At 45.5% G+C, this 57671-nt stretch carries 57 protein-coding genes and 2 pseudogenes (1 of these 59 running past the window's edge); 19 read left to right on the forward strand and 40 right to left on the reverse strand.

Translation table 11 applies throughout. The features are described 5' to 3' along the window. Positions 1 to 77 precede the first annotated feature (77 nt). The 12 genes and pseudogenes from QUA56_RS00005 to QUA56_RS00060 all read right to left on the reverse strand — a co-directional run. Positions 78 to 284 (reverse strand): annotated as a pseudogene (locus tag QUA56_RS00005) (reverse transcriptase N-terminal domain-containing protein); the annotation flags it as partial. A 620-nt stretch (positions 285 to 904) separates the two neighbouring features. Next, positions 905 to 2080: a transposase gene (locus QUA56_RS00010; protein WP_333351714.1), complete on the reverse strand. Its 1176-nt coding sequence runs from the start codon at positions 2078 to 2080 to the stop codon at positions 905 to 907. After that, positions 2071 to 2671: pseudogene (locus tag QUA56_RS00015) on the reverse strand (IS607 family transposase). Before QUA56_RS00015 ends, QUA56_RS00010 begins: the two are co-directional and overlap by 10 nt. Positions 2672 to 2820: 149 nt before the next feature. Next, a complete protein-coding gene (locus tag QUA56_RS00020; protein WP_333351715.1) occupies positions 2821 to 3093 on the reverse strand; it encodes a DUF3143 domain-containing protein in 273 nt (90 codons plus the stop codon). Positions 3094 to 3176: 83 nt separating this feature from the next. Continuing rightward, positions 3177 to 3656 (reverse strand): J domain-containing protein, encoded by a 480-nt coding sequence (locus tag QUA56_RS00025; protein WP_333351717.1) that lies wholly within the window; start codon positions 3654 to 3656, stop codon positions 3177 to 3179. Positions 3657 to 3810: 154 nt separating this feature from the next. Then, positions 3811 to 4419, reverse strand: coding sequence for an HAD family hydrolase (locus QUA56_RS00030; protein WP_333351719.1), 609 nt, complete (start codon positions 4417 to 4419; stop codon positions 3811 to 3813). Positions 4420 to 4477: 58 nt separating this feature from the next. Continuing rightward, entirely contained in the window at positions 4478 to 5353 is an 876-nt protein-coding gene (locus QUA56_RS00035; RefSeq protein ID WP_333351721.1) for an Rpn family recombination-promoting nuclease/putative transposase, read from the reverse strand. A 54-nt stretch (positions 5354 to 5407) separates the two neighbouring features. Beyond that, the gene (locus QUA56_RS00040) at positions 5408 to 6358 is read right to left on the reverse strand and encodes an Rpn family recombination-promoting nuclease/putative transposase (protein WP_333351722.1); all 951 of its coding nucleotides are present in this window, start codon (positions 6356 to 6358) and stop codon (positions 5408 to 5410) included. A 62-nt stretch (positions 6359 to 6420) separates the two neighbouring features. Next, complete coding sequence (locus QUA56_RS00045) at positions 6421 to 8004, reverse strand: chloride channel protein (RefSeq protein ID WP_333351724.1); 1584 nt, start codon at positions 8002 to 8004, stop codon at positions 6421 to 6423. Positions 8005 to 8394: 390 nt separating this feature from the next. Further along, positions 8395 to 9831: a hypothetical protein gene (locus QUA56_RS00050; RefSeq protein WP_333351726.1), complete on the reverse strand. Its 1437-nt coding sequence runs from the start codon at positions 9829 to 9831 to the stop codon at positions 8395 to 8397. A 59-nt stretch (positions 9832 to 9890) separates the two neighbouring features. Next, entirely contained in the window at positions 9891 to 10406 is a 516-nt protein-coding gene (locus QUA56_RS00055; RefSeq protein WP_333351728.1) for an isoprenylcysteine carboxylmethyltransferase family protein, read from the reverse strand. A 190-nt stretch (positions 10407 to 10596) separates the two neighbouring features. Further along, positions 10597 to 11541: an aldo/keto reductase gene (locus tag QUA56_RS00060; protein WP_333352163.1), complete on the reverse strand. Its 945-nt coding sequence runs from the start codon at positions 11539 to 11541 to the stop codon at positions 10597 to 10599. Positions 11542 to 11691: 150 nt separating this feature from the next. Here QUA56_RS00060 and QUA56_RS00065 point away from each other — a divergent pair, with 150 nt between their 5' ends. Together QUA56_RS00065 and QUA56_RS00070 are read left to right on the forward strand one after the other, a co-directional pair. Beyond that, positions 11692 to 13125 (forward strand): BCD family MFS transporter, encoded by a 1434-nt coding sequence (locus QUA56_RS00065; protein WP_333351730.1) that lies wholly within the window; start codon positions 11692 to 11694, stop codon positions 13123 to 13125. Between the two features lie 144 nt (positions 13126 to 13269). Next, a complete protein-coding gene (locus QUA56_RS00070) occupies positions 13270 to 14103 on the forward strand; it encodes an inositol monophosphatase family protein (RefSeq protein WP_333351731.1) in 834 nt (277 codons plus the stop codon). Between the two features lie 426 nt (positions 14104 to 14529). On the opposite strand, the gene QUA56_RS00075 is transcribed toward QUA56_RS00070, so the two are convergent. The 7 genes from QUA56_RS00075 to QUA56_RS00105 form a co-directional block, all read right to left on the reverse strand. After that, positions 14530 to 14847: a hypothetical protein gene (locus QUA56_RS00075; RefSeq protein ID WP_333351733.1), complete on the reverse strand. Its 318-nt coding sequence runs from the start codon at positions 14845 to 14847 to the stop codon at positions 14530 to 14532. 76 nt (positions 14848 to 14923) lie between these two features. Further along, positions 14924 to 15244, reverse strand: a complete 321-nt coding sequence (locus tag QUA56_RS00080) for a PIN domain-containing protein (protein ID WP_333351735.1) — start codon at positions 15242 to 15244, stop codon at positions 14924 to 14926. A gap of 3 nt (positions 15245 to 15247) precedes the next feature. Beyond that, positions 15248 to 15718 (reverse strand): helix-turn-helix domain-containing protein, encoded by a 471-nt coding sequence (locus QUA56_RS00085; protein WP_333351737.1) that lies wholly within the window; start codon positions 15716 to 15718, stop codon positions 15248 to 15250. 152 nt (positions 15719 to 15870) lie between these two features. Further along, entirely contained in the window at positions 15871 to 16452 is a 582-nt protein-coding gene (locus QUA56_RS00090) for an NAD(P)H-dependent oxidoreductase (protein WP_333351739.1), read from the reverse strand. Between the two features lie 38 nt (positions 16453 to 16490). Continuing rightward, on the reverse strand, positions 16491 to 17372 hold the full coding sequence (locus tag QUA56_RS00095) for a ChaN family lipoprotein (RefSeq protein WP_333351741.1): 882 nt from the start codon (positions 17370 to 17372) through the stop codon (positions 16491 to 16493). A 549-nt stretch (positions 17373 to 17921) separates the two neighbouring features. Then, on the reverse strand, positions 17922 to 18284 hold the full coding sequence (locus QUA56_RS00100) for a cupin domain-containing protein (RefSeq protein ID WP_333351743.1): 363 nt from the start codon (positions 18282 to 18284) through the stop codon (positions 17922 to 17924). A 95-nt stretch (positions 18285 to 18379) separates the two neighbouring features. After that, a complete protein-coding gene (locus tag QUA56_RS00105; protein ID WP_333351745.1) occupies positions 18380 to 18655 on the reverse strand; it encodes a hypothetical protein in 276 nt (91 codons plus the stop codon). A 161-nt stretch (positions 18656 to 18816) separates the two neighbouring features. On the opposite strand from QUA56_RS00105, the gene QUA56_RS00110 reads away from it, so the two are divergent. From QUA56_RS00110 to QUA56_RS00130, 5 genes are all read left to right on the forward strand, one after another. Next, complete coding sequence (locus QUA56_RS00110) at positions 18817 to 19455, forward strand: peroxiredoxin (RefSeq protein WP_333033773.1); 639 nt, start codon at positions 18817 to 18819, stop codon at positions 19453 to 19455. A 127-nt stretch (positions 19456 to 19582) separates the two neighbouring features. Continuing rightward, positions 19583 to 20167: a Uma2 family endonuclease gene (locus tag QUA56_RS00115; RefSeq protein WP_333351747.1), complete on the forward strand. Its 585-nt coding sequence runs from the start codon at positions 19583 to 19585 to the stop codon at positions 20165 to 20167. Positions 20168 to 20202: 35 nt separating this feature from the next. After that, positions 20203 to 20787, forward strand: a complete 585-nt coding sequence (locus QUA56_RS00120) for a Uma2 family endonuclease (protein ID WP_333351749.1) — start codon at positions 20203 to 20205, stop codon at positions 20785 to 20787. 65 nt (positions 20788 to 20852) lie between these two features. Beyond that, on the forward strand, positions 20853 to 21827 hold the full coding sequence (locus tag QUA56_RS00125; RefSeq protein ID WP_333351751.1) for a cysteine synthase A: 975 nt from the start codon (positions 20853 to 20855) through the stop codon (positions 21825 to 21827). A 261-nt stretch (positions 21828 to 22088) separates the two neighbouring features. Then, entirely contained in the window at positions 22089 to 22388 is a 300-nt protein-coding gene (locus QUA56_RS00130; protein WP_333351753.1) for a (2Fe-2S) ferredoxin domain-containing protein, read from the forward strand. 14 nt (positions 22389 to 22402) lie between these two features. Here QUA56_RS00130 and QUA56_RS00135 read toward each other — a convergent pair whose 3' ends face one another. The 5 genes from QUA56_RS00135 to QUA56_RS00155 all read right to left on the reverse strand — a co-directional run bounded on the left by QUA56_RS00135 (position 22403) and on the right by QUA56_RS00155 (position 25710). Continuing rightward, positions 22403 to 23635, reverse strand: coding sequence for a hypothetical protein (locus QUA56_RS00135; protein WP_333351755.1), 1233 nt, complete (start codon positions 23633 to 23635; stop codon positions 22403 to 22405). A 170-nt stretch (positions 23636 to 23805) separates the two neighbouring features. Next, entirely contained in the window at positions 23806 to 24087 is a 282-nt protein-coding gene (locus QUA56_RS00140; RefSeq protein WP_333175565.1) for an HNH endonuclease, read from the reverse strand. A 7-nt stretch (positions 24088 to 24094) separates the two neighbouring features. Continuing rightward, complete coding sequence (locus QUA56_RS00145) at positions 24095 to 24463, reverse strand: hypothetical protein (protein ID WP_333351756.1); 369 nt, start codon at positions 24461 to 24463, stop codon at positions 24095 to 24097. Positions 24464 to 24472: 9 nt separating this feature from the next. Beyond that, positions 24473 to 24742: a hypothetical protein gene (locus tag QUA56_RS00150; RefSeq protein ID WP_332985506.1), complete on the reverse strand. Its 270-nt coding sequence runs from the start codon at positions 24740 to 24742 to the stop codon at positions 24473 to 24475. A gap of 344 nt (positions 24743 to 25086) precedes the next feature. After that, positions 25087 to 25710, reverse strand: coding sequence for a heme-copper oxidase subunit III (locus tag QUA56_RS00155; protein WP_333235572.1), 624 nt, complete (start codon positions 25708 to 25710; stop codon positions 25087 to 25089). Positions 25711 to 25729: 19 nt separating this feature from the next. On the opposite strand from QUA56_RS00155, the gene QUA56_RS00160 reads away from it, so the two are divergent. Then, complete coding sequence (locus QUA56_RS00160) at positions 25730 to 25885, forward strand: hypothetical protein (RefSeq protein ID WP_333351758.1); 156 nt, start codon at positions 25730 to 25732, stop codon at positions 25883 to 25885. 56 nt (positions 25886 to 25941) lie between these two features. Here QUA56_RS00160 and ctaD read toward each other — a convergent pair whose 3' ends face one another. The 4 genes from ctaD to QUA56_RS00180 form a co-directional block, all read right to left on the reverse strand. Beyond that, positions 25942 to 27747, reverse strand: a complete 1806-nt coding sequence (gene ctaD / locus QUA56_RS00165; protein ID WP_333351760.1) for a cytochrome c oxidase subunit I — start codon at positions 27745 to 27747, stop codon at positions 25942 to 25944. Between the two features lie 78 nt (positions 27748 to 27825). Next, positions 27826 to 28827 carry a cytochrome c oxidase subunit II gene (locus tag QUA56_RS00170; RefSeq protein WP_333351762.1) on the reverse strand — a complete coding sequence of 334 codons (1002 nt, stop codon included), beginning with the start codon at positions 28825 to 28827 and terminating at the stop codon, positions 27826 to 27828. 222 nt (positions 28828 to 29049) lie between these two features. After that, entirely contained in the window at positions 29050 to 29808 is a 759-nt protein-coding gene (locus QUA56_RS00175) for a class I SAM-dependent methyltransferase (protein WP_333351764.1), read from the reverse strand. Between the two features lie 104 nt (positions 29809 to 29912). Then, entirely contained in the window at positions 29913 to 30929 is a 1017-nt protein-coding gene (locus QUA56_RS00180) for an LD-carboxypeptidase (protein WP_333351766.1), read from the reverse strand. Between the two features lie 194 nt (positions 30930 to 31123). Between QUA56_RS00180 and QUA56_RS00185 the strand changes: the two genes are divergently transcribed. From QUA56_RS00185 to QUA56_RS00195, 3 genes are all read left to right on the forward strand, one after another. After that, positions 31124 to 32557: a carotenoid oxygenase family protein gene (locus tag QUA56_RS00185; RefSeq protein ID WP_333351768.1), complete on the forward strand. Its 1434-nt coding sequence runs from the start codon at positions 31124 to 31126 to the stop codon at positions 32555 to 32557. Between the two features lie 715 nt (positions 32558 to 33272). After that, on the forward strand, positions 33273 to 34097 hold the full coding sequence (locus tag QUA56_RS00190) for an SDR family NAD(P)-dependent oxidoreductase (RefSeq protein ID WP_333351769.1): 825 nt from the start codon (positions 33273 to 33275) through the stop codon (positions 34095 to 34097). A gap of 132 nt (positions 34098 to 34229) precedes the next feature. Further along, complete coding sequence (locus tag QUA56_RS00195; RefSeq protein WP_333351771.1) at positions 34230 to 35984, forward strand: asparagine synthase-related protein; 1755 nt, start codon at positions 34230 to 34232, stop codon at positions 35982 to 35984. Between the two features lie 277 nt (positions 35985 to 36261). On the opposite strand, the gene QUA56_RS00200 is transcribed toward QUA56_RS00195, so the two are convergent. The 4 genes from QUA56_RS00200 to QUA56_RS00215 form a co-directional block, all read right to left on the reverse strand. Then, complete coding sequence (locus QUA56_RS00200; RefSeq protein ID WP_333351773.1) at positions 36262 to 37566, reverse strand: hypothetical protein; 1305 nt, start codon at positions 37564 to 37566, stop codon at positions 36262 to 36264. Between the two features lie 20 nt (positions 37567 to 37586). Continuing rightward, positions 37587 to 38816, reverse strand: a complete 1230-nt coding sequence (locus QUA56_RS00205) for a decarboxylase (RefSeq protein ID WP_333351775.1) — start codon at positions 38814 to 38816, stop codon at positions 37587 to 37589. A gap of 165 nt (positions 38817 to 38981) precedes the next feature. Then, positions 38982 to 40841 (reverse strand): asparagine synthetase B family protein, encoded by a 1860-nt coding sequence (locus tag QUA56_RS00210; RefSeq protein ID WP_333351777.1) that lies wholly within the window; start codon positions 40839 to 40841, stop codon positions 38982 to 38984. A gap of 158 nt (positions 40842 to 40999) precedes the next feature. Further along, on the reverse strand, positions 41000 to 41623 hold the full coding sequence (locus tag QUA56_RS00215) for a DUF3859 domain-containing protein (RefSeq protein WP_333351779.1): 624 nt from the start codon (positions 41621 to 41623) through the stop codon (positions 41000 to 41002). A gap of 416 nt (positions 41624 to 42039) precedes the next feature. Between QUA56_RS00215 and QUA56_RS00220 the strand changes: the two genes are divergently transcribed. Next, positions 42040 to 42303 (forward strand): hypothetical protein, encoded by a 264-nt coding sequence (locus QUA56_RS00220; protein WP_333351781.1) that lies wholly within the window; start codon positions 42040 to 42042, stop codon positions 42301 to 42303. Between the two features lie 306 nt (positions 42304 to 42609). Here the strand turns inward: QUA56_RS00220 and tsaB are convergent, their stop codons facing one another. The 3 genes from tsaB to QUA56_RS00235 all read right to left on the reverse strand — a co-directional run bounded on the left by tsaB (position 42610) and on the right by QUA56_RS00235 (position 45423). Continuing rightward, entirely contained in the window at positions 42610 to 43269 is a 660-nt protein-coding gene (gene tsaB, locus QUA56_RS00225; protein WP_333351783.1) for a tRNA (adenosine(37)-N6)-threonylcarbamoyltransferase complex dimerization subunit type 1 TsaB, read from the reverse strand. A 2-nt stretch (positions 43270 to 43271) separates the two neighbouring features. Beyond that, on the reverse strand, positions 43272 to 44984 hold the full coding sequence (locus QUA56_RS00230) for a serine/threonine-protein kinase (RefSeq protein ID WP_333351785.1): 1713 nt from the start codon (positions 44982 to 44984) through the stop codon (positions 43272 to 43274). Between the two features lie 190 nt (positions 44985 to 45174). Beyond that, positions 45175 to 45423 carry a Ycf34 family protein gene (locus tag QUA56_RS00235; RefSeq protein ID WP_333351787.1) on the reverse strand — a complete coding sequence of 83 codons (249 nt, stop codon included), beginning with the start codon at positions 45421 to 45423 and terminating at the stop codon, positions 45175 to 45177. Between the two features lie 107 nt (positions 45424 to 45530). On the opposite strand from QUA56_RS00235, the gene QUA56_RS00240 reads away from it, so the two are divergent. Both QUA56_RS00240 and QUA56_RS00245 read left to right on the forward strand, forming a co-directional pair. Beyond that, positions 45531 to 46784 carry a CCA tRNA nucleotidyltransferase gene (locus QUA56_RS00240; RefSeq protein ID WP_333351788.1) on the forward strand — a complete coding sequence of 418 codons (1254 nt, stop codon included), beginning with the start codon at positions 45531 to 45533 and terminating at the stop codon, positions 46782 to 46784. A gap of 104 nt (positions 46785 to 46888) precedes the next feature. Then, positions 46889 to 47869: a site-specific DNA-methyltransferase gene (locus QUA56_RS00245; protein ID WP_333351790.1), complete on the forward strand. Its 981-nt coding sequence runs from the start codon at positions 46889 to 46891 to the stop codon at positions 47867 to 47869. Positions 47870 to 47880: 11 nt separating this feature from the next. Here QUA56_RS00245 and QUA56_RS00250 read toward each other — a convergent pair whose 3' ends face one another. From QUA56_RS00250 to QUA56_RS00265, 4 genes are all read right to left on the reverse strand, one after another. Next, positions 47881 to 48474, reverse strand: coding sequence for a restriction endonuclease (locus QUA56_RS00250; RefSeq protein ID WP_333351792.1), 594 nt, complete (start codon positions 48472 to 48474; stop codon positions 47881 to 47883). A gap of 6 nt (positions 48475 to 48480) precedes the next feature. Then, a complete protein-coding gene (locus tag QUA56_RS00255; RefSeq protein WP_333351794.1) occupies positions 48481 to 48840 on the reverse strand; it encodes a DUF952 domain-containing protein in 360 nt (119 codons plus the stop codon). Positions 48841 to 48944: 104 nt separating this feature from the next. After that, on the reverse strand, positions 48945 to 49382 hold the full coding sequence (locus QUA56_RS00260; protein ID WP_445242864.1) for a cupin domain-containing protein: 438 nt from the start codon (positions 49380 to 49382) through the stop codon (positions 48945 to 48947). A gap of 143 nt (positions 49383 to 49525) precedes the next feature. After that, positions 49526 to 50296 carry a cysteine hydrolase family protein gene (locus QUA56_RS00265; RefSeq protein ID WP_333351798.1) on the reverse strand — a complete coding sequence of 257 codons (771 nt, stop codon included), beginning with the start codon at positions 50294 to 50296 and terminating at the stop codon, positions 49526 to 49528. Positions 50297 to 50782: 486 nt separating this feature from the next. On the opposite strand from QUA56_RS00265, the gene QUA56_RS00270 reads away from it, so the two are divergent. The 4 genes from QUA56_RS00270 (at position 50783) to QUA56_RS00285 (ending at position 55222) form a co-directional block, all read left to right on the forward strand. Then, positions 50783 to 51985 carry a glycoside hydrolase family 10 protein gene (locus QUA56_RS00270; RefSeq protein ID WP_333351800.1) on the forward strand — a complete coding sequence of 401 codons (1203 nt, stop codon included), beginning with the start codon at positions 50783 to 50785 and terminating at the stop codon, positions 51983 to 51985. 14 nt (positions 51986 to 51999) lie between these two features. After that, positions 52000 to 52692, forward strand: a complete 693-nt coding sequence (locus QUA56_RS00275) for a TIGR02117 family protein (protein WP_333351802.1) — start codon at positions 52000 to 52002, stop codon at positions 52690 to 52692. Positions 52693 to 52863: 171 nt separating this feature from the next. Beyond that, positions 52864 to 53637, forward strand: coding sequence for a 1-(5-phosphoribosyl)-5-[(5-phosphoribosylamino)methylideneamino]imidazole-4-carboxamide isomerase (gene hisA / locus QUA56_RS00280; protein ID WP_333351803.1), 774 nt, complete (start codon positions 52864 to 52866; stop codon positions 53635 to 53637). A gap of 175 nt (positions 53638 to 53812) precedes the next feature. Beyond that, positions 53813 to 55222, forward strand: coding sequence for a cation:proton antiporter (locus QUA56_RS00285; RefSeq protein ID WP_333352165.1), 1410 nt, complete (start codon positions 53813 to 53815; stop codon positions 55220 to 55222). Positions 55223 to 55328: 106 nt separating this feature from the next. On the opposite strand, the gene QUA56_RS00290 is transcribed toward QUA56_RS00285, so the two are convergent. Further along, complete coding sequence (locus QUA56_RS00290) at positions 55329 to 56336, reverse strand: ADP-ribosylglycohydrolase family protein (RefSeq protein ID WP_333351805.1); 1008 nt, start codon at positions 56334 to 56336, stop codon at positions 55329 to 55331. A gap of 873 nt (positions 56337 to 57209) precedes the next feature. Between QUA56_RS00290 and QUA56_RS00295 the strand changes: the two genes are divergently transcribed. Continuing rightward, a protein-coding gene (locus tag QUA56_RS00295) for an ATP-dependent Clp protease ATP-binding subunit (protein ID WP_333351807.1) crosses the window boundary here: on the forward strand, positions 57210 to 57671 show its 5' end (the start). 2016 nt of this gene lie beyond the right edge of the window; the window shows 462 of its 2478 coding nt (coding positions 1–462); the start codon lies at positions 57210 to 57212; its stop codon lies off the right edge, out of view.

Consider the following 57671-nt stretch of genomic DNA (forward strand, 5'->3'; position numbering starts at 1 on the left):
GAGAGAGAGTTCTCCGGGAGAGGCGGCTCTCCAGTTATTCAGCGCAGATGCGCCTAATGTACGACTTCACGTCGCACACCGCGATTATCCTGAGTTACCCGACGAACCGCTAATGCTTTTGCTGCCCAAGAACTTATCAACAGTTTCTGGAGTCTGCGTACTAGCTTGACATCACCACGATTAGACGCTTGATATATCCGCTTTTGCAATTTAAAAACGTTACGCTCTAGCTTTCGCCAGTTGATATCGTTCCATTCATACATCGGTTTTTCTGCCGTGTTCATAACATATTCATTGCTACTTGTAGCTATATCATCCGTATTACCGTGAGTCCGTTAGCATATCCTCATCATTACAATGAGGCGTTGGCTTTTGACTCAATCTCTACCACCTGTTACCTGGAAATCCAGATGTTTCGTCTTAGCTGACTGCTCGAAGTATTCGACCTCTCCGAGAGTAATCAGGTGATTTACTTCGTTCCTCATAACCATTGGTTTGTTCCGTTAGGATGTCACCTCTTCACCGAGTTTTTGGGTAACGTAGGTATGCCGATACAAATTCGCATACCACCCTGTACTAATGCCCTTTTGGGACTACCAGCGCATGAAGCCTTATTTCGCTGGTTCGGCTTAACGGTGATTCAGGCAGTGACTTCACTTTCGTTATCCATAGAAACTTGCTTACGGGATACCACTTTAGGCTAGTAGCTCTTTCCGCTTTTATCCCCGCTTCACCGATTGAGGGCTAGTCGCTACAGTGGGGGATATGCTTTCACCTCTACGTTTGAGGGGCAGGGCTTGACGTTTTCTAGGATACTGACGCTCACCTGCAAGGTTATGAAGTTGTCATCTACAAGGGATTAAAGTGCGAACTCAATCCTGATGGATTACCCTGTAGAAGCCAGTCATCCCCCGATTTCTCGGTTTCGACTGAACGAATCGCACTTATATGAGGCATTCACGTCAGAGTTAATCAATTGACCGACTGATGTTTTATACAAACCTCTTTTGATTCGCTTGCCAGTGAACACAGGTTCTTTATCGGTTTTTCCGTATACAGGGATTGGATCTAAATCCAGAAAATTTGCCCGTGAAGTATAAGACTCTTCTTGCACGATTATTTTAATTCCAACCTGTCGAGCTTTATATTCCAACATCTCAATTAATCGAGCATGAGGAATGCTGACAAAATTTTGGTTGGTTTTCTTCCCTAAGTCAATCTCTGTTTTCCACTGTGCGTTTTTGCCAATTACTAGCGCCCCAATCTGCTTTGTAGTCAGAAGGTTAATAATCAGGCGACTGGCGTGATGCAAGTAATTGTCAATTTTTTGATTGCGACAGCGAGTTAAGCGTTGAATGCGGGATGAGGTTTTGCGACCTCCTTTTAACTGAGATTGCAACTGTGAAGAGCGCTTATTGTAGAACTGGTTGATCGATTTCAATGGTCGCCCGTTAATCAATAATGGGACAAATCCCGGTTGATTTGAAGTTAGCGCCACTAAGTTACTCAATCCTAGATCGATACTAGCTACAGAATTGTTGCTACTGGCGGTGGACTCCGGTTCATCATAAATCACCTCGATTACATAAGAATCGCATTTTGGGACTAATCTAACTTGGCAGATACGATCGGGATTTACTTTCGTTTTTATTGAAAGCTCTGTACCGGAAAGTTTGACAATTCCTTTTCTTAACTGCGTACTGCTAATCGCCTGAATGGTGTAAACAAGGATGTTTCGACCTTTAACCTTATCTTTGTACTTCGGCAGTTTTGGGCGACCAGTGAACTTGCAGGAATCAGCTTTGTAAATTTTAACCGCTTCAAAAAATGATTGCCAATTTTTATCTAATATCATCAAGATTTGTTGGCTTACCTTGGCAGGCAAAGCCTTGTATGCTTGATGAGACTTCATCAGGCGGTTCATCTCGTTGTAATTGACATAGCCCCACCCGTAAACAAAACTCTGACGAATAACGTAGTTAGCAGCATTGTAGAGATTCTTGGATTTAAAAGCTAGTACATCGATCTCTGTAAAACGGTGTTCCGTGGATTTAATGATGTGTCTTTCGGCTAGTTGCATTCAGAACCTCCATCTTTGAGTTCAGAAATTATTTTTTCTGTCTTTCTACTCTTCAGGCGTTGTCCATAAAGTCGAGCAGCAAAGCTTGTAACTATCGCCACCAAATCTTGCATCAATTCATCCTTTCCATTCTCCGCTAGGTTGACTATTTCTAACTCAACCCCCAATCTAAGAAGCAGTACATCTAGATAATTTGTACCAAATCGAGCCCAACGATCCTTGTGTTCAACCAATAAAATATCGTAGTCATCTTGCTGTAGCAATGTTTCTAACTGTTTTCTGTGGTCGTTGATCCCGCTACCAATCTCTTTGACGTTTCTAATAATTTGATAACCATTGGCAATTGCGTACTCAGTTAATCGCTCTGATTGGGGATTGAGATTATCTTTGTTCTCAGAAGAAGAGACTCGGCTATAAATAGCGACTCGGTTCTTCTTGGCGTTGCTTAATGGCGACTGCGGTAGGTAATCAACTAAGATTAGTCCGCTTTCTGTCTGTCGTGCCGGATGTGGCAGCTTATTGGCTTTCCACGCCTAGCCATGCAGTCGTGTAACTTATGCCTATTGCTTTGGCATAGTCAGGTAGCTTCATCTTCGATCTCCTGACTACATATTACTATTTCTGCCTATTGTTGACTAGAAAGTGAATAAAGTTTTACAATACCAATTTCACTAATGTCTTGCTCGAGATAACGATTTGAGATTTTAGATTGGAGGACAAATCTCAAATCTCAAATCAAATTAGGGGCCTGAGAAAACTGCTGCTTCAATGTCCTGACGCGAGAGCGAGTATTTGAAGGCTCGCTGAATATCTTGGCCGTCGGCTCCGGCCTCGATGTAGCGGACGGTGAGTTGGTCGATATCGAGGGAGAGTTCTGCTTTCCATGTAAGTCGATCGACCTGCCAGCAGTGGAGTTCTCGCCTGTCTTGCTGGCAGCCGCGGCTGATTAGCCACTGCTCGATTTCCGGGAGCGGATGGTTGTATAAAGGAGTGTCAGCGGAAGGAAGAGTCATGGGATTTTAGATTTTAGATTTTAGATTTTAGATTGAGGATTGGGGATTTTAGGCTTGGGATTGGGGATTTGGGATTTGAGGGTTTAATTGCCGCGAATTAAGCCGATCGCGATCGCCAGTACCAAACATCCGATTAAGGTAGCTCCCATGATAAACAGGGCAAATATTTCTCCTGGAGAAAGGGGGCGATCCGTGGGATCGAGGTAAGCCGAGTTGAAATTTTTTACCCGCGATTGGGAAACCGGAGTGTTGAAGCCAGGGGGTTTCTGAATCACGTTCATCCGAGAATAGCCTATTTTGAGGTCATAGGCGAGGCGGCGTTCTGGGTTGCTGAGGGTGGCGTAGGCGTTGTTGAGCTGCTGAAATTTGGCGGTAGCGACTGCGGGTGGCAGGTCGGTGGTATCGGGATGGTAGAGTTTGCTAAGTTCCCGGTACGATCGCCGAATTTCGATCGGCGATGCGGAAGGATGCAGCCCTAACAAGCCGTAGTAACTAGAACCCAAGGGGGTTTTGCCGGGTATTTTCTGACTTTTGCTGTTTGCCGTTCCCTCGTTAGGAGTCACCTCAGCGCCTCTGGGCTTGTTGTTTATAATTTTTGATTATTTTAGAGCAGATTTGAGGGTAGCGCCACTGTCTGCTAGATCGAGGGGTTGAGGGTGGGCGATCGCGACGGCAAGTAACATCAAACTCAGCACCAAGATATTCAGGCCGTCTGCTTCATCGATTTGTTATGGGACTTGACGAAGTGTTTGAGATATCTGACTCACCGATCGATCTGATAAGCCTATTTCGCCAGAACCTTTTCTCGACACTGCGGATATTTTCTTCATATCTGAGTCGATCCAAGTAAAGCAGCAAATACTTCAATTCATCATCCGTCTCCTCCCCCTCAAAGGGGTTTACTCGCACCAGATTGCCATAGCTGCGCTCCCACTTTTGAGGCGTATCATCCACTGCAATGATTGACTCTAGACGATACCCTTTGCGCTTGACCTTTTTTATATTTTTGCGATTGTAATATTCCAACCATTCCATATCGTAATCGTAAGCAACTGTGCAGCGATCGCTTGCCCACACAAACGATAAAGTTTTAGGATTTTCAAAGATGGCTGACACAATTGCGATCGCATAAGACGGCGTAGAAGATGTCCAAACTGCAACCTCAAACCAGTCTAAGCAATTTTTCAAAAAGACATCAAGAAACGGTCGTTTATAAATGTGATATGGCTCCACTAAAAAGTCAGCTTGCCGAGGTAGTGATGCTTCGGTAGCATAAATTAAAGTTTCATCAATATCGAGAATCAGTAGTTTTTTGCTATAATCCATAATCAAAAATCGTTCATCACTAAGTCTAGCTCCACTTCCTGTAGCCAATTACTTTAAGCTATGAATCGCCCGAGCGCAAATTTTGCACATCCTCAACGCTAAGCCCGGTAACTTGGCTAATCGTGGCATTATCTAGCTGTGAAATTAATTGTTTGGCGATCGCTAGCGTTTCTTCTCGTTTTCTTTCCTCTCTTGCTTCCTGTATTCCTGCCTGTCTTGCTTCTTCAAAAGCTTTAATAATTGCCCCCTGTTGGTCGTGAATAAACTGTTCCCTGCGTTCCAAAGCTTCTACTTCTTCCCGACTTAACCGGGCTTCATTGGCAAGATCGAATGCTTTGTGGATTTCCGGTACGCTATCCATTGTTTCGGGAACTTCTGAGAGAATTCTGGCATATTTCATGAAATATATCCATTTATCTGTCAAGGTTTCTAGTTGACTTGCTTCTTTAGAGAATTTAGGTAATTCTACAAACACTAAATTCATGTCATTTTCCGGATAGTTTAAATTGCTTTTAACTTCTTTATACACAAATCGCGAAATTAAGTTAGGGCTGTTGCGAAACATTTCAAAATCTGTAATGGTTAAAGCTATTAATGGCTTGAGCATTCGATAGCCTTCTCCTTTTTGCAATTGAAATGCGTAGGTTGTGGCTGCATTATACAACACCCGATTGCCAGAATATTGAACATTGAGAACTAGAATTTCAATAATGACTAAGCTGCCATCGTCTAGTTTGGCTGTGACATTGAGGTAAGTATCTTTTAAGCCTTCTAGTTTGGGCGGCAGATTTGGGTTGATTATTTCTAAGTCTTCGATGGTAGAATTACCTTCATAAATTAAGGCGTTGAGAAAGCTAATTAGAATGTCTTTGCTTTCTGAGGAACCGAAAATTTTTTTGAAGGCATAATCGGTTTTCGGGTTGATAAATATCATGGCTTTAATTTGGTAGTACGGGTTAAATCAGTGAGGCGTAGTTTGTCGCAAGTGTCAGGAATCACCCGACGATTCCCTTCGGGATAGCTTCGCTTCACGCAAATTCCGTACATCCTCAAGGCTAAGCCCGGTAGTTTGGCTGATGGTTTCGTCATCTAGCCGTGAAAGTAATTGTCGGGCGATCGCGATCGCCTGTTCTCGCATCCCTTGTTCTATGCCCTGTTCTATGCCTTGTTCTATGCCCTGTTCTATGCCTTGTTCTATGCCCTGTTCTATGCCTTGTTCTCGCGCTTCTAGAGCCGCTTTCATAATCGCGCCCTGTTGGTCATAAATAAACTGTTCTCTTCTGTCCAAATCTGCCACTTCCTCGCGGCTTAACTTGGCTTGATTCGCAATATTAAAAGCTTCATGTATTTCGGGTATGCTATCCATTGCTTCTGGGATTGATGTGAGACTTCTGGCATTTTTCATGAAATAAATCCATTTATCTGCTAAGGTTTCCAGTTCCTCCTCTCCTTTAGTAAACTTGGGCAACTCTACAAACACTAAATCCAGGTCATTTTCGGGATAAGTAAAGTTTTTATTCACTTCCTTGAACACAAATCTCGAAATAAATTCTTCACTGTTAGCAAACATTTCAAAATCCGTAATTGTCAAAGCAATCACTGGCTTCAGTAATCGATATCCTTGTGCTGCTTCCAATTGAAAAGCATAGGTTTTTGCTGCATTGTACAAAACTCGTTTGCCAAAAGACTGGACGTTTAGCACTTGCATTTCAATGATGACTAAAGTGCCGTCACTAAGTTGGGCTTTCACATCCAGATAACTATCTTTTAATCCTTCAAGTTTGGGCGGCAGATTTGGGTTGATAATTTCTAAGTCTTCGATGGTAGAATTACCTTCATAAATTAAGGCGTTGAGAAAGCTAATCAGAATATCTTTGCTTTCTGATGAACCAAAGATTTTTTTGAAGGCGTAATCGGTTTTTGGGTTGATAAATATCATGGCTGTAATATTTAGGTTTTTGGTTATTAGTTTTGTGACGCAGCAACGGGATTTGAACTCAATCAAACTACTGATTTTGTTTCAGGTAATGGTTTGACATTTTCCGCCAAATGTGCGTTAGCGATCGCCAGCACAGACTCATCGTCCCTTTGTTCGCCGTCAATGGGAAGCTGGCAAGAAATTAGTTCTGTGACAATCCGATCGCCCAGAGCGTCTTCCCAATCCTGCAACTGTTCTCTGGCTTTGATCGGGGTATTGAGAGCCACGTCTACGCCCATTTGCTGAAGGTTGAGGCTGTGGGCTGTCGATCGGCGGTTGACACACTCCACCAGCCAAACGCTCAATCCGACTGCTGCCATCAAAGGCAAGACAATCCGGTAATCGCGGGTTAATTCAAACATCAACAAGATGGCTGTCAGCGGTGCTCTGGCGCTGCCGGCGAGCACGGCGGCCATTCCCACCATTGCGTAGGCGGGAGGGCCGGCGACTCGATCGCTCATTGCCGGCAGCATTTCCAAAAAGAGGCCGTAAGCCGAACCCAGGGAAGCTCCCAAAAACATCGCCGGAGCGAAGATACCGCCCACTAAACCGCTGCCGAGGCTGATTGCTGTCACCGCCAGTTTGACAAACAGCAGCAGCAGCAGCAAAGGCAAGGAAAATTTAACATCTTGGAGCATTGCTTGGACTGTTTCGTAGCCGACACCCAAAATTTGAGGCAATTGCAGGGCGACTAAGCCGACGCAGGCCCCGCCGATGATGGGGTGAAGCGGCCGGGGTATTTGTCCGAGCCAAGCAAATCCTCGGACTTTTCCTTGAAAACAGCGATCGGCCAATTGAATTGCTTCTGTGTAGACTAGGGAGACTCCGCTCGCCAAAAGTCCCAATCCCATGTACAGAGGCAGTTCTAGGGGGCTGCGGACATCGTAGACCGGCAAGGCAAAAGCCGGCTGAGCTCCCAAGCAGATTTGAGCGATCAGCGCCGAAACTACGGCGGAGAGCAAGACAACGCTGACTGACGAAGTGGCAAAGGTGCTGCCGAGCACGACTTCTAATGCAAAGAAGACTCCGGCGATGGGAGAGTTAAACCCGGCGGATAAACCTGCTGCTGCTCCGGCGCCGAGGAGCAAGCGCTGCCGTTCTGGGGAGAGCTGCAAAACTTGAGCCAGCAGCATTCCAAAATTAGCGCCGATTTCGACGCTGGGGGCTTCCGGGCCCAGGGAGGCGCCGGTGCCGAGGGAAACTGAGGCTGCCACCATTTTGGTGATGGGTTTGAGGGGGGAGAGTTCTTGCAGGCCGCGGGTGGCTGCAATTAAGGAAGACATATTCGGGCCAAAGTCCCGAAACCGCCAGCGCATCAGCCCGATGATGACTCCGCCGAGGGTGGGAATGCAGGCTAGCGTCCAAGAGCCTTTCGAGGCGATCGCCCCCATGAAGTCTTCCAGCATCAGGCTGTGGATCAAGTCAATGAGGTAGTGAAAGGTGACGACGCCTGCGCCCGTAACTCCCCCGATGACTAAGGAGAGGATGAGCAGGAGGGTTTCTGGGCTCGGGTGCAGGCGGGTGAACAGCGGGCTTAGGCGGGAGGCTTGGGGAGTTGCTGCGGTTGGCCCGGGTGGCGGCAAATCCACAGGAGGGGTGACTCTCATTTAGCGGTTAATTCTTCTGTGAGAAGTTAGATAAATATTACATTTTATTTCTTTTTTTAATTTTGAGTGATTTTACGGGAATTGACAAGTTAATTAAGGCGTATTTTAGGGTAGATTTTTTGCGCTGGCGGCTGGGGTGGAATGACCGATTCAGAGAGTCCGCAGATTTGGCGTAATTGTATTCTGAGTTACATTCAAACTTAGATAGACTCTCGCGATAATGATAATTAAGTATATTTACAGTGTTGGCGCTTAGGGCGATCGCATCAGTGAACTTGTAATATCGTATAACTCAGTGAAAAACAACATTCAGATTAAATAATTGTGGATTTGAGATTTTACCTTAAAACCACAAATCTCAAATCTCAAATCCCTCGATCGCGCACAATATCACATCGGTTGTTGAGTGGGCGGGATTCTTGGTCTGGGTTTGGCGATCGACATTAGCGGATCGCCGATGGTGGCGACTTTCCAGGGCGGGGATTCTAACTGGCGTGCTGCGATTAAAAAGGGTGCCCCTCGCTTCAGGCGATCGACCATTATTTTAGGTGGAATAAATGCAGATAACAAAGGTTCGTTGACACTGCCAATATATGCGTAAGCACCATTTTCTAGCCACCTTCCGGCAACGGTGTTTGTGTCATCTGGCGCGGCAGCAGACCAACTGTGGATCATGTGGATTGCTGCGGGAAATTGGAGTTTTGGTATGTCCTCAACTGAGGCGTCGCCGTTACCGACTTGGAATGATTTTGGATAGCCTTTGGAATTCATTAATATTAAGTCAAATGTCCACGGTATTGATGCTAAACTCCGCCACTTTTCCAGGCTCGATTCTGGTTGCTGCACTACTTCGACATTCAAACCTATGGTTTTTAGTCCGCTAGCTGCTGAGTTCATTTCATATTTTCCCCAATTTCCTTCCTTGGGGTAACTGTCATAAAGCATGGCGGTTTCGGTATCGAGAAATAAGGCGCACATGGCTTGATAGATCGATCGCACTTCCGAGCCGTAAATCCAGCCGACAGCCGCCCAGCGTTCGCCGTTGGGGTGCCGTCCCAAACCGTCGGTAACAGCTAATTGTTCGTCGGGTTTTTCAGGAGATTGATATTTTACGGCTAGTTGGCGTACAATGGTTATTGTGTCGATCGGATCTGCGAGTTGAGAGTAAAAATATCCGGTTGATTCGACGGCTTTTGTAACTGCTGTTTGCAGAGTTTTCCACTGTGTGTTATTGAGGGTATCGTTGGGTTTTCCGAAGTTGCCTTCGAGAAATACTAAAGGTTCGCCGTGAGCGGCTGCTAAGGCAACTGCTGCTGAGCGGGCGGGGTCATTTTCTGATGTGATTACTACTCCTGGGGGTTCCCAGCCGAGTTGCTTCCATTGTGCTGTTAATGTTTGAGTATTGGTGGCATTCCAGGCTGCTGCTGCGCTGTCGAGCATTAATTGTTGGAGTTTTTGACCTTTTGGCAGTTGCTGTTTGATGCTTGGCAAACGCACTATTTCTTCGGGTTGAAAGCGCTGCAAAAACATGGGCGCATATTTTTTGTCTTCGATGAGAATAGGCCAGTTTCCTTTGAGATTCCATTTTTGGATGGCTGCTAAGAATGTGGCTTCGTCGGGTACTAAAACTGTGCGGTTGACTGTTGGTATGTTGTCGCGGAGGATGGCTGCTCGGAGGCCTGTTTGAATTGGCCAGGGTTCTTGTTTGGCTGAGGCGGGAAGTTGAAAGGGTTTTGTGAGAAAGCTGCACGCTGTTAATTGCTGCGATAAGCATAAAAATAGTGTTAATGCTAGCAGTTTAATTTGTAATTTTTTGTGAAATTTCATTTTTTAACCGCAGATTGAAGCGGATTAACGCGGATTAACGCAGATGCAGAGGGAATCTGTTAATAGATTCCGGGAATTAGTTTTTTGACTCGCTGGCTGTATTCTGAATAGGCTGGATATTTTTGGGTTAACCAGGTTTCTTCTCGGTTGGATTTGATATCAAAAAATATGATTAAAATTGCTGTGGCGATTAAATGAGATAAGCTGATTTGAAAGATTGTCCAGCCGAAAGCTGCTAAAATTAAGCCGCTGTATAACGGATGCCGTACAATTCCGTAAATGCCTGTTTGGATTAATTCTCCATCTTCTCTGGGATAGGGTAAAGGTGTGAGGTTTTTTCCCAAATCTATCAATCCTTTGACAATTAAAATTAGTGCGGCTAAACCGAGGATACTTGCTAGAATCCAGGTAAAATAAAGTAATTGAGTTGATTCAATTTTGAATCCCGGCAGTTGATAAACTGGTAAAATGGCAAATCCTGCTAGCAATGCGCCTTGCAGCAAAACTAAGTATTCGCCGCGGCTGTTGTTGCGCCAGCCTTCGCGCGTGAAACCCCAGTCAGTTAAAATTTTCATAATTGAATGAAGAATGAAGAGGGAAGAGGGAAGAGGGAAGAGGGAAGAGGGAAGAGGGAAGAGGGAAGAGGGGAGAATAAAGTGAAGTGTAAGTTGGGTAGAGTGAAGTAAAACCCAACCTACGGCGAACAGCGAACAGCGAACAGTCAACAGTCAACAGTCAACAGTGAACTGTCAACAATTAACAAATTTATTCTCGCCAAGGACGTGTCATTAATTCTAATTGATTGACTTCATCTTGGCTTAAAGTCCAGCCTAATGCGCCTGCGTTTTCTTGGGCTTGTTTTGCGGTTTTGGCACCGGGAATTGGGATGACTCCGTTTTGAGCTATTAACCAGTTTAGGGCTACTTGGGCGGGCGTGCGATCGCGCTTTTTGCCCATTTTCCGCAGCGTGGACATGACTAATTCGATTTTTTCGATGCCGGTTTTGCTGAAGCGGGAGTCCATTTTGCGGGCTCCTGTAGGTTGTACTTGGGCTGTGTATTTGTCGGTGAGCAATCCTTGGGCTAAGGGGCTGTAAGCTAAAATTGTGACTCCCAATTCGCGGGCTGCACTCACAATTCCTTGTTTTTCTACTTGCCGCGACAGCAAGGAGTACCGGACTTGATTTGTTGCTAGGGGAACGCCTCTGGCTGCTAGTATTTTGTGGGCTTCGCGCATCTGTTCTACTGAATAGTTGCTGACTCCTACTGCTTGAATTCTGCCTTGTTTTACTTCATCGGCTAAGGCGTTCATCAGGGTTTCTTGACTGAGTAAAAAAGTCAAGGGCCAGTGCACTTGGTAGAGGGCTATTTGTTCTACTTGCAAGCGTTTTAAGCTGGCACTCAAAGCGTCGGAAACTGATTTTCCTGTAACCCGCCAAGGTAGGGGGCCGAATTTGGTGGCTATTTGCACGGGTTGGCTGGTTTTTTTGATAAACTGCCCCAGCAATTCTTCTGACAAGCCTTTACCGTAGACTTCGGCTGTGTCGAAGAAGTTGACTCCGCTGTCTAGGGATGTTTTGAATGCTGCTTCGACTTCGGCGGCGCCGTAGTTGCTGCCGTAGTTCCAAAATAGTTTGTCGCCCCAAGCCCAAGTTCCGACGCACAGGGGAATGACGGCTGGGCCATTTTTTCCTAGGGTAATGGTTGTCACGGTTGGTAAATCCACAGTTATTGATTCTCTTTATTTTTATATGAATTTATACGAATAATCGCGATCGAGCTTCTAGCCGGGGGAGGAAACGCGGCTGGTGGCGATATCTCAGTTACTATAAATGCAAATGCTGTGTTTATTTGAATAGTTATGTCGATCGACCGTTTGCCAGATTCAAGATTAACAGATTCCGCGACTCCTGCTATCAAGAGAGTTTCCCTCCTGACTATGTTCCGGTTGGGTTTGTTTCAGATGGGATTGGGCATGATGTCGATTTTGACGCTGGGGGTGCTCAATCGCGTGATGATTAAGGAGTTGGCGATTCCGGCTACTGTGGTGGCTGGTACGCTGGCCATGCACCAGTTTGTCGCCCCGGCTAGGGTGTGGTTCGGGCAAATGTCTGATGCTAAGCCTTTGTTTGGCCATCACCGCACGGGTTATGTATGGGTAGGAAGCGTTTTGTTTGTGATTTCTGCTTTTTTGGCGGTGCAGGTGATGTGGGGCTTGGGCGGCAGTTTGGAGGCTGTGGGGTGGACGACTCCTACTTACGGTTGGGTGGGTTTGTTGGGTTTGATTTTTGCGCTTTACGGTATTGCTATTTGTTCGAGTTCGACTCCTTTTGCTGCTTTGTTGGTGGATGTTTCGGATGAGGAGGATCGATCGAAGTTGGTGGGTGTGGTGTGGTCGATGCTGATGGTTGGTATTATTATCGGGGCGATTGTTAGCAGCGGTTTGCTGAAGCAAATTGATGGGGATGTGTCGCGGGAAGTGTTGCAGGCTTCGATTAACGGTTTGTTTGTGAAGGTGCCGGCGCTGGTTTTGCTGTTGGTGGGGATTGCGACTTTTGGGGTTGAGAAAAAGTATTCGCGGTACAAGGTGCGATCGTCCGCAGTGAATCGAGAAGATAAAATTACTCTGGGAAGTGCGCTGCGGATTTTGACTGCTAGCCGTCAAACCGGTTTATTTTTTACTTTCCTGCTGATTATGACAATTTGCTTGTTTATGCAGGATGCGGTTTTGGAACCTTACGGCGGGGAAATTTTTAAGATGCCGATTTCGGAAACTACGCGGTTGAATGCTATTTACGGTACTGGTGTGCTTTTTGGTTTGAGCGCCACTGGTTTTTTAATTGTGCCGCGAATTGGCAAGCAAAATACGATTAGGTTGGGCTGTTTCTCGGTGGCGGCTTGTTTAGGTTTGATTATTTTATCTGGATTTACAGGAAATCCAATTGTGTTTAAGTCGGCTTTAATGTTGTTTGGTTTAGCTTCGGGTATTACGACGACTGGTGCGCTGAGTTTGATGTTGGATTTGACTGCTGCGGAAACTGCGGGGACTTTTATTGGTGCTTGGGGTTTGTCGCAGGCGATGGCGCGGGGTGTGGCGACGGTTAGCGGCGGTGCTATTTTGGATTTTGGCAGGAGTTTATTTGGGGTGCCGATGTTGGCTTACGGGTTGGTGTTTGCTGTGCCGGCTGCGGGTATGATTCTAGCTGTTTGGCTGTTGGGTAGGGTGGATGTTGGGGAGTTTCAGGATAATGCTAAAAGTGCGATCGCCACTATTCTTGAAAATGAATTAGACTGATATTTTGTCAGTTGGCAGTTGGCAGTTGCCAGTTGTCAGTTGTCAGTTGTCAGTTGGCAGTTGGCAGTTGGCAGTTGTTAGTTGTCAGTTGTTATTGCTGCAATAACGAATAACCAATAACGAATAACCAATAACTAATAACTAATGACTAATTTTTGGGATTCTATTTTAAGTTTTTCTCAGACTACTGTCAAGACAGTCGGCCAGCAGTTTTTGAAAGATTTCGGTTCTGCACAAGCGGATGAGAAGGATGATGGGAGTTTGGTTACGCAGTCTGATAATTGGGCGGATGCGACAATTAGAAGTGCGATCGCATCTACTTTTCCCAGTCACGGGATTTTGAGCGAGGAAGGAGAACACGTTTTCCCAGATACTGAATGGTGTTGGGTTGTCGATCCTTTGGATGCTACGACTAATTTTGCTCGGGGAATTCCGATTTGGGGCATTTCTTTGGGTTTATTGTATCGCGGAACTCCGGTTTTTGGCTGCGTGCATTTGCCGCCGGTGAATCAATTTTTTCACGGTTTTTATGCAGGGGATTTGGTGGGAGACAATGTATTGACAAATATGCCTCAAGGTGCGTTTTTGAACAATCGGCCGATTTGTCCGACTGCTGATAAAATGAGCGGAAATCATATTTTTAATTTGTGTTCCCGGAGTGTGGGAATCGGGCCTCATCTTCCGAGTAAAATTCGGATGTTGGGTATGGCTAGTTACAATTTTTTGACTGTGGCTTCGGGTGCGGCTATGGGAGGGGTGGAAGCGACTCCGAAAATTTGGGATATTGCGGGGAGTTGGGTAATTGTGAAGGCGGCGGGTGCGGTTTGGCTACCGCTGGAGTCCCAGGCTATTTTTCCGCTGGAAGTGGGGAAGAATTACGGTAGGATTTCTTATCCGACTTTGGTGATGAACCGGCAGGAGTTGGTGTCGGTGTTTTTGCCGTTTGTGGAGGCTTGGAAGAAGAAAAAAATGGGGTAATTTAGGTGAATCGAAGCTATCCCGTAGGAAATCGAACAATTGTTAAATAAAACTGCAGGGCAGGCGTAACGGAGGAGTCTCCCACGCCTGCCGTGCTGTTTGGAAGAAATATACCGACCGATGACCGATGGTTTAAGTATCTCTACTCTTGTCTATTTCTGCCAATCTGCGATCGGGTGGTTTTGTTTTACGTCGATCGGGTGATGCGGTGCTGGTACAATTTGTGGTAACTTTTCCACTAGCTATTATATCTGAGAAATAAAATTACACCCGTTTTCAAGTAGAGGCACAATGGAAAATACGTTTACTGCGGTGTTGGAAAAAGTAGATGAGTGGTATATTGGCTAGGTTGAAGAGTTAGCCTCTGGGAAGATACAAGAATAAACCTTGAAAGAAACTCGGAAAAGTCTGCTATTTGCGATCGAACTAATCTCGATAGCAAAATTCTCGCATCCGATTTGCTGACAGCGGCAGTCCCAATTCTACCAGCGTTTCCAAATACTCGTCAGGCGTTTTTGGCGGATTCTTGAGCCGGATTCTTTGTTTCTCGGCAGCTTTGCATACTGTTTGCCAGTTGAGGTCAAGCAAGTCTAAAATAAAATCATCTGGATGCTGCGCTAAAATGTCGTAAGGTGCAAGAGCTTCTTCAGGAAAATCTCTGACATTGAAAGTAATAATAAACTTAGGATCGTGGATTAAATAACTTCCGTAGGTTGGGCCCGTGGCACGAACCCTCCGTTTCACTCCGCCCAACAATCAAGCGTGGGGTTGGGTTTCGTTCCACGGGCCCAACCTACAAAAAATGCAAGTTATTTAATTCTCATTCCTTAGAACGAGAGTGAATTGCAGCAGCGAGGACATGGCGATCGCCCGGATCGGGAAGTTCTAACTCTTGTATAATTGTCTCATAGCCTTGCACCAAGCAATTTTCAACACTTGCATTCATTAATCTTTTGGTTCGGGAAAGCTGTTCAAATCTTATATCGGGACGGTTTATAAGTACATTTCTCATCCACTCGTCGTGAATTTCTTCAGTCCAACGTGCCTCAACTATGTCGGTAGTTGCCAACTCTACAAATAAGTCACGAAGAGATGCCGAATACAAAACATTAGCATCGTAAACAACAGTTAAAATTGCCATGTTTTAATGGTACAAACCGAGTGCTTCTGATTCATCTACAAGCATATCCATAATTTTACTGCTTTCTTCGTAACTTTGTTTCTTATAATCCATTAAATCTTCGTAACGTATCCGGCGACTGTTCCTGACTGTCTTGTAAGGAATTTTTCCCGCATCCAGCAACTCCCGCATATATTTATCGGAAACTCCCAGAATGTCTGCTGCTTGATAAATATGAAGTTCTTTAGTAATTGGAGTTAGCTTGACAGTATTGCCGCTGCTTGTCTGTTGCAAAATCGCTAATAGCAGTGGCAATGCAGCCGCAGGTATGTCAATTGTCTTTCCCTCTTTTTCGTTTAATATCAATTTGAGGGATTCGCCAGACGGATGATTTTGCAAGTGCGATTCTAAAGCGCGGCTGCTGGTTTTGGCAACCGCTGCTTCTGCTGCTGTCGGCAAAGCAGGTGCTGAGTCGGGATCTCCGGTGAATGTCATGTTAATTTGGGGGTGAGAATAACAGGCGATCGACTACGATCGTAGCAATTTTTTTGCGAGGCGATCGCACTTGATGCAGCCAGCGAAATAACAGATACTAGGATTAGGGACACAACATTGCTGTGTCCCTACTGCAAAATCAATTTATTGCCTCATGCGATTAATTTCGACAGCACATTAGACAACTTAGCACCGAGATTTTCAACAGAGTCCTGCTGTTTGGGATCTTTCATCGTACCGTCAGCATTAAATGCTTCAAAAGCTTGGGGAACTGCTTTCTGATCCGGAAGTACCAATACGTTAATATTCCCCAGGATAGATCGCAAATGAACCAATCCCCGCAAGCCGCCGATTCCGCCTGGGGAAGCACTCATAATTACCGCTACTTTGCCAGTAAATGCCACCAATCCCGGTTCACCCGGTGCTGGGCGCGATACCCAATCGATCGCATTTTTCAACACAGGCGTAATTGAACTGTTATACTCAGGAGAAGCTATCAAAAACCCGTCATGCGCTACCATCAATTCCTTCAATTTCCGGGCATTTTCTGGCATTCCCTCTTTTGCTTCCAAATCTTCGTCAAATAGCGGCAGCGGCAAATCGCGCAAATCTACATAAGTAACTTCTGCACCCGCCGCCGTAGCCCCAGCCGCCGCAACTTTTACCAGCAGTTTGTTGTAGGATGCTTCGCGGGTACTTCCGGCAAATGCAAGTATTTTTGGTCGGTTTGTCATTGATTTTTTCCTGATTATTGCTTCCGAGTAAAATTATACTATTCCGAGTGATTCCAAACAAAGTCAGCAATGGGTTTATCTGCCGACAAAGGAAGATTTTCACTGGAATTGAATAAGATCGATCGCACTTTTACATTCCCGACTCCCAAACGCCTCTCGACGCGACTGGGAATGCCGTAACCGTAAATAATATGCCCTTTTCCCGCCAACACCACAACTTGATAGTCGGGGTTGGCTTTGACAAATTCAGCTATTTTTTCCGCCATAGTTTCGTCCCACAAAACTTGGGCTTGCAAAAATCTTTCAAAAGCCGTACTATTTCCCTGTCCTGCCTTTTGGTGTTGCTGGAAAACTTCTAGCAGCAGTTGCCGGTATTCGGCGTTGTCGGTGCGAATTTCGGATATTGGGGGAATGTACTTTTTTTCCTCTGCAGTGAGGCTTTCTAAACCTTGACTGGCAACTTTTCTCGTTACTTCGGATGGTGTATTTAAGGCGATGACTGGTAGTTGATTTTCTTTGGCAAACCGCAAAATGGGGGCGTAATATTCCCAGGGAAAACGCCACCTGCGATCGTACTCTGTTTGCTCGATTAATTGCTGTTCAGTCAGTTTACCTGCTAAGTAGTTGTCGATCGCACTTTGAAAGGGACGCTGAAACATTTCTAGGGCGATCGCAATTTTTCGATTTTGCCGCTGCATTTCTCGGATAATCGTCAGTTGAGTTTGGTGGTCTTCCGCGCTATCGTGGGTTTCTCCCAGATACACGACTTTTGCCTTCACCAACTGTTGCAGAATCTCTTGGTTAGTATAAGTTTGCTGAGGTTGAGGGTTCGCCGTCGTTGAAGCAGCCGCTGCACTGCTGCACAGCAGAAAGATGCCGATCGATAAGGCGCACAGTTTGATGAGTTTGGTTCTTTTCATACAAATATTATGCCTGTTTATCGCAGCAGCAAGCACAGCCGAACTCTACTATTTTAGCTGAGCAGCTAGAAAGCTCGATGCTTGATTTAACTTCATAATTATCCGCAGTTCCTGCTAAAAATGTAAAGTTTAGTTGCAGGTACTTGTGCTTCTAGAAGAAGGTGCTAAATTAATAATATGAAGCGAACAAAAAGCTTCTCTGACAGATACCAAATCCAGATACCACAGCGAAGTTCAACATAGAATATAAGGAGTAAAACGCTGTTTAATCTCACATCTGTCTCATTAAAAACCAATAGCAGCACCCACAAACAAAGCTGATACTTCCTCAACTAATTAGAGGGGAGCAATGCAACTGAATCCGAGGATTATTGCAACTCCGCATCGAAGTTGAAAAAAGAGGAATTCACTCGGTACATATGGCTGGGTGCTGTTGTTGTTAAAAGAGATTTTCGGTTTGTGATGTTTGTTTCAGTAGAGGCAGAGCCTCTAGATATGCGTTACCGGGCAGAGCCGGGTAACGATCGTAAAAGGATAAAAACTAGAAAATTACTGGAAAATTGTCTCGTCTTCCTTTCGCCACGCGGGATCGACAATACAAATAAATATTAGCGGCTCTGTGCCGCAGTTGTAAATAAACTGCTTGGCGTTTGGGGGAATGTAAACTGCATCTCCGGCTTCCACAAATTGATTTTCGCCGTCGATGTGCATTTCTCCAACGCCGCTGAGGATGTAGTAAACTTCAGAAGTTGTCAGGGAGTGCAGCGCAGAAGTTTGTCCCGCTGGCAAAGCGGCGTGCGCTAAACTGTAACGCAACTCGACAGCTTGTTTGTCTGGATGCAGCAATTCTCGCAGTTGAGTACCGTCGCCAGCAATAAACTCCTCGCAGGCATTTAGCTTTTGAATTAGCATTCTTTCCACACTCCTGAAAATCTCTTTACCATAAGTTAAGTTTAATTGAAAGAGCGAGAGATGTTAAGAAATATATAAAAATCCGGCAGAATTTTTTAACCGTAAGTTCCCGAATGCGATCGATAATCAGGACAGTCGATCGCATCTTCAGATAAAGCTATTGTAGGCTGAACGGGACACTTGAGGTGGTAGTCGCCGGTGAAAAATACGCAGTTAGCACAAGGGATTTGGTGCATCCGCTGAGCTCGGCGCATGGAGTCGGCGACAGTGCGCCCGATACTCGAAAAGAGCAAAAAAACTAAACCCCAGGCGGAGACAAAACACAGCGGGACTAAAACAGGCTGTATTGCCTTAAGCAAAAAGTAAAGCATAGCAATCAAATTCAGCGTTAGAAGCCACACAATACCTTACAGTAGTGGAATTGGCGATCGATCGACCAAAAAGTTTAGAATCCTTTACAGCTCGATCGAGAAACCGGGCAATTATGGCATGATAAGGAACAGTCCTTAAATAAAATTAGAGGAAATCAGTTATGACTCTGCGATTAGGCGATACAGTTCCCAACTTTACCCAAGCTTCGTCTGAAGGGGAAATCAATTTCTACGACTGGGCCGGCGATAGCTGGGTAGTGTTGTTTTCGCACCCGAAAGACTATACTCCAGTGTGTACCACAGAACTCGGTGCAGTGGCCCGTCTCAAGTCTGAATTTGAAAAGCGGGGCGTCAAAACCATTGCCCTCAGCGTCGATGATGTGGATTCTCACATGGGCTGGATTAAAGACATTGAGGAAACGCAAAATGTCACCCTCAATTATCCGATTTTAGCAGATGGCGATCGTAAAGTCTCCGACATTTACGACATGATCCATCCCAACTCGCTGAACAACTTAACAATCCGCACAGTTTTTGTGATTGACCCGGAAAAGAAACTGCGTTTAAGCATTACTTATCCGGCGAGCACTGGTCGGAATTTTAATGAGATTTTGCGAGTAATTGATTCCTTGCAACTTACCGACAAATACAGCGTTGCGACTCCGGTTGATTGGAAAGATGGCGACGATTGCGTAATCGTACCTTCGATTACCGACCCCGCAGAGTTAGCAGAGAAATTTCCCAAAGGCTACACGCCGATTAAGCCTTATTTGCGGATGACTCCTCAGCCGAATAAATAGGTTAAATTTACGCAATGTTTGCAGTCAGGACTTCAGTCCTTCCCTCTTTTTTGAGGACTGAAGTCCTCACTACCAACAGAGAAATTATGCAATCTTGTTTGAGACTTTAGATTTCAGGAAAGGCAAAATGCTGTCATCTCCGATCGTATTGCGAATGCCGCCAGAATTGCAAATGACAGACGACGAGTTTTTCGAGTTCTGTCAATTAAATCGCAACTTGCGAATTGAACGCAGCCAGCAGGGAGAAATACTATTATTGACTCTCGTTGGGGGAATCAGCAGCAACCGCAATGCTATTTTAACTGGAGAATTGGGAATTTGGACAAAGGGAGATGGAACTGGCATTGCTTTTGCTTCTTGTACGGGATTTACTTTATCGATCGGCTCCGTGCGATCGCCTGATGCTTCCTGGATTAAACTGGAAAGGTGGAATGCTTTATCAAAAGCACAGGCAGAAAAATTTGCACCAATTTGCCCTGACTTTGTAGTTGAACTCAGACCCGATTTTGAGGACTTAAAGCCCTTGGAAGAAAAAATGCAAGAATATATGAGAGAACCCGGAGTGCAGTTAGGCTGGTTAATTGACCGCAAAAATCGCAGAGTTTACATTTACCGTCCCGGTTTGCCAGAAGAATGTTTGGAGAATCCCGCGACAGTCAGTGGCGACCCCGTTTTGCCGGGATTCGTACTCAATATGAGCAGGATTTGGTAAGTTTAGTATAGTAGCAACGATCGAGGAAATCAATTATGTTGACATCAACAATTGTGTTGCGAATACCGCCCAAATTGCAAATGACAGACGACGAGTTTTTCGAGTTCTGTCAAATCAATAGTGAGTTACGAATTGAACGCAGCCAGCAGGGAGAATTGCTAATTATGCCGCCTACTGGTTCGGAGACGGGAAACCGAGAAGGTAATATATTTGGGCCGTTGTGGGTTTGGGCAGAACAAAATGGTACTGGTTTAGCGTTTACTTCGAGTACGGGATTTACTCTGTCAACAGGTGCACAAAAGTCGCCGGATGCTGCTTGGATAAAATTGGAAAGATGGAATGCTTTGTCACCAGAACAAAAGCAAAAATTTGCCCCGATTTGCCCGGATTTTGTAGTAGAACTGAGGTCTGCTTCTGACAATCTCAAGCCCTTGCAAGAAAAAATGCAAGAATATATGAGAGAACCAGGAGTGCAGTTAGGATGGTTGATTGACCGCAAAAATCGCAGAGTTTACATTTATCGTCCGGGTTTACCAGAGGAATGTTTGGAGAATCCGGCTACAGTTAGCGGCGACCCCGTTTTGCCCGGATTCGTACTCAATATGAGCAAGATTTGGTAAAACTGGTAGCAATAAATATCAACTTATTGTAAAAATTAATAATAGGATGCAAACACGCAAAAAATATGGATATTAAAAACGGCTTTGTAGGCACAATCGGCAACACACCACTAATTCGGTTAAACAGCTTCAGCGATGAAACGGGCTGCGAAATTCTCGGTAAAGCAGAGTTTCTCAATCCCGGCGGTTCTGTAAAAGACCGGGCTGCTTTATACATCATCAAAGATGCAGAAGAAAAAGGCTTGCTAAAACCGGGCGGCACCGTTGTTGAAGGCACTGCCGGCAATACTGGCATAGGTTTGGCGCACATTTGCAACGCTAAAGGTTACAAATGTTTGATCGTGATTCCCGATAACCAATCTCAAGAAAAAATCGATGCTTTGAAAACCTTGGGCGCTGAAGTTCGGACTGTTCCCGCTGTTCCTTACAAAGACCCAAATAATTATGTCAAATTGTCGGGAAGATTGGCTGCGGAAATGGAGAATGCAGTCTGGGCAAATCAGTTTGACAATTTAGCCAATCGCCGAGCTCATTACGAGACAACTGGCCCGGAAATTTGGGAACAAACAAACGGGAAAATTGATGCTTGGGTAGCCGCAACGGGTACGGGCGGGACTTTTGCTGGCGTAGGAATGTTTTTGAAAGAAAAAAATCCTGCTGTTAAAATTGTCTTGGCCGACCCGATGGGCAGCGGTCTTTACAGTTATTTCAAAACTGGGGAAATTAAGACTGAAGGTAGTTCGATTACTGAGGGAATTGGCACCACCCGCGTCACTGCAAATATGGAGAATGCCCCGGTAGACGACGCCATTCAAATTGACGATACTGAAGCTGTCCGGGTGATTTACCAACTGCTGAGAAAAGAAGGGCTGTTTATGGGCGGTTCTGTGGGGATTAATGTGGGGGCGGCGGTGGCTTTAGCGAAGCAAATGGGGCCTGGACATACGATTGTTACGGTACTCTGCGACGGCGGGGCTCGGTATCAGTCGCGTTTGTTCGATCGACAATGGTTAGCTTCCAAAGGTCTGTCACCAGATTAATCGTAGGGTGCGTTGCGGCGCACCTTAAAATTTGGGCATATAGCGGTTCTCAAGTAAGTGAGGTACGTAGTTGGGCTTTAGCCCTCTTAATTGTGCTTATGTAGTTAAGTGAGGTAAGCACCTAAGAACTTCCATTACCAATTAATACTCATACCTCATCTACCTGAGAAAGGCTATATATCAAATCTGGGCATATATGCGCGCACCTATTCCCATGATAAAAAAATAGCATATATCTAGCATAATGTCAAGTAAAAAAACATGAAAATCATCGAATCTTCGAGGCGAGTTCTTGTTTGCCAAAACCGCACTTGTCGCAAGCAAAGTGCAGCAAAGATACTGGCAGCGTTTCAGAAATTGTCGCCCTCAGAAGTCGAAGTTGTTGCTAGCAGTTGTTTGGGACAGTGCGGCAACGGGCCGATGGTGTTGGTGCTGCCAGAAGAGGTTTGGTACAGCGGTGTTTGCCAGGAGGAAGTTGCGGCAATAACTGAGCAACATTTGGGGGGAGGAAAGCCGGTAGAGAGGATGCTTTACCGCAAGTTTCACCGACTTTCTCATTAGTCGATCGCCCGCCTTTAAAATTCTTCCGCAAACAACCGGCGCAGAATTTCCGTGACTTCGGCGGCGACTCTGGCGTCGAGTTCTATCGCTTTGCGATCGACACTGCTGGAACCGTCTAAAACTTTTTCTGCCCGCAAAGTCATCGCTAAAGTTCTGAGTTTTGCCGGCTTTCCCGCCGCCTTGGGCCGTTCGTCAACAAACCGGACTAAAGCCACATAAACTGTTTCTAGGGTTCCCCGGATCGAGCTCAATCCGTAACCCAATTTTGAGATAATTACTGGAGAAGTGATGAGGCTATCCATCCCCAAAGTTTTAATTGCTACGTCCGCATATCGAGCGGTGTCATGTCCCATTGCTCGGACAATGCTTTCTAAGCTGTTCCACTGAGATGCTTTCATGCGCGATCGCTGTTCGATGTGGAAGTGCCATCCTAACATGGAAATTAGCCTGGTCAAGTCATAAGCAGATACGGAATTACTTTGTTGGGTGCTGTTTACTGCGGCACTTAGCAGCACTTGTTTTTTGCTGAGATCGAATATTTTTGGGTTGTTGAGATAAGGGATTTCGCCGTAATCGCCGCGAAAAATTAAATCGTTATTGCCAGTAGCGCTCTTCAGCCATTGCTCTAGTCCTGTGCGAGTATCGAAGCGTTTGAACATCGCAGCTAAAGAATTTGAACTTGCTATATTTGAGGCATAGCTAATCATGTCTTTTGCTACATCGTAAAAGTAAAAATCTTGTTTTTGCCCGTTGCCATCTCTAACAACGCAGTTGTCAATGTCGCAGTCGGGATATTTGCTATTTACTTGACTGACGATATTAAGGAGCGGGATAATTTTAGTAGCACTCCACTGCTCAGCTTTGGTAAGTGCGTTTTTTCCCAGCCACTGCGCCTGAATTTTGCCGTCTACAAAACTACCAATGCAAACGCAGGCTTGTTTGATTTCTTCGTGGAGAAAACTTAAAGCTTGAGAGTTAATTTGAGGTAGTTCTCCCAGGCTGGGAAAGGGGGTAAGTTTGAGGGGATTATTGGGTCCGGGAATATAGCTAATTACTTTTAAGCCGTCGGGTTTCTGTTTGAGATAATCGGGATAGTTTTTAATTTGTTGTTGGTAAGGGGATTTTTCAATGCCCCGGTCTAAAAAAGCTAGTTTGTTGATGTTAGCTTGGGCATCTATTTCCATTTGGAGGTAGTTTTTGAAGATGCGCGCTCGGTCTTTTGCGAGTTCGAGGGAGGTGAGGTTCATGATAATAGTTGGCAGCTTGTTACTAATAAGTAAATCACTATACTAGGATTTACGCAAACAAACCGGGTTGCTATGCAAAATTTTGGTTTGGAAAACGAAAAATTTATGAATAACCGGGTTTCAGAGAGTAACTGCATTCAGGACTATATATCTGAGCTCGGGCATTGCGCTCAAGCTTTTTTGCCGCGTACTTGAATGCGTTTGTCGGTTTTTTGTTTCTTAATCCAAGAGACAAATTTCTGGAGTTCAGGGTCATTTTTGAGCTTTTCCAGGGTGTTGAGCTCTTGGGCGAGGTGTTTGTTGTCAAATAGAGAGTGAATCTGGCGGTGACAGGCTGAGCAAATGTCGATCGTCGGGCTGGGATCTTCGTTTTTCCGCTTAGTGTTTTGTTTGGGGATGAGGTGATGGGCGGTTAATGCTTCCATTTGTCGATCGCACAATTCGCACTGCATAATTTTCTCAATGCTGTTTTATAGGCGTTTTAAAAACCATTTCATATTCTCGATTGACGTTCGAGTAGTTATCCAAATTGCCGCCATAAAGCCATGTTTGGACAATTTCTACCGCATCTTCAAGAGAGTCTACGCGGATGCGCGCCACTGCATTGTCCCATTCGCCTTCGATCTTCCAATCTTCTAAATCAATTCCTATTCCGTCCAAATCTGTATCAATCCAAACGTGCCTCTCGGGACAAACAGTGCTTTGAAAAGACAAAGTGCACAAACAAGTTTCAGCGCGATTAGTTTCAATCGCTTTGAAAATCTTACTTCTAAGCATTTGCCTGAGAGTTTCAGTAATATCATTTTTTGATGCAGTTTGCTGATTCACAATATCACCTCATTTTTGGAACTTATCGCGATTATCTGTTAGTAACTTCCGCAGATTTTTACCCCCGACTATCCCTGCTTTTAAAGCATTTTCAACCGACATAGTTTTGGCCTCTGCAGGCAAGACTTCACTAATTCCACCTTTGCGGAATTTGCCAATATATTCCTCTACAGATATTTGGCGATTTTCGTAAAGCTGGCGAGTAGTAGGTGAATTTAGATTACCTTGATTGTGTTCTCTAGCCCAACGCTCAAATTCTGGGTTTAGTTGCTGATTCACAATATTAGACACTACTGGGCAAATAGAACATTAAACTGCGAGAGATTTTGCCTGCCGCGCTGGCTAAGTAGACCGAAGTTGGAAGACCGAAGTTGGAAGAAGGAAGAAGACATATTGCAGCCAGCTTTTTAGTCATCCGTATTTTACGTTTAATTAGGGGGATTTACTTATAGCCGATCGAGGAATTGATTCGCCAACTTACTCCTATTATAGTGTAACCAAAAGTTGACGGCCGCCGCAAACAGTTGGCGAACCTGCACGGTAGCCAGCAGCCCAAACAATAAAAAACCCCCAATTGGGGGTCATACAAATCTCTTGCGGCAGAGGTCCACAAGCCTCTGGGATCACAAAATATACAGCAACAAAAACAAGACAATCCAAATCACATCCACAAAGTGCCAGTAAATCTCAGTCGCTTCGATTCCGAAGTGGTGCTCGCTAGAATAGTGACCTTGCGCGCGCGATCGCCACACCACCGCCACCATCAGCAGCACTCCCAACGTAACGTGCAAGCCGTGAAAAGCAGTCAAAACGTAAAAGCAACTGGCATACAAATTCGTCGTCAAGCCAAACTCTAAATGAGTGTATTCGTAAACCTGACCGAACAAGAAAACTGCGCCCATAGCAATAGTTACGAGCAGCCAATTCCGCATTCCTGCGGCATCATTTTTTTTGATTGCTGTATCAGCATTGTGAATCACAAAACTGCTAGCAATCAGAATTACCGTATTAATTCCCGGCAGCAATAACTCTCGCGCCGGCGTACCTTCAGGAGGCCACACGGGGGCCATCGCCCGATAAATCAAATACGCGGCAAACATACCGAAAAATATCATGCCTTCAGCGCACAGGAACACAATTACCCCTAACATTCGGTGGTCGGGATGCTCTTCGCCGTGTGCTTCTACCTCGGCATTGTGGTGGTAATTCAGGGCTGTTTTTGCCGGATCGATCGCTGGAATTTGCATAATAAATTGCTAGTTGGTAATGGGAAGGAAGAAGGAAGAGGGAAGAAGGAAGAGGGAAGAAGGAAGAAGGAAGAAGGAAGAGGGAAGAGGGGAAAAAATTTATCCCTACATTGCGGGTGTGCTGTTGCTGTCAAAAGTCATCAGTCAAAAGTTCTCATATTGTAACGTGCAATAACTAATAACTGATGACTGATGACTGATGACTGATGACTAATGACTGATGACTAATAACTATTCGCCATCTTGACTTTCATCAGCAGGAGAATCAACATCTATCTCAGATTCAGGAGCGACCAAAGTTGCAGTACTGCCCAAGAAAGTTGAAGCTTGAGCCTCCGCAATAGGAATACCTGTTTTCTGGGCGTTGCGGGTGGCATTTTCCCTCAGCTTGAGTCTGAGACGTTCCCCTGTCCGCTGAATTTTTTCCATGCCGTAATCGTAAGGCCCCGTTGCCAATACCGGCACTCCTTCAAAATTTTCGATCGGGGGCGGCGAAGTCGTCATCCATTCCAAACTCAAAGCTTGCCAAGGATTGTCACCTGCTTTCGGGCCGTACCTCCAGCTCCAAATCACATTAATGATAAAGGGGATTGTAGACACTGCCAGCATATAAGCACCGACAGTACAAATGACATTAATTGTGGTAAATTTTGGGTCGTACATTGCCACCCGCCGGGGCATTCCTTGCATCCCCAAAGCGTGCATCGGCAGGAAAGTTACAGTAAAGCCAACATAGGTTAAAACAAAGTGAACTCTACCCCAAAATTCATTAATCATCCGCCCCGTCATTTTGGGGAACCAGTGGTAAAAAGCAGCGTAAATTCCAAACACTGAGCCGCCAAACAGCACGTAGTGCAGGTGAGCGACGACAAAATAAGTGTCGTGAACGTGAATGTCGAAAGGTACGGAAGCCACCATGATCCCGGTGATGCCGCCGAGCACAAATGTTGAGATAAAACCCATCCCAAATAGCATGGCGCTGACAAGCCGGAGTTTTCCTCCCCAAATAGTTGCCAACCAGCTAAATATTTTAATCCCAGTTGGTACGGCGATGATCATAGTCGTGATCATAAAAAACATCCGCAGCCAGCCGGGAGTGCCGCTGGTAAACATATGGTGCGCCCACACGATCAAGCCCAAAAAGCTGATTGCGAGACTGGAATAGGCGATCGCCAAATAACCGAAAATTGGCTTGCGGGAATGCACCGGCAAAACTTCTGAAATCACCCCGAAAAAGGGCATAATCATAATGTAAACTGCCGGGTGCGAATAAAACCAGAATAAATGCTGGTAGACGATCGGATCGCCGTTCCCGGTCGGGTTAAAAAATGCCGTCCCCGCTAACAAGTCAAACGACAGCAAAATCAAAGCGGCGGCTAAGACTGGAGTCGCAATCAAAGTCAGCGCTGCAGTCGCAATCATCGCCCAGCAAAACAAAGGCATTTCATTGAGACTCATGCTCGGAACCCGCATCGTGAAAATGGTAATGGCAAAATTTACCGCCCCCAAAATCGAAGAAGTTCCTAGTATTAAGACGCTGAGAATCCAAATTTCTTCCCCGGCTTGAGCAGTAACTAAGCTCAAAGGCGGATAGGAAGTCCAACCCGCCTGCGGAGCTCCTACCAAAAAACTGCTCAGCAGCAACACGCCGCCTACGGGAATCAGCCAAAAGGCGATCGCATTCAGCCTGGGAAATGCCATGTCTTTTGCCCCAATCATTAAGGGGATCAAAAAGTTAGCAAATCCGGCTCCCGCAGGCACAATCCACAGGAAGATCATCACCGTCGCGTGAACAGTAAATAAACTGTTGTAGAGTTCGGGGGTGACAAAATCGGAGTCGGGGGTGGCGAGTTCTGTTCGCACCAAAGTTGCCATCACCCCGCCGATTAAATAGAAAATAAAAGTTGTTACCAGGTATTGAATACCGATGACTTTGTGGTCGGTATTAAAAGTGAAGTAGTCGCGCCAATGTCTATCGGCGGGCGCTGTTCCGCGAGCCTCAGTGTTGGCACTTTCTTGGAACTGTGCTTGTGTCATAGTTATTAGTCATTAGTTATTAGTCATTAGTTATTAGCTGAGGATAAAATACCCAGTGGCCGGAACTAATGACTATTTTTAGTGATGAGTTGGGTGAAGTTGTTCGAGGGTTTCGGAATTAATTTTTATTTCCCTGACGTAGGGAGCCAAAAATTCCCCGTCTGACAATTCCCCGGGGTTGACTGCAACTGCTTGGTCTAAGTTTTGACTGCTAGCAACTTGCTGTTCTTGCAGCCAACTGTCGAATTCTTCGGGCGTGTGAACGACTGCTACAGCTTTCATCGCTCCGTGATAAGCGCCGCACAATTCAGCACAAACAACCCGGTATTCGCCGGCTTTAGTTGGTGTAAATCTCAGTTCGCTCGGCCGCCCGGGAATTGCATCTTGTTTGAGGCGAAATTCCGGCAGCCAAAATGCGTGCAGAACGTCTTGAGCTGAGATATTTAGCTGTACGTCGCGGTTTGCTGGCATATGCAGTTCGCCGGAACTAACGCCGCTTTCTGGATAGCTAAAAATCCAGGCGTACTGCAAACCCATGACATTTACAACTAAGTCTGCTGGTTTGTCTTCGTTTTCTGGGGAAGCGCCGACGCCTAGAGCAACAAGTTTTCTAGATGGAATTTGTGGGGTGTTTTGACCCATGTCTGAGAGTGTGGCGGCGATCGCACTTCCCCGCATTTTAGAGTGCGCTTGCATGGTTCCGTGGTCGTGATTTCCCATCGGATCGAGGCCTCCCATTGAGTTGTAAATCTCAAAACTGTAGACTCCGATTCCTAAAATAATCACCGCCGGCACGGCTGTCCAAAGAATTTCTAAGGGAAAGTTGTCATGCCAAGGCGGGCCATCTGTGTTGTCTCCTTGACGACGGCGATATTTAATTGCAGCAACGATGAGAATTCCTTGGACCATGATAAATAGTCCAGTGGAAATGGTCATCATTGTATTGAAAAGTGCGTCTATGTCGGATGCTTCGTCAGAGGCGGCGATCGGCATCAAACCGTGATTCTGCCCGTACCAGAGACTGATCAGAGTCACTCCGATGCCGGCGAGCATGGTGAGGATGGAACTTGGAATGTTCACGCTGGTACTTCTTAATAGCGACACTTCTTCGCTTGAAAAATGAAAGAAGCGCCTCTGGGTTATCAAGTTTTAATTGTAAATGGTATTTTTAGTAAAATGTCTATCTTAAGGGTTACTTAAGGCTTAGTATGTTTGACTGAGCGATCGCCCGTACACGCAAATAAGTCTTTTGTACCTTGACAAAAATGATAAAAAATGGTAAGCAATCGCTCTGTTTGGCTGCTAAATTTGAGATTTTTTCTCAAACACCATCAAATGCTGCTGGGGCAACATATCTTTTGTCTCTTTCCATACTAAACCGACGGCTGCCATTTCTTTTTTCACATGCTTCTGCGTCATTTTGTGCAAACCTTTAATGGGAATCATCGGGTTTTCGCCCCGATACTCGATCGATACCGTGCGGCCTCCCGGTTTGAGTGCTTTCACAATTCCTTGCATCATTTCTCTGGGATATGCAAATTCGTGATAAGCATCCACCATCACCACTAAATCTACGCTGTTTTCCGGCAAATTCGGATTGTCGATACTTCCCAAAACTGGCTCAACGTTAGCAATATTTTTTTCTTGTTTATTCAATTTAATAAAATCGATCATTTCCGGCTGCACGTCAACTGCTAAAACCTTTCCTTGTGGAACTAAGGGAGCGATGCGAAAGCTCAAATATCCCGTTCCTGCTCCAATGTCGGCGACAATATCGGTTGGTTTTAAATCGAGATTGTTCACTAATCGAGCTGATTTTTCTTCCATGCCGCGAGACGGTCTTTCCAGCCAACCCGCACCTTGATATCCCATGACTTGGGCAATTTCTCGACCCATGTAAAATTTGCCGGTGCCGTCGGGATTGTGGACGGTTCGCTGCTGATAAATGGTGTCGCTGCTGGCGGTTTTACTTGCTGCTGCACAGGCATTGAGCGGCAACAGGCAAATTATTGTCAAAATTATTACTGTTAAGGGTTTAATTAATTGTGCGGTTTTTTTCACGATATTTCAGATTTTGTGTTTAAATTTATTTCTCGTTCCCTGGCTCTGCCGGGGAACGCAGATCCAGAGGCTCTGCCTCGGTAATATCCAGAAGAGTTCAAGACTTAATTGACAGCGGATTCTAACAGTTTGATTGTACCAGAGTCTGCGTCAATTTCAACTTCTAGACCGATCGGCAAAGTGAACTGCTCCCGGATGTGTCCCACCATTGAACCGTACCACGCAGGAATCTTCAAAGGGCGAATGTGGTCGGACAAGACTTGAGGTAAGGTTAGGGACTCTTGCGGTTTTTCAGCTTCGCACTTGGTACACTGTCCGAAAATAAAACCTGATATTTTATCGAGAATGCCCGCTAATTTGAGCTGCGTCAACATTCTATCGATGCGATAAACCTCTTCCCCAACTTCCTCAACAAACAAAATACTGTTTTCCCACTCCGGCAAATAAGCCGAACCCACCATTGCTGCGATTACTGATAAATTGCCGCCGATTAGTTTTCCCCTAGCTGTGCCGCGCCCGATTGTTTCAAATTGCACGCTTTGGGAGTTTTGCATCGTCACAGAGCCGCCCTCAAACAAAACTTTCTTGACGTAATCCACTGTAAAGGGGCTCCAAGTTGACGCACCTAAAGGGCCGTGAAAAGTAACTCTATTAGTTTTAGCATAAATCGCCAATAACAGCGCCGTAATATCGCTGAATCCCATAATAATTTTGGGATTGTTGCGGATAATATTGTAATCCAAGAGCGGCAAGATCCGACCGCAGCCCCAGCCGCCCATCCCCGTAAAAATAGCTCGCACTGAGTCATCGGCAAAGGCTGCGTTGACATCGGCGGCGCGATCGGCATCCTGGCCGGCTAAATAGCCGTAGCGGTCGTAAAAATGCTCTCCCAATTTAACTTTTAAACCCAGGTTATCCAGAACTTTAAAAAATGGCTGCACTTCTTTTTCGTAGTTGAAAGCGGCAGGATTGATTAAAGCTACAGTATCGCCGACTTGCAGGCGGCGCGGCTTAACGATCGCAGTTTTGGGAGATAGGTTGGTTTGGGCGATAGGCAAAAGCTGAGTACCAATAGCAGTAAACCCAAAAGTTCTGAGCAGAACACGGCGGCGGAGAGTCATAGGTGTTATACCCTTGTTCGATTAAGTGAGGTACAGGTTGAGATTTTAGATTTTAGATTTTAGATTTTAGATTGGGGGATTGAGCAATTGTTAATTCATTGATGAATGGCTCACGCGAGAACTGTTATAGATGGTTTTTGCTATAATTGTATAGCAAAATATCTGTAACATCAGTTAAAAATTGCGAGTTTCCAATGAAAACAGACACTAAAATCTCAGCTAAAAAATCCTGGGCTCAAGCTTTAGCCCGTCCGGCTGCGGAATTTCCGCTGACTCAGCTATTGGTTAAAAGCGGTAAAATTCCCGCAGGATTGCGGGGAACTCTCTACCGCAACGGGCCCGCACGTTTGCAACGCGGCGGCATGAATGCGGGACACTGGTTTGACGGCGACGGTGCAATTTTGGCAGTACATTTTACCGATGCGGGTGCTGCGGCTGTTTATCGCTACGTGGAAACAGCGGGATATCAAGCTGAGGAAAAATCTGATAAATTTCTCTACAGTAATTATGGCATGACAGCACCGGTGCCTGTGTGGTTGCGGTGGACTAAATCTGTTAAAAATGCCGCCAATACTTCAGTTTTAGCTTTGCCCGATCGCCTTTTAGCTTTGTGGGAAGGCGGCTTGCCTCACAGCCTCGATTTGCAAACTCTGGAAACTCAGGGAACGGACGATTTAGGAAGTTTACAAAGTGGATCTTCTTATTCCGCTCACTGCAAGCGCGACCCGATTACTGGCAATATTTTTAACTTTGGAATTACACATGGTGCCAGTACAAAGTTGAATCTGTATAAAAGCGATCCTACAGGCAAAATTGTGCAACAAGCAACTGTTGCTTTAGATGGCCCTCCGATGCTCCACGATTTTGTTCTGGCTGGAAAGTATCTAATATTTTTTGTGCCGCCAGTACGAGTAAAATTTTTGCCTGTGTTAGCTGGAATTAGCAGTTACAGCGACTCTTTGGAATGGAAACCCGAGTTAGGAACGCAGATATTAGTTGTTGACTCGGAAACTCTCTCTTTAGTTAGTCGCGGCGAAACCAATTCTTGGTTTCAGTGGCATTTTGCTAACGGTTTTGTCAAGGAAGATGGTTCGGTGGCTGTAGATTTTGTGCGCTTCGCTGACTTTCAAACTAATCAGCGCCTGAAAGAAGTAGCGGCGGGTGAAACTCGCACCGATGCGGAGGGGACTCTGTGGCGGGTGCATCTCAATCCTCAAACTGGCAAAGTGACAGCAGCCGAAGAATTGTTGGATCAACCTTGCGAATTTCCGACGGTACCTGCTTCAGAAATAGGGCAAGACTCGCGATATATTTATCTGGCAATGTATCGGCCTGACGTTGAGATTGTAGCGGAACGTTACGGTGCGATCGCCCGTTTGGATACGCAAAACCGCAATCTCACAATTGCCGACTTGGGCGAAAATCGCTATCCCGCAGAGCCCATCTACGTTCCAGATATTTCCTCAGAAAAAGGTTGGATAATCACAGTTATTTATGACGGCAATTCTGACAGCAGCGAAGTCTGGATATTTGACAGCGAAGGGCTAGATCGCGCTCCTATTTGTCAGCTAGAATTGCCTAGTGTCATACCTTTGGGCTTTCACGGCACTTGGAAATCGGCAGTATGAGAAAATTGTAAAGAAGTGTTGCGGAAGATTTATTAAAAATTGTTGCCGCTTTAACTCCTAGTTGTTAAGGTGTGTGTAGAGAGCAAATCCTTATATCTAGGAGGTGTGGAATTGATAATCTGCATTGCTCAATTATCCTGTGCCAATTCGGACGAATCCCCGGCGATTTTAAGTCGCGGCTGCACAGAATATCGTCTGCCTCTGCGGACTAAAAAAAGAGGGGTAATTAAGCCCCGAAAAATGACAAATTCGGGGTGAATATTCCCGGCGAATAAATTCGCGGCTACACAGGCAAAGTCCGCCTCTGCGGACTGAAACCAATCCCCGGCGAATAAATTCGCGACTACACAGGCAAAGTCCGCCTCTGCGGACTGAAGAAAAAGCGGTAATAAAGCCCGCTTTGCCATGATTCACGACTAGGTTTTCTCATCTCACGTTTGTCTGGTCTGCTTGCATGAGGTTAAATGACCAGATATTTGACTGATTCTTGGCAAACTAAAAGTTTAGTTCAACTCACGCGCACGTTAGCGATTCAAAAGTTTTTTGTTTTGAGTTAACCCCACGAATAAATTAGGCTTATCGGAACAAGATAGCCTTTCCCAAAATTATGAATTATGAGTTGTTACCGCCAAAACATTCAACTCATAACTGATAATTCACAACTCACAACTCATAACTCCGTGCCGCGGTGAGCATCAACCAAAAGGTTTAATCTATGCAACTTCAAGGAAAAACAGCTCTTGTTACAGGAGCTTCGCGCGGAATTGGGCGATCGATCGCCCTGGAATTAGCGAGACAAGGAGTCAAACGCTTGTTGATTGTGGCGCGCAACCGCAAGCAATTAATTGAACTGGCAGAGGAAATCGATCTTTTTGGCACAGAAGTAGTGCCGTTAGCTTTGGATTTAACTCAGTCAGTAGCGGTGAATATTGCGATCGCCCAAGCTTGGCGAGATAGCGGCCCGATTCACCTGCTAGTCAACTGTGCGGGTGTCGCGCACCAAGCATCATTCTTGCGTTCCCCGCTGCCATTAATCGAGGAAGAAATCGCCTTAAATTTGCTCGGAACTTACACAATTACCCGCTTGATTGCGAGGCGAATGGCGACTCAAAAAGAAGGAACAATCGTCAACGTTTCGAGCTTAATGGGAAAAATTGCCGCTCCGACAATGGCGACTTATTCTGCTACCAAATTTGCGATTTTGGGATTCACCCAAGCTTTACGCAGCGAGTTAAGTCAGTACAACGTTCGAGTCACAGCTTTGCTCCCATCCCTAACAGATACCGACATGGTGCGAGACTTGGAGCAATTCCGGTGGGTAGTGCCCACAACTCCCGAAAAAGTTGCCCTAGCACTTGTCGCGGGATTGCACAAAGATGCGCCGGAAATCTTAGTAGGATATCAAAGTCATCTAGCAGTTTGGTGTCACCGAATTGCGCCTTGGCTGCTGGATTTTGTGTTGCGGATGGCAACTCCTGAACTTCGGGATAAATCGCAGCGCGATCGCAAATTGCGTCAAGCTTTAGCTAGCGGGCGATAAACCCTTTTCTGGGCGGGCTTTCCGGCCCACCCCACTCATTCTTTGTGGAACGGGCATCTTGCCCGTTCTTGAGAATGGTGCAAGATGTAAGTTATAGTTAATAATATTTATAATTATATTGAGTTGGCAAAAATGAGCCATAAAAAATCCTTCCTAAATTACAGAGGTAGCCAAAAACAAAAATCCTCTCTACCTCCAAATTCTCTGGTTGAATTTGCCTCAAATTGGCGGATAGCTTGGGGGAAAACAGACAGCATCGAAGATAATACAGCGTGGCGAGAAGGTCAAATTGCTATTATTGGCTCCAACCAAAATGCTCAGATAATTCTAAGTCCCTCAGAAAAATTTGCAGTTGTCGGCGATATTTGGCTGAGCAACCGATTAGAATTGCTGGAAAGATTGGGTATTTCTGCTAATAGTTGGCAGGGGTGCGATCGCCAATTAGTCGCTCAACTGTGGGAACGCTGGGGCGTTGAATGTTTGCCGATGCTGGCGGGTATGTTCGCGTTCGCGGTTTGGGACAGAGAAAGGCAAGTTTTGCGGCTGGCGCGCGATCGCGCGGGTGCGCGCACTCTTTACTACACTGATGTTGGCGCGACTCGCTGGATTTCTCCTCAACTGCGGGCGATCGCACCCTACCATTCAAGGGCGATCGACCTCGTAGCGCTGCGAGATTACCTCTGCTGCTCCTTTGTTCCGGGCGATCGTACCCTCTGGCAGGAAGTGCGAGAACTGCGTCCAGGAACCGTTTTAAGCTTCCCTGACGAGACGATTTCCGCTTACTGGGAACTCCGAGAACAAGTTGTCGAGGCCGAACAATCTTTAGAATGGCACGGCGCGAGATTGCGCTCTCTTTTAGATGAAATTGTCCGAGAATATTTGCCTGCAAATCAACCTGTAGGCGTCTTTCTTTCCGGCGGGTTAGACTCTAGCTGCATCGCCGCTTTAGCTGCTAAATTTCACGATCGACCAGTTCACACTTACTCAATTCATTTTGGTGCAGAATGCGCCAACGAATTAGAGTTTTCCAGTTTAGTTGCCCAACACTGCCAAACTAAACACCACATTTTAGAAATTAGCTTTCGGGATATGTGGGAAAAGTTGCCAGAAACGATGAGCTATTTAGACGATCCGATCGGCGACCCCCTGACAGTGCCAAACTTGCTATTAGGAAAATTGGCGCGAGAATCTGTCGAAATTGTCCTCAACGGCGAAGGCGGCGATCCCTGTTTTGGCGGGCCTAAAAATCAACCGATGCTAATTAACAGCTTGTACAATTCTCTTACTAATTTGGATGCGCTGCCAGCATATTTGATGTCATTTCAAAAGTGCGCTGCGGATTTGCCTCAACTGTTAAAACCGGAAATTTGGGGGGCGGTAAAAACAGAACCTTCGGTATTTAGCGCGGATTTGAATAGCAGCGGCAGTTATCTAAATCGATTAATGGCATTAAATATTAAATTTAAGGGAGCCGACCAGATTTTGACCAAAGTCAACAACTTGACTCAAGCTGCTGACTTGCACGGGCGATCGCCTCTTTTTGACCAGCGAATAGTTGACTTGAGCATGACGATTCCGCCGGAATACAAACTATCGGGAGTTGTGGAAAAAGCTGTGTTAAAACAAGCGGTTGCAAACGTTCTGCCCGCTCAAATTTTAGACAGACCAAAAAGCGGGATGCTGGTTCCCGTACAGTTGGGATTTAAGAAGTTTTGGCAGCGAGAGGCTAAGGGTTTGCTGCTGTCGAAAAAAGCTGCGATCGCTCCTTATTTCAACCAATCTTTGATATGTCAATGGCTAGACTATGAAGGAGATACCTGGGGGCGTTACGGCGTTAAACTGTGGCTGTTGGCGAGTTTAGAAATTTGGCTGCAAGGTAATAAGTAATATCAAATATAGTCCGGCAGGGAATGAATTCCCTGCCTCAAAGCTAAAGTCCTCTTAGGAGGACTGGAGAAATCATTAGACATCTCCAAAAAAGCCAGTATGGAACAGGCATCTTGCCTGTTCCACAATAATTATTGGAGATGTCTATTAGTCCTCTTTTAGAGGACTTTAGCTATTAGACAGGGAATTCATTCCCTGGCGGGCTGACGGGTAAGCGGGAGGACTAGCGGGACTAACAGCTTTGACACCAATGGGCAATGCGGTTTCCCTACAAACCTCAACCAAAACTGTCAACAACATAAATAGAACTATCCGTACCGCCTAGCAAAATCAAACTGCTGTCATCGCTGCCTAAATCTCGACTGCCGGCAATTCCTCGATTCAAAATTTGAATCAGTTTTTGAGCACTAAACGATTCCAATTCTACATAATTACCTAATTCCAACCACTCCAATTCTTCAGGGGATAAATCTTGGCGAATTGCTGGCGGCAATTGTACAGCATCTCGTGCCGAACTCTCAGAACTGAGAACACACATATTGTCGCCAGCCGCAATAATTTGCCTGGGCAGCAATCCGATATCAATAATTATCGCGCTGCTATCTGAGAACCAATTAGGATTGGTACGCAAGCGGTCAACTAAACCAATTCCTCGGGGAGTGCAATCGTGCAAAGCGTACACTTTTAAGTCTGGATTTCGGCGCAGCATTTCCATAGTTGTGTCGAAGATACTTTGCGGATATCCGGTAATGCTGAGGACTGCACAGTTGTTTTCAAAGTGGAAATTGTTGGCGATTAAAAATTGGGCAATTTCCGGGCGATCGCACACAACTAATCTGTCAAAACTGTAAGCGCTGACATCAGGACTAACGGCGGTATTTCCATTTAGAGCGCGGGGAGGCGGCAGCAATTTAGTCATAGAGTTAATTTCTGTCCAAGTATTAAGCCAGCCTTGAAACTGATTTAACTCAATAGTAAAATCTTGACTATTTGCAGGTTTTTTTTCAATTTTTTTGCTACCAAAATAGATAGATAGCATTCCGATAGCGCAGCTCGCTAAAAACAGCGGAAAGGAACTTGATAACAGAGTTACACCAATTCCGCACACCAGAACTATTCCTCCCCAAACTTGCAAAGTCTTTGCAAATTTCTGGCGTTGTTTGTACGGATACTTGCTAGAACGGCTAGCAGTAAAAGTTCCTGCAATCACTAAACTATTTATTACAAACATTACCAAAAAGAAAGCTATACTCCCTTCAGAAAATATATCTGCTTTCAAGATAAGAACAAAGATACCCGAAACTATATTAATAATGAGGTATCCTGGGATTGTGTAGAACCCATCATAAATTTTTGGTCTCGATCGCTTGTCTAAAAGGTAAAATAACTGCTTAGGGGTAAAAAACAGCGTATCGTTAACAGAAATATCTGCGATCGCCTTGGCAAACATCGGGTCAGTTATTTTGACACCAGTCATTGCAGTCGGTTCAAAAGCAAACTTATGGTTGCATCGTAGACAGCGACCCCTATTAGCCGTGCGAACTTTTAAATTATTTTCAGTTCCACATTTAATGCACTTCATAAAAATCTCCTATTGATTATTCAAAAAACTTGATTGGCTAGCAAAATGCTGTAACCTTCTCTTTGGCGAATCACGCGATGCTGGTTATTTTCTAACAGCACTTCCGCAGGTCTGGGGCGGTGCAAAAAGTGCGATGACATGGCATAGCCGTAAGCTCCCACATCTAAAATAGCCAGGATTTCCCCAACTTTCAAAGCTGGTAAATGACAGTTTTTTCCCAAAAAATCCCGCGAATAAGTAGTATTGCCACAAACATCAGTAAGATGTAGAGAATCCCGGCAATTCCAGGTATAAATCTCTCGATAACCGCCGTGAACTGACGGCACTGAAAGATTAGCAACAGTAGTATCCACGCCGACAATTTGTTTGGCTTCTTGCCATTTTGTTGAAACAACTTGAGCGAGCAAAGTAGCGCATCCCGCTACAACCGATCGCCCTGGTTCAACTATTAGCTGAATTTCGCGATCGAGTTGGCTGATTTTGCTGGTTAATTCTGCTCCGAACAGTTCCCAGTCAAAGGCTGTACCCCCGCTGCGGTAAGGATAGCCAAAACCGCCGCCAAAATCGAGATATTCCCAATCTGGCAATTGCTGGGCTGCGGCAATTACAGTATCAATTACTTGAGTAAAAGCTGCGGTAGAATTAGTGCCGGTACCGCGATAAAAATGCAATCCGCTGAGCTTTAATCCGGCTTTTCTAGCGAGGGCGATCGCCTCTGGGAATTCAGTCGATCGCACTCCAATTCGACTGTCTCCAGTTAGTTCGGGCAAATTCAGTCTCAAACCCAAACTGGGCGGTTCTAAAATCTGTTGGTTTTCCCTGAGAGATTGATAAACTTCACAGCACAACTGCAACTGAGCGAGACTGTCGAAATTCAGAGTTTTGACACCCCATTTGAGAACTTGTTCCATCTCATTTAGGTGCAAATTGCTGCCGCTGTAAACAATGTTTTTGGGCGAAAAACTGGCCTGACTTCCTAAATAAATATCTCCCGGTGTATTGGCGTGCAGTCCCCACCCGCAAGCTTGAAAAATTTGCAGCAGTGCGATGTTGCCATTTGTCACGCTGGCAAAACAAAATTGAGTTCGCGGATAGGAAATTGCTTTAGTAATGCGGGCAATAGTCAGGCGCAAAATATCGCTTTGATAAACGTAAAGTGGCGAACCGTAAGTAGCTAATAACTCTTGGGCTAGGGAAAGAGTAAAAGGCGGTTCTTTGAGAATTGATTTGCGATCTGCAATTGTTGACATAATGGTAAAGTAGGTGCTTGTTCTGAGATATTGCACCATTCTCAATAAGCCTTTCACGGGCGGGCAGGATGCCCACCCCACAAGAAAATTATTTTTTTGTGGAACAGGCATCTTGCCTGTTCTTGAGAATGGTGTAAGATGTGAGTTAAATAAAAAATGTTGATTTTATTCTGCCCACCGCTGGCGGTAATTCCAAACCGATCGAGGCAACCAAAATGGATGATTCCAAGATTTGTTTTTCACTTCCTCGCCTAAGATTTGCGATCGCCAAATTTGCCACATAATTAACAGCCAAATAATTTCGCCAATGCGGCGGCCTTGAATTCCCGCTGCGAATTTGCCGGACACAATTTGAGCAGCCAAATCGGGTTGCCAGCGTTTCTCTGACAGCAGCACGGCAGGGTTTAACCAATCGCCAATTTGATGCCAAAATTCATTAAAACACCAAGAGGTTAAGGGAACTCCCATACCCCGTTTTTCCCGCCAAACTATTTCCGCAGGCAGCCAATTTTCCACGCTTCGTTTGAGGATGTATTTCTCGCAAGCACCCCGCAAAAACAATTCTCCTGACAGTTTAAACGTCCAGTCTGTTAAGGCAAAATCGCAAAAGGGCGATCGCACTTTCAGACCAAAAGCTAGAGCTAAATTAGCAGCGCGGGGATGGATGTTCTGCGCGCCTTTGAGCATCAGCCCAGCGCGGCGGAGGCGATGGAGTAAAGACCCGCCTAAAGCAGGATTAAGAGCCTCTAGCAGCCAATCTTGAGGGTGCAAATTCTGAATTTGAGTGTAAATTTGCGGCTGGTAAACTTTAGTTTCGTATCCCCACATCCGGTGAAAAGTTCGCAGGTATTGCAGGGCAAAAGCTTCGTCTCCGGCTGGATTTGCTGCTTGATAAATACCCGCTGCAATCAGGGGTTTATTCGTCCATCCCGCAAATAACTGATCGCCGCCTTCGCCGTTGAAAACGAGATCCGTTTCTTGACTCGCAGCTTCATTTAAAAGGTACAGCGGCACTGTAACTCCGTCGCCAAAAGGCAAATCTAAAGCTTTCACAGCAGAATGCAAAACTTGTTTAATCCGGTGCGGCGTGGCATCTACTTTTATTAAAGGAATTTTCAGCGAGTAGGCAACTTGTTCTGCCCAAGGATATTCAGGAATTCCGGCTTCGCCAAAGTCGAGAGTATAAGCGCGCACTTTGACTCCGGCTTTTACTAACAAAGCTGCGACAACTGAGGAATCTAAACCGCCTGATAGAAATACTCCGACAGTTTCACTGCTGTTTATATCGGCAATTTGACGGTGAACGGCATCTTTAAGTAAGTTTTGCAATTGGGCGATCGCTTCTGCTTCGTCTTTTATTTTTTCTGAACTTTCTCCCCATTCCAACAACCGTTTTGATTGGGGTTCAAAAATTACACCGCTATCTCGATCGCACTCCCAAGTCAATTCGGTTCCTGGGGGAACGGCGAACACATTTTTGACCGGAGTTAAAGGAGTTGGGACATAGGAAAAACAGCTATAGCCGTACAAACCGGGAATGCTTACATCTGGCTGTTCGCAAATATTTAACAGCAGTTGCAATCTCGATGCAAACCAAATACTCGGCCCGATTTGCGTCCAGTAAAGCGTTACTCGCCCGAAGGGTTCCCGTCCTAAAATCAGGCAATTTTCTCGAACGTTTACCCAGGCATCAGGTAACAGCAAGCCGTTGGTTGATGGATAAGTACATAGTCCAGATGCTGAGAGGGCGGCGATTTGCAAAGTACGTGAAGCGTAGCTATCCCGCAGGGAATCGCTCTTTTTGGTCGGCAAGTCTGGCGCGCGATCGAGTTCGGTACTAGCAACATTCCAAATTGGATGATTTTCGCTGTCTGCGGTGGAGAAACTGGAAGAATCCTCGACTTTTTGAACGGGAATTTCTCTGGCAGACTGGCTGATGATTTTCGCCAGCAGCGCTTCTAATTTTTGGCGAGAATCGCAGCCCCAGTATCCTAAAAATTGACGCGGTTTGTTGGTGATTCCCATGTTATAATCTATCTATAGGCGAGTTTTTGGGCGAAGATACTGTTGCCATCATTTTTGAATTTGTGAATGAGATTTTTTTTTATTTACCGCAGAGAGCGCAGAGAGCGCAGAGTTGGAGAAGGAGGAGAGTGAAAGGGCAGAGTTTGTGTTATGTAGGATTATTTGACTTGAAAGGATGCACTGCCGATCGCGCGACGTTCAACGAACATTTTAACTTGCCAATTTCCGGTAGCAGCAGCAGTACCAATTTGGTAGCGGCATTGAGTATTCCAGATGGGTTTGTCGATTTCGCGAGTCTGATAGCGGTTTTGTTTGACAACTTGACCGCTGGGGTCAATCCAATCGCAAGATAATGACAGTTTTTTCCCGATCGGTGCATCTTTCAAGGTAGTACGATAAAATATTTCAGGATTATTTTGGCGGAAAATAACTGTCAAATTGCCACCATCATCCTGCACCGAAGTTATGCGGTTTTCTTGAATTGAAACGCGATCGATCGCTTGTCGGTTTTGCTGAATGTAGAATCCGGTAATTGCGATCGCCCCCGCAGCCGCAGCCGCCAATCCTCCTGCAATCCACCGATTTCGCCGCTGCTGCTGGGCCAGTGCTTCCCGACGCTGCAACTGGATTAAAGCTTCATTTAGCAACTCTGGAGGCAAGCCCAACTCCTGCAAAATTTCTTTGACTTCTTCGGAATCAAGTTCAGATTGCCGGAGGTTAGAAAGGCGTTCTACTTCAGCTACTATTTGCGTTAGTTGAGTTTGAGTCAGTCGATTTTCCATATATTAAGACGCGGTAGGAGTTTTTCATGCGACTTACTGACCCCAGTTAATTAACATTTTAAAACAGGCTGAGCTTCAAGTCAATTCATGAATTTCATAATTTTGAGTTCATAAAAGTCATAATTAATTTTTCACACTCCGAAATGTAGCTTCGGTTGAGGAATAAAACCAACATTCACCCAACATTGAGGAAGAAAACCCAACAACTTTACTCATTCGACCTGAAGCGTCAAGGCTGCCCGATAGCGCGGCAATCTCCACTTTTAATGCTGCTGCATTTGCGATCTTGATTTATTTCCGCTTTTTTTTACTAATTTGCGTTCTAATATAGTTGGTGCTGTTGAGTTTTGCTCGGGAGTTCCCCAACCAAGCAATTGCTAAACTGACCGAGTAGTGCGATCGAACTTTTTCCTAAAATGAGCAACATCCCAACTACCCCCGATCCCGTAACAACCCACTGGGATTGCCCCGAATGCGGCGGCACAGGTACCCTCAGCCCAGAAATTTGCCCCGTATGCCTCGGAGCAAAATACATCGATCTCGCGACAATAACTAACTGGATGCTCGATTTTATGGAATCTCGCGGCTGCGATCGAGCTGAGATCGATCGATTGCGAAGCGAAAACCCAGACCCGCTAACATTAACTTTTTGCCTCGAACTTTGTATCGCCCTTAAATAAACAACGATATCAAGTCTGCTTAATTGCTTATAAATCATTTACGGGCATGGGGCATTGGGCATTGGGCATTGGGCATTGGGCATGGGGAATGGTCGGAAAAAAAACGCACTCTACAAGTTGATTTAACTTATATCTTGCACCATTCTCAATAAGCTTTTATGAACAGGCTCTCCGGCCTGTGAAGCGAGAAAATCTACTCTTTGTGGAACAGGCATCTTGCCTGTTCTTGACAATGGTGCAAGATGTGAGTTTAACAGAAACGAAATAATGCCCAATGCCCTATTCCCAATGCCCTATTCCCTAGATTCAGTGTCCCTTAACCGGATGTTGACCGTAAAAAGGCAAAGCCTCCGACCAATCAGGACGACTTCCCATTTGCCACTCCAAATAAGCCAATTCCAACAAGCTAGAAACCGACCAACCCAACTCGCTACCAACTTCAATTAACTGATAAGAATTCCCCCAATTATCCAACTTTTCCTGCCAGGATTCCGGTGTCATTACCGTATCGGTAAACAACTCAGTTACACCTGAATTACTGTTAACTGAATAAACAGCGCCAAACAATTGTCCCCGCTGTGCAGGCATTTGCAGCGCCATATCCTGATTTGAGATAGATTTTTTACTGCTGCTGCAAGCGACAGCCGCCAAAGTTGAAACCGCAAAAACCGGAATATCCAACTGTTGAGCCAAAGTCCGCGCCGTCACCATACCCATCCGAGTCCCCGTGAAACCTCCGGGCCCCTTCGCCACTGCAATAAAAGCCAAATCCGCCCAAGTTTGCGGCTGAATAAACTCGACTAAATACTGATGCAAATGAGTTGCTAAATCGCGATCCAAATTCCAAGTCTGGCAGCGAGAATACCCGGCAAAATTGCTGATGGCTAAACCGAGTTCGCGACTAGCTGTGTGCAGGGCTAAACCGTATTTTTTAACTGATGTTCCGTCTTGGGGATTGCTATTCACGATTACTGATAATTTTCCTTAACAAAAAACAGAGGCAAAGCCACAACTAAGCAACCCAAAAGAATACCAAATATTCCCGTATTTAAAATCCTGGAATTACCCATCCCTCCAGTCATCAAAAACAGCACTACTAAACTTGCGAATAAATTTTTATTGGCAAATTCTTTGTTGTGGGAAACTTGATGCTTGACTGCCATAAAACCCGACGAAACTATTAGCGCAAACCACGAATTAAAAATGACTATTTGAGAGCCAAAGATAAACCAAACTAAGGCAAACATTAGCGCATCTATCCAAAAATCCTGAGTTTTCAACTTCGGCAGCCAAAATTCTTGGGTAGTAACAGGGGCGATTTTCTTGAGTAATTGATTGTGTTGCAGCCGCACGAGTTTGTTTCTCAATTGAATCTTGGGATCGATTTGCAATATTTGCTTCCACTCCGGGCGGCGAGAATTGTTGACTCTTCCCAACAGCTTCACGGCTGCGACTTTATTTAACTGCAAATCGGTGAGTCTGGTGGCAATTATTTGAGATAAGTGCGGATAGTAAACGGGGTTGTCTTCGGTTCTGTTGATGACGATATTGAGCTGTTGCTTGGCTTGACTGACTTGGATTGTAACATTGTACGGGGCGATCGCCTCTTGTAAAGCTTGCTGAATTTCGGCTTGCTGTTGGCGAGTGAAAAGCGACACACCGGGCGCAGGTGTAAGCACCCGTTCTGCAGGCGTTTCCGGCGCGTCTAACACAGGCGAAGCCTCTAAATATACCGGTTTGGGGTTCAAGTGCCGGATGACTGCTGATGCTGAACTGTAGCGCCGGTTGGTGGCACTTTGAAGCATGGTGTCGAGGATGCGGCCGAAATCATCGCTAACAGCGGTTTTCAAATAATTTCGCCAAGCCCAAGAATCCTCTGTACTGTCGAACAAATCAAAGGGAGGAATTTCAGTCAGCAAGTGAATGCAGGTAACGCCCAAACTGTAGATATCGCTGGCAAAAACTGCTTTCCCCATCAATTGTTCTGGGGCTGTATAAGCAGCACTGCCGATGATTGTACCAGTTTGCTGCAAGCCGGTTGCTGTTACTTTCTTAGCTGCACCAAAGTCTACTAAAACAATATCTTTTTGGAAAGGAGAGGGTTGATAGGAAGTTTCTAAAGCGGGTAAAGGAGTTGGAGATAGCCGGCGGCGAATGATATTTTCTGGTTTGATATCGCGGTGAATAACTTTGGATTTGTGGACGAAGTGGAGCACTGGCAATAAATCGTTGAGGATTTGCCGAATTTGAGTTTCGGTGAATGCTCCTTTTTGTTGTAATTCTCGGGCTAGGTTTTTGCCGTCTATAAATTCTTGTACTAAATACTGTCTCCCCTCTTGTTCAAAATGCGCGATTAATTCTGGAATTTGGGGATGTTTGCCCAAGGTTTCTAGCTGGGCTGCTTCTTGGTGAAATAGTTGAGCGGATTTTTCGGCTGCGGTATTTTGCGGGAAAAATTGCTTGATTACGCACTGCGAAAAAATCAGGGGTTTTGTTTCATCAACTGCTAGAAATGTTCTGCCAAAGCCTCCTTGTCCGATCGGCTTTATGGTTCGGTAGCGAGATGCTGATGGCGTTTCTAGGTCAAGAGTTAACAACAATTTTGAGCCGCAACTTTGGCACAATTCTGCATCCCCTTGGTTTTGCGGATTGTGACAAGTTGGGTTTAAGCAATAGCACATTGGATTTTAGATTTTAGATTTTAGATTTTAGATTGGGAATGGGGAATTGGGCATCGGGCATCGGGAATTGGGAATTGGTTATTGGTTGTTATCGTTAACTACTCACAAAAAACCTATAAAAAACAACAAATAGCAACCAACAACCAACAAATAACTAATTACTACTGACTACTGACTAATGACTTCTTCCTTAAGTCGGGACGAGTTCGCCTGGCCGCAATTTTGCCCATTTGCCGGTCTCTTGCTTGAAACTTTGACAGCCAACTACATCCCATTCCATTTCAATTTCGTCTTGACGGGGGCGGATGTTGACGTTGATGGTGGGTTCTACGGGGTCGAAATCGGGTTTTTCGGTGAGGTGAAGCTGTTCGTGCTGTCCTTCTACGGCGTGGTAGGTGAAGCAGCGGTCTACATAGTGGCAGTTAATACAAATACACATTCTTGATATCCTCTGTGCATTTCAAAAAGATTGGTGAATTTCGAGCTTTCTGTTAATCTAGCGTAGCAAGAGCTTTATTGTTTGTAAGTTTATTGATTTTTGTTGCGATGTCGAATAGTTTGCCACCTCCATTATCTCCTGATACTTGGCCGTTTGATTTGGAAATGTTGACTGCGCCTGCTTATCTGGTGGGCGGTGCGGTGCGGGATGCGCTGCTGGGCCGCCGATCGCACTATTTTGATTTGGATTTTGTCATGCTAACACGGGCGGTGAAAACTGCTCGAAAAATTGCCGATCGCACGAAAGGTGGATTTGTTTTGTTGGATGCGGAACGGCAAATTGCGCGGGTTGTATTTGCGGGCGGTACGGTGGATTTGGCGCAGGCGGAAGGGGGGAGTCTGGAGGGGGATTTGCTGCGCCGAGATTTTCGGATAAATGCGATCGCCTGCAATCCTTTTACCGGAGAAATCATCGATCCTTTGGACGGTCAAACTGATTTGCGGTTGGGTTTGCTGCGGATGATTTCGCGGTCAAATTTGGAGGACGATCCGCTGAGGTTATTAAGAGCTTACCGCCAAGCGGCGCAGTTGGGTTTTGCGATCGAAGCTGAAACTCAATCGGCGATTCGGGAATTAGCGCCGCTGTTGAGTCGGGTAGCGGTGGAACGGGTGCGAACGGAATTGGGTTATTTGTTGAGCAATCCTGACGGTGTTCCTTGGATTTGTCGCGGTTGCGAAGACGGTTTGTTTTCGATTTGGTTTGAAAGTGCGATCGACCGTTTCGATATTTTGACAAAAATTGACGCATCTGCTGACAAATTAGCAGCAATTTACCCGGAATTAGGGAAGGAATTCGGGCGTCAGATTCGAGATACAATTAAAACGCCTTTGTTGGCGGTTGCGAAGTTGGCTATTTTGGCAGATTCCGACCCGACAATTGCTGAAACCGAGTTGCTGCGGTTGAAGTACAGCAATGCGGAGATTAAAAGTGCGATCGGGCTTTTGAAATACTTGCCACAATTGCAAGCAAAACCTATCGCGGAAATGTCTTTGAGAGAACAGTATTTTTTGTTTCGGGATCTGGGAATAGTATTTCCCGTTTTAACGGTTTTGGCGGTGGCGGCGGGAGTTAAGGTTGAGGAGATTTCACTGTTAATTAATCGCTATCTTGATGCCGAGGATATTATTGCTCATCCCACACAATTAGTTAGCGGCAATGATTTAATGGAATATTTGAATTTACCGAGAAGTCCGCGCATCGGTCAATTGTTAATGGAGATTCAATTAGCGCGGGTGGAGGGGAAAATTGCGACTCGCGAAGATGCGCTCAAATTGGCGGCAGAGTTGGTTGATGTTAATTGATGTTTTGCAACTGTGCCAACAGTGCGATCGCTCCAGTAATCTATTGACAATCGTCGCTACAATTACTATTATTGAAGTGATGATTATTCAATAAAAATACTTAAATGCAACCTTGGAGTCTGATATCACCTGTGATTTCCGCCGAACGGGAATTGCGAGAGGTTTATCAAAGCAAATACGGCATTCTCTACCAGGAAGACTGTATCGAATTTTTAGGTGCTATTCCCGATTACTGTGCAGATATTGTCTTTGCCGATCCGCCCTTTAATCTCGGCAAAGATTACGGTAACGGTACGAGCGACCTGCTGAATTCCAGCGATTATCTTGCTTGGTCAAAACAGTGGCTTAAAGAAACTATTCGAGTGCTTAAACCGGGCGGAAGTCTATTTATTTTCAACTTACCTAAATGGTGCATTGAGTACGGTGCATATTTAAACCAAGAGGGAATGAACTTTCGTCACTGGATAGCTTGTAGAATGCCTAAAGCCTTTCCTCGCGGCAAGAAAATGTCTCCAGCACACTACGGATTGCTTTACTACACAAAAGGCGAACCAGCAGTTTTCAATAAAGTTTATACGCCGATTCAAGTCTGCCGGCATTGCGGAGGAGAGATTAAAGATTACGGCGGACACCGCAAAAAATTAAATCCTCAAGGTATTAACTTAATGGATGTTTGGGATGCTCCCGAAGATGTCTGGGAAAATGCTTCTGAAGATATTCGAGAAGAAAATCTGTGGACTTTAATTGAGGAAATGTGGACAGATATTCCGCCAGTAAGACACCGACAGCACAAGAAAAGGGGAGCCAACGAATTAGCTCCAATCATGCTGGAACGTATCATTGCTATGGCATCGAATCCGGGACAAGTTGTAATCGATCCTTTTGGAGGTTCTGGCACTACATTTTATGCAGCAGAGAAGTTGGGTAGGTATTGGCTGGGTACAGAAATCGGCGATATTGAACCAGCAGTGAAGCGGTTACAAGACTTGGCAAATGGAAAACTTGAAAACTGGGAATCAGCAAGGGGAAAGACCAAAAATAAAGTTAAACAAAACGAGTCAATCCAACTAGAATTGTTTTCTTAAAAACTAACATTTTATATTAAAGCGCGACCATCTGTGCCTTTAGTAATTGTAGGTACGCTGGTATCAAGGGCATCATGTTCAATGACAAATATGGCTAAAAAACCTTCTTGTATGTTAACAGCGCGCCAGACATCAAAGTAAGGCTCTAGTTCCTCATAATTGCCAATTCTATCAGTCAAATAAGGGTACAGTTTGCGGCTGGGCAGAACTAATGCCGTCCCCAAAAAAATCCCTCGTAAAATACCGAGAACCAGTTTATTAACAGCACGGTGACTTGATGAGATATTTCCTGTTTCCCATTCAAAGGCAAATAAATGATTGTCTAAGATTTTGGTAGCATCTACTCGTCCAGGCGCTCTAGTTGCAAATCTGATTTTAGTTTCAAGCTGCCATCCAAAGTTGTCCTGAAGAGCAGCCATACAAGCATTTTTGATAGGTTTGACACCGTTTCCGTGCCTGGTTGGATTGATTGTAAAGTTTGATGCACCCACAGGCCAGGCGATCGCGTCAATAGCAATCCGTATTTCATTTTTAATAACTCCCCATTCTTCTGACTCCTCAAAGTTACCGCGACTAATAAGTGATACTTCTTGAACTATCTTCACAGCGTACTAAGCCTGTTCATTTGTATTTGCTGTTAATTCTTCCGGTAATTCAAACTTGCCATCGGCACCCGCTTCAAACTCAATAACTTTCAACACAGCATCAATATTCAAGGGCCCGTAAATATGCGGATAATCCTCTCCGGCGGCAGATTCATACTTAATTTCTGCTTGCACTTTTTCAGAGTCAATCCACAGCAAAAGCAATCCTTTTTTACCAACAAAGAACTTATTGGCACTTCTAGTAACTTGCGGCAGTGTCGAACAGTGGATAAATCCTTCAGTATCTAGGGTATCACCGCGATAGGATTTAAGCTGTTTTGCTTCTTCCCATTGTTGGCTTTGAGTGATGTGAAATATAACGCTCATAAATTATTTTACCTGGAAAATAGAAGCTAGGCAGAGCATTTAGATATGTGTTCCAACGCTCTACCTAGGAACGAGATTAAAGGACTAAAGTCCTTACTACAAACCTAGCACGATATGAGTACATCCGATCGCCCTAAAACTCTCAAATCTTCCTCATCGAGTTCGACTGGCGTACCGCTGCGAATCAATTCCACAAAATCCTCATTCGGCACCATAATGCACAAAGTGTACAAACGTTCACTCCCCGTATTCTCAATTACGTGAGTGCCTGTTGGAGGCACTAACAAACTATCTCCCGGTTTAATACTAACTGTTTTGCCGTCGCAGGTTGCTTGCCCTCTGCCTTTGAGTACAAAAAACATTTCTACTGCAAATTGATGGCGGTTGGGAGGAGTTTTGCCGCCCGCATCGAAAATCTCCACGCAAACTGTTAAGGAAACATTAGCTATTACCGGATCGAAAACGATAGCTAATCTATTAGTATCGCCCGGACTGATGCGAAATGCTTGGTAGTCTTTGGGAGACTTTATAACAGGAATCATGCAGTGGTTTGTCATTTTTTTATTGTTAGTTGTCAATTGTTATGTTTCTGTTGTCCTTAATGAGAAGCCCGAGTCATTAATTCCCAGTTTAGCCTCAAAAAAATATTCCAAGTGACTCATGACTAATGGCTAATGACTAATGACTATTTAATTGCTTCTAACATAGCCTGAGAATCAGACAAAAAGCCAAAACATTGTTTAACGTTATAAAGAGTAGCTTGCCAGCAATAATCTGGCGATGTCGTAGCTGTACAATCTTTGACCAAAATACAGTCGTAACCGAGGAAATTAGCATCTTGCAGGGTAGCCATGACGCACTGATCGGCGTTTACTCCTCCGAAGAAAAGTGTAGTTCTGCCGAGGTTCCGCAAGATACTATCTAAAGGAGTATCCCAAAAGCCACTCATCCGATATTTATCCACACAAATATCCTCGGGTTTGGGTTCCAATTCATCGACAACCTGCGCCGCCCAACTCCCTGCCATCAGTACAGGTGCGCCGTTTTTTGGCAGGGGATCTCCCAAACCTACGCCGTCGCCTGTGGGATTGTAAACGTGACGGGAAGCAGCACTAATATTGAGCAAATCGGGGCGGTTTCCCCAGTTTATCCAAATAATTGGCATGGCGTGCGATCGCAATTTTGGCAGCAAATTTTTTAAAGGATTAATTGGAGTTCTGGCGGGCGTTACATCTAAGCCAATATGCGCCAGCCAACCGTCGGGATGACAGAAATCGTTTTGCATATCTATCACCAACATTGCTGCTTTTGCTAAGTCCAAACGCAGGGTTTTAGTTTCTGTTTCTAGGGTAACAGGTTGAGGCGCGATCGGCGATCGGGTGATGTCGGCAATTTTGGCATCAACTTTCCAAGCATTCGGCGGCACGCCCAAGGTGCGGAGAGAATCAGGATTCATATGGATTGTGACTCAAAAACAATCTCAATCTTATAACTATTTGATTGTTACTAACTTGCGATATCTTAAATCTTTACTATAATTAAGTATCAAAGGCAACTTTTTGATAAAGTTTAGAATTTATTAACTTTATTAACGGCAAAAATAAGCTGCTGCTGCCCGGTTTTGTCAACCTGCAAAAAATTGGTTTTTTGAGTCGGCGCATTTCGTTAGCGCACTGCGTTTGGCTGGACGATTCCGACATAGTGATGAAATTGCCAGGTTATTCTTAGGGGGAATCATATCGTTTCCGGTAGCATCGGAATGATACCGAGGACACGGCACTGCCGTGTCCCTACCCCGATTATTGTAGGGACACTCTTGCACTCGCGGTGTCCTGACTGTGGGTAATATTAATTCCAATGCTACCAAAGTTGATATCACAGATAAGGTGCGAATTGCCCACCCTACAGTATGATGTTAAATTGTGGTGTTTGCGAAAAATTGATGATTAAACTGCACAAATGGCAGCGGATACTGGCTTTAATAGTTGTTTTTACGATCGCCCTTACCTCCTCCGCCATATTATCCCCGCGTCTGTTAGCTCAAACCCCGCCTCTAACCCCAACAACCGAATTGCGCGGCGTCTGGCTGACGAACATTGACAGCGACGTTATTTTCTCCCGCAATAACATCATTGACGCTGTAAATCGACTGGACAAACTCAATTTTAATACCATCTATCCCACGGTTTGGCAAGGAGGCTATACGCTTTATCCGAGCGCTGCCGCCCAACGAGTATTCGGACAGTCGATCGATCCATCGCCCGGATTGAAAGACCGAGACATCCTCAAAGAAATTATAGCACAATCCCGCCAAAAAGGTATAGCAGTAATCCCCTGGTTTGAGTTTGGTTTCATGGCTCCCGCAGAATCGGAATTAGCCACACTTCACCCAGAATGGCTGGCGCACCGGCGCGACGGTTCAACTATTTGGAAAGAAGGCCAACACGAGCGAGTTTGGCTGAATCCCTTTCATCCCCAAGTGCAGCAATTTATCTTAGATTTAATCCTAGAAATTGTCGATAACTATGATATTGATGGCATTCAATTTGACGACCATTTCGGCTTGCCAGTAGAATTTGGTTACGAGCCGCTAACTGTGTTAATGTATCAGGAACAAATCAAAAGCCCTCCCTCAGACGACTCCCGCGAAACCTTCTGGGTGCGCTGGCGCGCTGACAAAATCAACGACTTCATGGGGCGAGTTTCCAGCGCCATAAAATCCCGCAAAGAAAAATGTATTGTCAGCTTATCTCCGAACCCTTTTCACTTTGCTTTACCCGCCCACTTGCAGGACTGGTTTACCTGGGAAAGACGCGGCTACATCCAAGAAATTGTGTTGCAGGTTTATCGCAGCGATATCAAGCGTTTTAGTGCCGAACTGGAACGGGAAGAAGTCAAATTAGCTAAACTTCACATTCCAACTTCGATCGGCATTTTGACTGGTCTTAAAAATAATTCGGTGCCGCTCAAACAAATTCAAGAACAAGTGCAAGAAGTGCGAAAAAGGGATTTCGCTGGCGTGTCTTTCTTTTTCTACGAAAGTTTGTCGAATTGGGCTAACGAAACCCCCGAACAGCGCAATGGGGGATTGCAAGAATTCTTTCCCACAAAGATGCAGCGCCCGCCATCCGAAGGCACAATTTAAAACCAACGGTTAAAATGAAAAAAATTCTACAGCGCTTAGGAATTGTCATCTTATCTTTGACTGCTTTCCTAACAATAGGCTATCTAACTCCCAGAAAGTGGGGAAATTACTCGCAAGCAGATTGCACAATCTCTCTATACATTTCCAACCAAGGCATCCACACCGAAATCATCGTTCCCGTTAAAAATGAATATTTTGACTGGAATCAATTTTTACCGCTAACAAAAATAGGGCGGGATGCCACTTCTGATTATAAATATCTATCTTTTGGCTGGGGAGATAGAGCTTTTATGTTGGAAACTCCCACATCAGGAAGTATCAACCCAGTTACAGGTTTCAAGGCACTTATTTTCCCTAATCCATCTACCGTACAAGTCCAAGGTTATCGGGTTTTTCCCCAAAATCAAGAAACCAAATGTGTTAAAATTAGTGGAGCGAATTATCTGAAGATGGTAAATTTTATTAAAAATACATTCCAATTAGACACCGGAGGTAATAAAATGAAAATTAGCTACGGCTACGACAACACCGACAGTTTTTATGAAGCAAAAGGCAGTTACTGGATTTTGAAAACTTGCAATGACTGGACGGCGGAAGCTTTGAGAAAAGCTGATGTCAATACTCCTTTATGGTCAACGCTTTCGCCAGCAATCATGTTTCATTTAAACAGCGGCTGCGAATGTATAGCCGAAGGAAGAAGTCAGTAGTTATTGGTTATTGGTTATTGGTTATTGGTTATTTGTTATTGGTTATTTGTTACTTCTAGCATCTGACAACTAACAACTGACAACTAACAACTAACAACTAACAACTAACAACTAACAACTAACAACTGACAACTAACAACTAACAACTAACAACTGACTACTGACTAAATTATGAATGTAATTCCAGCGATCGACCTATTGGATGGAAAATGCGTCAGACTGTATCAGGGAGACTACGCGAAGTCGCAAACTTTTAACGACAACCCCGTCGCAGTCGCCAGACAGTGGGTAAATGAAGGCGCGACAATGCTGCATTTAGTAGACCTCGACGGCGCTAAAGCAGGTCATCCAGTCAACCAAGCAGCCATTGAAGCCATTGTCAGAGCCGTTGATGTACCCTGTCAAGTAGGTGGGGGAATGCGCGATCGCGCTGCTGTTGCTGCTATCCTCAATTTAGGCGTTCGGCGGGCGATTCTCGGCACCGTCGCCGTCGAACAACCGCAATTAGTCGGCGAATTGTGCGCCGAATTTCCCGGTCGAATTCTGGTGGGCATCGATGCCAGAAATGGCAAAGTTGCTACTAGAGGCTGGCTGGAAACTTCGGAAGTTTTAGCAACAGAATTGGCGCAGCAAATGGCAGAGTTAGGGGCGGCTGAAATTATTTACACCGACATTCACCGCGACGGTACTATGGAAGGGCCGAATTTGGAATCTTTGCGCGAAATTGCTAACGCTATCTCGATTCCGGTGATTGCTTCCGGTGGCGTTAGTTCGATCGCAGATTTGTTAAGTTTGTTGGCTTTGGAACCAATTGGTGTCAAAAGTGCGATCGTCGGTAGGGCAATTTATACCGGCGATATCTTGCTAAAAGAAGCAATTCAAGCAGTCGGACAAGGGCGGTGGCAAGATGTTCCCCCAGATTTGGGTTCTTCAAGCTTTGCTTGATAGTCATGTCGAGTTAACTGGCTACTCAATATGTAACAGTTATCAATTTTCCGACTCACAGTCAACAGTCAACAGTCAACAGTCAACAGTCAACAGTCAACAATCAACAGTCAACAGTCAACAGTCAACAGTCAACAGTCAGCATAGAATCGTCTTTCTTACCATCATCGTACCCATGTTTTTGAACCCTACAATTACAGCTTTAAGTTCTGGGATTGCTTCTCTAGTTCCCCCTATACCTTTGCTAGCAACAGTCGAGGCAGAAAATTCGCCGATCGTCCTCAGCGGAGTTTTGCTCAGTTTGGTAGTGATTTATATCGCCAGTAAATTAGGCGCAGAAGTGGCTATAAAATTTGATTTGCCGCCGGTTTTGGGTGAACTTGTAGCAGGGGTAATTGTTGGCGTATCTGCTTTACACCTGGTCGTTTTTCCCGAAAGCGGGCTGTCAGCATCCAACTCAGGGATTATGACAGTTCTGCAATCGATTAATCATCTATCCCCTGCCGCCCTCACCAGTGTCTTTGAATCGCAGAGTGAAGTCATTTCAGTGCTGGCTGAATTAGGCGTGATTGTTCTGCTGTTTGAAATTGGTTTGGAGTCGGATCTCAGACAACTAAAAGAAGTGGGGGTTCAAGCCGTCGTTGTCGCCTGTGTCGGTGTGGCAGTTCCCTTTGCTGCAGGTACTGGGGGCTTGATGATAATTTTCCACACGGCGGCGATTCCGGCGATTTTTGCGGGGGCTGCTTTGACGGCAACTAGCATCGGAATTACGTCGAAAGTTTTGTCGGAATTAGGACGGCTGAAATCTAAAGAAGGTCAAATCATTGTCGGTGCGGCGGTGATTGATGATGTTTTGGGAATTATTGTCCTGGCTGTGGTCGCCAGTTTAGCGAAAACCGGTGAGATTGACGTTGTTAATGTCATTTATTTGATTGTCAGTGCAAGTGTCTTTTTGCTGGGTTCGATTCTGTTGGGCGGCATCTTTAACAAAAGCTTCACTGCGGTGGTGGAGAATCTCAAAACTCGCGGCAATATTGTGATTCCAGCCTTTATTTTTGCCTTGTTCATGGCGTTTCTGGCCAATGCAATTCATCTCGAAGCGATTTTGGGTGCCTTTGCAGCAGGCTTGGTTTTGGATGAAAGCGATGCGCGCAATGAGTTGGATGAATTGGTGAAACCCATCGCCGATATGGTTGTACCCATCTTCTTTGTGACGGTGGGAGCTCGGGCGGATTTGGGGGTTTTGAACCCAACAGTACCCGATAATCGGGCGGGACTTTTGATTGCCGCTTTCTTGATTGTGGTGGCGATTTTCGGCAAGATCGTAACAGGTTGGGTGGTGTTTGGTCTGCCGGGAATTAATCGATTGGCGATCGGAGTGGGGATGGTTCCTCGGGGCGAAGTCGGGTTAGTGTTTGCCGGCATCGGTTCGGCGAGTGGAGTTTTGGATAAACCGCTGGAAGTCTCGATTATTATCATGGTGATTCTGACGACATTTTTAGCGCCGCCATTTCTGCGGATTGCTTTTGGCGATACGGTAGAACCTCCAGCTACAGGAGAACCTTCTAGCGAGCAAATCGTTTGATTTAGGGTAGGGAATGTTAGTCGGGACGATCGACTGATTTAGAAACAAATGTCGATCGTCCAAATTTATCTAGCCGTAATAATAAGTCCTAAGTTGTTAGAAGCGGCTACAACTTGACTTTCAACTGATAACAATTGTCAGCGAGTTGAATCAGTTCCCCCAAACCCCAAGTCTCCCGATCGTTCAAACATTCCGCTAGTTGATTCGGGATGGCTTCTAGGCCCAGAAATGCCCCGCTGATGGCACAAGCCATTGCTGCGGTGGTATCCACATCGCCACCGACGGCGATGCTAGTACAGAGAGTTTCCCAGTAATCTTGAGGCGTTCTCAAAAACGCATATAAACTCCACAAGACACTACCGACTACAAAAGGGGAAATTCCTTGCCAAGAGCGATCGTAGTTTAACGGGAGTCCAGCTCTAGAAATCAACTCTACGGCTGACTCTGGAGGCAATTTCACCCAATCAATCAAATCTTTGAGCAAAGCGGCAAAGGAAGAATCAACTTCTCCTACCCATTCGCTCAGTTGGCTCAGAAATGGCTCAGTTTCAATCATCATGTCAGATTGAAGGGCGATCGCCACAGCCCCGGCGATCGCCACAGCCCCGGCAGAACACCGCGAATCTTGATGGGTGATGCGCCCTTGATCGCAAGCAGCTTGTACAAGCTGGGACGGGCGATCGTAGAATATTAAGCCGATCGGTGCAGCCCTCATCGCACTGCCATTACCAGCATTGGGAGCAGGAGAACCGGCTTCTTGCCAAGCAACGCCCCGAATCAGGCGGTTTGCAGCTTCTTCTGTCGATCGACCGCGCCCGACAATGCGCTCTTGAGCGAAAATCTCAGCAATACGGGTGGCGTAGTCGCTGGGGTCGAATTCGCCACAAGCGAGGTAGCTTTGGAGGAGTTCGCGGGCGAGTTGGGAATCGTCGGTGTATTGACCAAAAGGAAAGCCGAAGCGATCGCGATCTTTGATTTTTTTAAGTCGAACTTCGTAGTTAACAAAGTTTTGGCAAACTTCGGGAGGATAGCCTTCTACTCTACAGCCTATAGCGTCGCCGAGACACTGACCGATCAGACAACCTCTAAATTGTTCGAGACGCGGTACAGTCATTTATCTAGCTTTAAGTAGGTCGATCTAATCTTATGTTAAATCCCCAACTTCTTAAAGCCTGCGGGGAGTTGGACACTGCCCATTTGTGTCAACTTCAGACTAAAACCCTCTGTAATTCTGAATTTTAAAATTAATGTCTTCCTCGGTCTCTATCTCCCAGATGACAGAACATGAGTCCCAAAATAACCCATAGTAATATATAGCAATCCTCGCATCAGTCGCCAAATCGAGCGAGACCAGAATCCTTGCATTATACGCGAGCCAGAAAGCTCGCGTATAATGCAAGCAAATCATTTAGGATTGCTATATATGTTTCTGCTCCCAATGATAACTTGAGTAATTTTTACTTAATTCTAGCTGCTCGGGGAATAGCGATCGCCTCTTTCGGAGACTATACACAATACGAACATTTTGTCAATGCGTAACTCCTAAGATTATTGAAATGCACAGCAGCTTAGGAACGGGTTCAGGGGATCGATCGCCCCTCTAACCAATAACTTTTGTAAAAAAACGGCCCGACACTTCGAGAAATATCAATTTTGCACCTGCATGAGAGCCAAAAAGATTGTGCTAGAATCCATCAATACGTAGTCGTAGGTTGGGCACAGGCCGAGAAGAGCAATCTTCTTGCAGTCTAGGGGAGGTTGTAGGTCAGCCACCATTTGGGTCTTCCCAGTTGAAAGCCACCCTGCAACATGAGCCTGGAATCTGCAACCGCAGCCGAGTGCGGCAGATCGGTTGGGAGTGTCGCGCTAGAATAAGCAGTACGAGTAGGGACACGGCAATGTCTTGTCCCTACGAGAACACAAACGCTCCTTAATTGCGAGCGTGACCTCGAAACGGGCACATAGCAGCAGGTGATGGGAATAAATCATGTTTGAACGCTTCACAGAAAAAGCAATAAAAGTAATCATGTTGGCCCAGGAAGAAGCTCGCCGCCTGGGTCACAACTTCGTAGGGACAGAACAGATCCTCCTGGGTCTGATCGGTGAAGGAACCGGGGTTGCAGCTAAAGTCCTGAAATCAATGGGGGTCAACCTCAAAGACGCTCGGATTGAAGTTGAAAAAATCATCGGCCGCGGTTCCGGCTTCGTAGCAGTAGAAATTCCGTTCACCCCCCGCGCCAAGCGGGTTCTAGAACTATCCCTCGAAGAAGCTCGCCAACTCGGACACAACTATATCGGCACCGAGCACCTGCTGCTAGGCCTGATCCGCGAAGGTGAAGGAGTAGCGGCCAGAGTCTTAGAAAATCTGGGAGTAGACTTGTCGAAAGTCCGCACCCAAGTCATTCGGATGCTGGGAGAAACCGCAGAAGTCGCAGCCACTGGCGGCGGG

This window comes from Microcoleus sp. N3A4 (genome assembly GCF_036701805.1).
Taxonomy (GTDB): Bacteria; Cyanobacteriota; Cyanobacteriia; order Cyanobacteriales; family Microcoleaceae; genus Microcoleus.

Bases quoted from the DNA above. Each gene is read 5' to 3' on its own strand.
- QUA56_RS00010 (WP_333351714.1), bottom strand. From the start codon at position 2,080: ATGCAACTAGCCGAAAGACACATCATTAAATCCACGGAACACCGTTTT.
- QUA56_RS00020 (WP_333351715.1), bottom strand. From the start codon at position 3,093: ATGACTCTTCCTTCCGCTGACACTCCTTTATACAACCATCCGCTCCCG.
- QUA56_RS00030 (WP_333351719.1), bottom strand. From the start codon at position 4,419: ATGGATTATAGCAAAAAACTACTGATTCTCGATATTGATGAAACTTTA.
- QUA56_RS00035 (WP_333351721.1), bottom strand. From the start codon at position 5,353: ATGATATTTATCAACCCGAAAACCGATTATGCCTTCAAAAAAATTTTC.
- QUA56_RS00040 (WP_333351722.1), bottom strand. From the start codon at position 6,358: ATGATATTTATCAACCCAAAAACCGATTACGCCTTCAAAAAAATCTTT.
- QUA56_RS00045 (WP_333351724.1), bottom strand. From the start codon at position 8,004: ATGAGAGTCACCCCTCCTGTGGATTTGCCGCCACCCGGGCCAACCGCA.
- QUA56_RS00050 (WP_333351726.1), bottom strand. From the start codon at position 9,831: ATGAAATTTCACAAAAAATTACAAATTAAACTGCTAGCATTAACACTA.
- QUA56_RS00055 (WP_333351728.1), bottom strand. From the start codon at position 10,406: ATGAAAATTTTAACTGACTGGGGTTTCACGCGCGAAGGCTGGCGCAAC.
- QUA56_RS00065 (WP_333351730.1), top strand. From the start codon at position 11,692: ATGTCGATCGACCGTTTGCCAGATTCAAGATTAACAGATTCCGCGACT.
- QUA56_RS00070 (WP_333351731.1), top strand. From the start codon at position 13,270: ATGACTAATTTTTGGGATTCTATTTTAAGTTTTTCTCAGACTACTGTC.
- QUA56_RS00080 (WP_333351735.1), bottom strand. From the start codon at position 15,244: ATGGCAATTTTAACTGTTGTTTACGATGCTAATGTTTTGTATTCGGCA.
- QUA56_RS00085 (WP_333351737.1), bottom strand. From the start codon at position 15,718: ATGACATTCACCGGAGATCCCGACTCAGCACCTGCTTTGCCGACAGCA.
- QUA56_RS00090 (WP_333351739.1), bottom strand. From the start codon at position 16,452: ATGACAAACCGACCAAAAATACTTGCATTTGCCGGAAGTACCCGCGAA.
- QUA56_RS00095 (WP_333351741.1), bottom strand. From the start codon at position 17,372: ATGAAAAGAACCAAACTCATCAAACTGTGCGCCTTATCGATCGGCATC.
- QUA56_RS00100 (WP_333351743.1), bottom strand. From the start codon at position 18,284: ATGCTAATTCAAAAGCTAAATGCCTGCGAGGAGTTTATTGCTGGCGAC.
- QUA56_RS00105 (WP_333351745.1), bottom strand. From the start codon at position 18,655: ATGCTTTACTTTTTGCTTAAGGCAATACAGCCTGTTTTAGTCCCGCTG.
- QUA56_RS00110 (WP_333033773.1), top strand. From the start codon at position 18,817: ATGACTCTGCGATTAGGCGATACAGTTCCCAACTTTACCCAAGCTTCG.
- QUA56_RS00115 (WP_333351747.1), top strand. From the start codon at position 19,583: ATGCTGTCATCTCCGATCGTATTGCGAATGCCGCCAGAATTGCAAATG.
- QUA56_RS00120 (WP_333351749.1), top strand. From the start codon at position 20,203: ATGTTGACATCAACAATTGTGTTGCGAATACCGCCCAAATTGCAAATG.
- QUA56_RS00125 (WP_333351751.1), top strand. From the start codon at position 20,853: ATGGATATTAAAAACGGCTTTGTAGGCACAATCGGCAACACACCACTA.
- QUA56_RS00130 (WP_333351753.1), top strand. From the start codon at position 22,089: ATGAAAATCATCGAATCTTCGAGGCGAGTTCTTGTTTGCCAAAACCGC.
- QUA56_RS00135 (WP_333351755.1), bottom strand. From the start codon at position 23,635: ATGAACCTCACCTCCCTCGAACTCGCAAAAGACCGAGCGCGCATCTTC.
- QUA56_RS00140 (WP_333175565.1), bottom strand. From the start codon at position 24,087: ATGCAGTGCGAATTGTGCGATCGACAAATGGAAGCATTAACCGCCCAT.
- QUA56_RS00155 (WP_333235572.1), bottom strand. From the start codon at position 25,710: ATGCAAATTCCAGCGATCGATCCGGCAAAAACAGCCCTGAATTACCAC.
- QUA56_RS00160 (WP_333351758.1), top strand. From the start codon at position 25,730: ATGGGAAGGAAGAAGGAAGAGGGAAGAAGGAAGAGGGAAGAAGGAAGA.
- ctaD (WP_333351760.1), bottom strand. From the start codon at position 27,747: ATGACACAAGCACAGTTCCAAGAAAGTGCCAACACTGAGGCTCGCGGA.
- QUA56_RS00180 (WP_333351766.1), bottom strand. From the start codon at position 30,929: ATGACTCTCCGCCGCCGTGTTCTGCTCAGAACTTTTGGGTTTACTGCT.
- QUA56_RS00185 (WP_333351768.1), top strand. From the start codon at position 31,124: ATGAAAACAGACACTAAAATCTCAGCTAAAAAATCCTGGGCTCAAGCT.
- QUA56_RS00190 (WP_333351769.1), top strand. From the start codon at position 33,273: ATGCAACTTCAAGGAAAAACAGCTCTTGTTACAGGAGCTTCGCGCGGA.
- QUA56_RS00195 (WP_333351771.1), top strand. From the start codon at position 34,230: ATGAGCCATAAAAAATCCTTCCTAAATTACAGAGGTAGCCAAAAACAA.
- QUA56_RS00200 (WP_333351773.1), bottom strand. From the start codon at position 37,566: ATGAAGTGCATTAAATGTGGAACTGAAAATAATTTAAAAGTTCGCACG.
- QUA56_RS00205 (WP_333351775.1), bottom strand. From the start codon at position 38,816: ATGTCAACAATTGCAGATCGCAAATCAATTCTCAAAGAACCGCCTTTT.
- QUA56_RS00210 (WP_333351777.1), bottom strand. From the start codon at position 40,841: ATGGGAATCACCAACAAACCGCGTCAATTTTTAGGATACTGGGGCTGC.
- QUA56_RS00215 (WP_333351779.1), bottom strand. From the start codon at position 41,623: ATGGAAAATCGACTGACTCAAACTCAACTAACGCAAATAGTAGCTGAA.
- QUA56_RS00220 (WP_333351781.1), top strand. From the start codon at position 42,040: ATGAGCAACATCCCAACTACCCCCGATCCCGTAACAACCCACTGGGAT.
- QUA56_RS00230 (WP_333351785.1), bottom strand. From the start codon at position 44,984: ATGTGCTATTGCTTAAACCCAACTTGTCACAATCCGCAAAACCAAGGG.
- QUA56_RS00235 (WP_333351787.1), bottom strand. From the start codon at position 45,423: ATGTGTATTTGTATTAACTGCCACTATGTAGACCGCTGCTTCACCTAC.
- QUA56_RS00240 (WP_333351788.1), top strand. From the start codon at position 45,531: ATGTCGAATAGTTTGCCACCTCCATTATCTCCTGATACTTGGCCGTTT.
- QUA56_RS00245 (WP_333351790.1), top strand. From the start codon at position 46,889: ATGCAACCTTGGAGTCTGATATCACCTGTGATTTCCGCCGAACGGGAA.
- QUA56_RS00255 (WP_333351794.1), bottom strand. From the start codon at position 48,840: ATGAGCGTTATATTTCACATCACTCAAAGCCAACAATGGGAAGAAGCA.
- QUA56_RS00260 (WP_445242864.1), bottom strand. From the start codon at position 49,382: ATGATTCCTGTTATAAAGTCTCCCAAAGACTACCAAGCATTTCGCATC.
- QUA56_RS00265 (WP_333351798.1), bottom strand. From the start codon at position 50,296: ATGAATCCTGATTCTCTCCGCACCTTGGGCGTGCCGCCGAATGCTTGG.
- QUA56_RS00270 (WP_333351800.1), top strand. From the start codon at position 50,783: ATGATTAAACTGCACAAATGGCAGCGGATACTGGCTTTAATAGTTGTT.
- QUA56_RS00275 (WP_333351802.1), top strand. From the start codon at position 52,000: ATGAAAAAAATTCTACAGCGCTTAGGAATTGTCATCTTATCTTTGACT.
- hisA (WP_333351803.1), top strand. From the start codon at position 52,864: ATGAATGTAATTCCAGCGATCGACCTATTGGATGGAAAATGCGTCAGA.
- QUA56_RS00285 (WP_333352165.1), top strand. From the start codon at position 53,813: ATGTTTTTGAACCCTACAATTACAGCTTTAAGTTCTGGGATTGCTTCT.
- QUA56_RS00290 (WP_333351805.1), bottom strand. From the start codon at position 56,336: ATGACTGTACCGCGTCTCGAACAATTTAGAGGTTGTCTGATCGGTCAG.